Source organism: Niallia sp. WK069_GA_01, assembly GCF_983173855.1.
Window position 1 is genome coordinate 807400 of record NZ_OZ470138.1, and the last position, 57671, is coordinate 865070.

The window sequence follows — 57671 nt, forward strand, 5'->3', positions numbered from 1 at the left end:
TTTAGTGCTAGAACGTTAGGGATTGTTTCTGTCTTTTTAGTTTCGTTTGCTAACTTTTCTTCTATAGGTATTATTTCAGGAGCAGTAAAAGGTTTGGATGAAAATCAAGCGAATGTTGTTGCTCGGTTTGGTCTTCGTTTATTGTATGGAGCGACTCTTGTTAGTATTTTATCTGCTATTATTGTTGGGTTTATTTTATAAGGTACTAAAAGGGTTTGGCTCTTTCAAATAGTCCGCAGCCAGAATACACTTCGCTTTCCATGGGGCGGGCGGCGAGCCTCCTCGGAGCATGCTCCTGTGGGGTCTCGCCTGTCCCGCAATTCCCATAGGAGTCTTCGTGTATTCTGGCTGCTTTCTGCTTTAAATGTAGATGATAAAACAAAATGGAAGTTGCTAGGAACAAATATTTATGATTATGGTAGATTAGGTTGTTTGTTTCTATGGGTGATCTTTTCAAGTAAATAGGGGGATGTTATGGCGGTTTTCCGTATTTGTTTTTTTTAGTGACGAAAAAATTGTTAACTAGAGAAGTTTTATATTGCATTTAGCCTGTTTATAGGAGAAATTTATAGTAATCAAACGTTTGTTTAAATAAAAAGGACTATGGAGGGATTAACTTGCCGCATATTTTGTTTCGTGGAACAACGGCTGAACAATTAAAAACGATTAGTAAGTCATTAGTAGAAGAACTTGCAATGATTTGTGAATGCAGTACAGATAACTTTACTTTTAATGCCTTATCTATATTTATAAGTGATAAAAAGCATTTATTATATGTGTTAAATCATTGTTTACATATAAACAAAGAAAAGTACATAAGTTGATATGTAGTAGGATTTGCTCTAATTCTTTTTTGTTCAGCCAACTAATCAAAGCAGATGCACTTTTTCATAATAGAGTAGCATTCCTGTAATAAGTGAAATCTTGATTATCGTAGAAAAATGGCAGGCTAGTTGAGTAAGGTATAAGTTCAAAATGTTATTTGACATTATCAATTAATGATGATAACATCTAATTAGAGGCGATAATATATGAAAACACAGGATAAAATTCAAATACGTGAATTGCTCCAGCAATTGGTAAGGGACTTTGGTCTTCTTCAGAAAGACGGATCTGATTGTTGTGGAATTACAGTATCACAAAGTCACATTGTCTATGAGTTAAGTAAGATCCCAAATATATCTCTACAGACATTGGCAGAAAAGTTAATGATGGATACAGGGCTTTTAAGTAGACAGGTAAATAAACTGGTTGAACTTAACTTTATTTTAAGAGTTCCAGATCCTAATGATAGAAGGTATGTCCTTTTGTCACTTACGGATGAAGGGGAATTGAAGGCAGAGGAAATTTCCAATCAAATGTTAGAGTATCTAGGTAATATTTTTCAACATATTCAGGAAGATAAACATCAACAGGTAATGGAAAGTCTAAGTTTGCTTCTATATGCAATGAATAAAAATAATGGGCTAGGTAGTTGTGCCACCAAATAAGGTGGCTTTCATTAAAAAATATAATTGATAAAGTCAATTAATGTAAAAGTCAATTAAGGAATTGGAAAATGATTAGGAAAGTAGAGGAAAGGGATTTATCGGATATATTAGAGATTTATAATCAAGGAATTGAAGATGGAATAGCCACCTTTGAAGAAGAACTTAAAGACGAAAACTATATTTACAATTGGTTTAATCTCCATAATGGAAGATATTGTGCTTTCGTAGCAACAAACGAACAAGGAGAAATAACTGGTTGGGCTTCCATAAATGCTTATAATACAAGAGCTGTTTACCAGGGTGTAGGAGAACTATCCATATATATACATAGGGAATTTAGGGGGAAAGGAATAGGTCAGCAATTATTACGGGTCTTAGAAGAAGAAGCAAAATCACATGGTTTTTACAAGTTAGTGCTCTTTACATTCCCTATCAATGCTTTAGGCCAAGGTCTTTATCGAAAGCAGAATTATAGGGAAGTTGGATTATTTAAAAATCAAGGAAAATTAAGAGGGGAATTTGTAGATGTAATGATTATGGAAAAATTGCTTTTTGATCAAGATTATTATTTGTTAAAAACAAAGGAGAGTAAATAATATGTCAGAATTCAATATCCTATCAACTTGCTGTAAGCCTTCTAGTGCCATTGAAGAAAATGATTATATTGAAAAAGAATTACCTATAGCTATTATCGGTGCGGGTCCTGTAGGTTTAGCTGCTGCAGCTCATTTCATTCAATATAAGCAAAAAGTGATTATTCTAGAAGCTGGAACTGAAGTTGGAGCAAACATCCTTACTTGGAAGCATATAAAACTATTCTCACAATGGAAATATAACATCGATAAAGCAGCATCTTCTTTATTAGAGAGATATGGATGGGAACAACCGAATCTTGAGGAAATACCTACTGGTAAAGAACTCGTGGAAAATTATTTAATCCCTTTATCAAAGATTCCAGAATTACAAGAAGTAATAGCTTTAAATACAAAAGTCATTTCTATAGCCAAAAAAAATACCGATAAAATGAAGACAGCTAACAGAGAGAATGTCCCATTTGTTATTTATACAGAGCATAAAGGGACTATTCAAGTTCTTGAGGCAAGAGCTGTCATTGATGCTACTGGTACATGGGGAAATCCTAATCCAGCTAACTCCAATGGAGTTTGGTTAGAATCAGAAAAATCCCTGAAGGACAACATTTTTTATGGGTTACCTGATATCTTGGGAGAAAGTATAAACCGCTACAAAAATAAGAAAGTAGCAGTTATAGGAAGCGGTCACTCTGCCATTAATGCTTTGTTAGAATTAGGGATTTTAAAGGAAAAGAACCCTAAAACAGATATTATATGGATTATCCGCAAAGAACGTGTAGAGGATGCATATGGTGGAGAGGAAAAGGATGCCTTAGAAGCAAGAGGATTATTAGGCAGCAGGATTCATGGAATGGTGGATAAAGGGATCGTTCAAGTACACACTTCCTTTAGAGTAGATCAGTTGATAAAAAGGAATAATAACTCAACGCTAAATATTATAGGAGAAGTGAACAGTGTAAAGCTGGAAATTGAATCGATTGATGAAGTTATTGTCAATACAGGAAATCGACCTAGTTACTCTTTTTTGAATGAATTACGTACAAAAGTTGATTTTGCTACTGAAAGTGTAGAGGCAATTTCTCCTTTAATTGATCCTAATCTGCATAGCTGTGGAACAGTTCGTCCACATGGTGAAAAGGAATTGAGGCAGCCTGAGAAGAATCTATATATAGTTGGATCTAAAAGTTATGGTCGAACTCCAACCTTCTTAATGGCGACAGGATATGAACAGGTACGCTCAATAGCAGCATTTATGGCAGGAGATATAGAATCGTCTGAAAAAGTAGAGCTAGATTTACCTGAGACAGGGGTTTGTAGCGTGAGTTTCTCTAATATTACCCCTAATAATAGTTGTGAGACAAATTCGTGTTGCTCCTAATAATTAATAGTGAGGGAGATATATGGTTATAAATAAAGGTGGCAATCTAAGTAAAGATTATTTTAAAGCTTACTTGAAATTAATCATGAATAGTTTGGAAGTTTCAATTGAATTAGCAAGAGAAAAGGCTTTTGCAAGATTATTTAGCAATAAAGAAAATACACTTGGATCCATATCCTATAAAAATTTCATTCGAGCTTCTTGCGAATTAGAGAAGGAATTAGCTCATTAATTAAATATACTATTGAAAAGAGAAAATAAGAGTTCAACTAACTCTTATTTTCTTGCATACTATAACTACTCCATTTAGATAAAGGTAATTCAAATGGAAATGGATGATTATACATGACTATTGAACAAATAGATACTACTGCGAATATTTTGAAACTACTAGGTGATAAGACAAGGTTATCCATAATGGGAATGCTAATGATAAATGACTGCTGTGTATGTGAGTTTGCTGATGTGTTTCAAATGTCACAGCCAGCTATAAGTCAACATTTGAGAAAATTAAAAGATGCTGGTCTGGTTAAAGAACAAAGAAATGGCCAATGGGTTATCTATTCTCTAGACGAAGGAAATCAATATTTCCCTATGATTAAAGACATTTTAAATTACATACCAAATCAAAATGAAAATTTATTCGGCTTGAGGAAAACGGAATGCGTATTTCTTGTGAATAAATAAAATAATAAAGGTTAATGTGGTTGACATTAACCTTTTATATAATCAATATATATATAAGCATATAATTATATACGAAAATAAGTTCTTCATTAATATCTTTGTTTGGTGACATGAGTACCATTTTTTTAAGATACCAAGGGAGGTAAATTAATCTGGCAAATGTAATGGATTTAAAGGATACTGCAAATGTATTAAAGCTTTTAGGAGATAAAACAAGATTATCTATGGTAAGCATGTTGGATGAACAGGAATGTTGTGTATGTGAATTTGTTGAAATTTTTAATATGTCACAACCTTCTATAAGCCAGCATTTACGGAAGATGCGAGATCTTGGAATTGTTAAAGAACAAAGAAAAGGTCAATGGGTGGTTTATTCTTTAAACACAACAAGTGAATACTATGCATTAGTAAAAGATTTATTAAAACATGTACCAAGTCAGAGAGAAAAATTTCAATGGCTAGTAGAAATGGGTTTAAGAATTATATGTAATTAATGGAGGTTAACAGCTTTGCTACAAACAATATTAGCAATCATTATCTTTTTAGTAACACTAACATTAGTTATCTGGCAACCGAAAAATCTATCTATCGGTTGGTCAGCATGTGGCGGGGCAATATTAGCTCTTCTAGTTGGTGTAGTTGATTTCAATGATGTCATTGCCGTAACAGGAATTGTTTGGAATGCAACACTGGCATTTGTCGTAATCATTATTATTTCTTTAATTTTAGATGAAATTGGATTTTTTGAATGGGCAGCTTTACATATGGCAAGAGTTGCTGGTGGTAATGGCCTGAAGATGTTTGTTTATGTTGCTATTCTAGGGGCTATTGTTTCAGCATTTTTTGCAAACGATGGGGCAGCACTCATTTTAACACCAATCGTTTTAGCGATGGTTAGGTCATTAAAATTAAACGAAAAAATGGTTTTTCCATTTATCATTGCCAGTGGTTTTATTGCCGATACTACATCTTTACCTTTAGTAGTAAGTAATTTGGTGAACATTGTTTCGGCTGATTTCTTTGATATCGGTTTTGTCGAATATGCTTCCAGAATGATCGTACCAAATATTTTTTCTTTAATAGCAAGTATCCTGGTGCTGTATTTATATTTCCGTAAAAGGATTCCAAAGGTTTATGATTTAAATCAATTAAGATTACCACAAGATGCGATAAAAGATTTAAAAATGTTCCGTTTATCATGGGTTATTTTAGCTGTATTACTTATTGGCTATTTTGTGAGTGAATTCCTGTCTATTCCAGTCTCACTCATCGCTGGAGTAATCGTGATTATTTTCCTTGTATTTGCAAGAAGAAGTTCTGCTGTGTCTATTAATAAAGTAGTAAAGGGAGCTCCATGGGCAATTGTATTTTTCTCTATTGGAATGTATGTCGTAATTTATGGATTGCGTAATGTTGGTTTAACAGACCTACTTTCCAGTGTTATTCAAGCAGCTGCAGACCAAGGACTGTTTGTTGCAACCCTAGGAATGGGATTCATTGCGGCTATCATTTCGTCCATTATGAATAATATGCCAACAGTACTTATTGATGCGTTGGCAATTGCAGATACAAGTGCTACGGGAGTAATAAGAGAAGGATTAATTTATGCCAATGTTATTGGATCTGATTTAGGTCCTAAGATTACACCAATCGGTTCATTAGCAACATTGTTATGGCTTCATGTTTTATCCCAAAAAGGTGTAAAAATATCTTGGGGAACTTATTTTAAAACAGGTATTGTATTAACTATTCCAACCCTTTTGATAACTCTAATTGGCCTATATCTGTGGCTTACCATTCTTCCATAATTAAAACTGAAGTTGTTAATCTCACAGTATGATATTTCACAATAAATTTGGAGGATATAATGATGAAAATACTTATTATAGGATCTGTAGCAGCGGGAACATCTGTAGCGGCAAAAGCACGTAGAAACGATGAAAACGCGGAAATCACTCTTTATAATGCAGACTATGACATTTCTTATTCTATATGCGGTATACCTTATTTCCTAGGTGGAGAAGTAGAAGAGTTGGAAACATTGACTCCAAGAAGTGCAGCTTGGTTTAAAAAGCGATATAACGTAGAAATTTTTACTCGTCATGAAGTAACTACAATTGATGCCGAGCGGAAGAAAGTTCAAGTCGAGAACTTAGATACAAATGAAATAAAAGAAGACACTTATGATGTACTGGTTTTTGCAACAGGAGCTTCTCCAATAACTCCTGATATTGATGGCGTAGATAAAGAGCATGTTTTCCATGTTCGTACGATACAAAATACAGCAGCAATTGATCAATATATGAAAGCAAATCAACCCAAAAAAGCAACCATCATAGGAGCTGGCTATATTGGCTTAGAAATGGCGGAGCAGCTTACTCATAGAGGTTTAGAGATAACAATCGTACAACGTAGTAATCATGTAATGGCACATATGGATAAAGATATTGCTTCACGAGTGGAAGAACATTTAGTGAAAAAAGGAGTCAACCTCATCTTAAATGATGAAGTAACTGCTATAAGTAAGAAGGAAATACAAACTAAGTCAGGAAAAACTATTGAAACAGATATTGTTATATTAGCTACTGGTGTTCGTCCAAATATACAATTGGCTAAGAAAATCGGTGTGGAAATTGGTGCTACTGGAGCTATTGCAGTTAATACCAAAATGCAAACTAACCTTCCTTATGTATATGCTGTTGGGGATGTGGCTGAAAGTTACTCTGTAATTACAGGAAAACCTATCTACCGTCCATTAGGAAGTACAGCTAACAAAATGGGAAGAATAGCTGGAGATGTAATCACGGGAGGTTCTTTAGAACATCGAGGTATTTTAGGCACTGGTATACTACGTGTATTTGATTTAGCTGTCGGTCAAACTGGTATGAATGAAGTAGAAGCATTAGAAGAAGGCTATGATATCGAAATACTTCATAATATTAAACCGGCTAGAGCAGAGTACCTCGGAGGAAAAGAATTAGTTATTAAAGCAATTGCTGATAGAGAAACTGGCAGAATATTAGGTGTACAAATAGTTGGAGAAGAAGGCGTAGATAAACGGATTGATGTATTTGTAACAGCAATGACGTTTAAAGCAAAAGCAGAAGATTTATTCCATCTAGATCTTGCCTATGCACCTCCATTCAGTACAACAAAAGATCCAGTAATGTATACTGGAATGGCTCTGCAAAATGCTATCGAAAAGAAAAATAAGTTGATTACACCAAAGGAGCTAACGGAGAGAATAGAAAAAGGAGAAGTTCTTCAAATAATTGATACCAGAGCACCAAAACAATATAATGTATCAAAAGTGGAGAGTGCTATAAATATATCACTAAGTGAATTGCGTGTGAAATGCAGAGAGCTTGATCCTAACTTACCAACAGTAACTTATTGTAATGGTGGAGTCACTGGGAATGCTGCTCAAAATGTTTTACGTAACTTAGGTTTTAACGACATTTTCAATCTTTCTGGTGGGAATAAGAATTATCAAAGCTATATGAAGAACAAATAATTAAATAAAATATTTAATATTAGTCCCTAGAATTCTTGGGACTTTTTATATTAAAAAACGGGACATTTCTATAATAAAGAATAATGAAAAGGAAAGTAATTTATGAAAAGATACACTTAATCTACAAGGTACTTTCCTTAAAAAAAGAGATACCCTATCTCTTATGTCGCTTTAGGGACAGGTACGTGTAAAAAGAGTGAAGAAGTTAAGTGAAACTATTAATGTCTTAATAGTTTCACTTAGTCATTTAATTTAGCAATGTCTTTCTTAACAAAGACTTTGTTTTTGGATCAACTTTATTAATCCATTTTTAGTGTGCCGGGCATGTTCACTAGATAGGCGGTGCAAGTCCGCTATGGGCGTTGGGATATGCGAACCATTAGTCGAAGGCAAGGGTGTCCGTGGTGACGCGGAATCTGAAGGAAGCCCTAGACAAATCCTTGGTCTGAGGTATACGAATCACATTAGAGGTTTTCATTTCAGGATGAGTTTGCTAAACAAAATGAAGTCCTAAATATCCCCGGATGAAATGAGAATAAATGTGGCAGATAGATGAGGAGAAAGCGAGTGAACTTACCCCGGAAGGTCTCTTGAATATCCTATTGGGAACCTATCTAGTGATAGATAGCTGAATCAAGAGAAGTCAGCCGAAGTCATAGTATCAAATCTAGGATTTGAGAAGGACGGAACGAAAGGAGCGACCGTGCTAGAGTTATTGATGAGGAAACGAGGAAACAGAAATAAAATGACTATACGAGAAAAGAAGGTCCGGAAAACCGGAGTTTCTCGGATAGAGTGGAGTTATCCTTATGCAACCCCAACAGCATGGGAACAATATGAAATCAACGGTAAGTCTAATTATAAAGATAACAGAACTAGATAATCTGAACCATGCTTTCAAGAAGGTGGAAAGGAATAAAGGAGCAGCAGGAGTCGATGCGAAAGATATAGAAGCTACTCGCCTTTATTTGAAAGAAGAAGGTCAACAAATTAGAAATTTTTCGCTGTCTTTATCTATTGTATTTATTCCTGTAGTATAATATAATCTACATAGAAAATCTATGTAACAAAATAACTTTTATAAAACGATAAATTGTTTATTCGATCCTTTGTATCACGATAAAACTATCATTCGTTTAAGAATAGACATTCATTTTAATAAAGAGTAAATCACTTTTAACAAAATGTATGTATTAGAGTATTTAGGAAAAGGAGTTGAGGAAAATGGAAACGCCTATTCAATCTTATATACAGGAACTATTTCAAAAATATATACAGGCTGATATACCAAACCGCTTTTCCCTTAAATATATTCATCACCATTTGAAAGAGACGTATATGGCGGTGGAGCTTGATAGTAAATACTATGAAGGTTTAAAAGCAGACCCTTTTGTAGATTTCGAACATATTATTGGAATGTATTCTATTACTAATCTGAAAATACTCGGAAATTTATATAGTTCAGAGAGAAAAATAGATATATTCGAGTTAATGGACTTCTATAAAACATTTGAAACATATCCAGATGACAAAGATAATGAATTAGCTAAAATGTGGAAAGAAGTACAAGAAGGTAGAAGAATCAATATTATTTTAGAAAGTGAGGATGGCTGCTATTTGAGCGGTTTTACCATTCAAGGCAATGGTCAAAGAATATATGAAGAATTGTTGGTTATGCAAGGATTGGATTTAGAAGAATGTGTGTTGGGAAGTCACAAGTTTCATCAATATTTAAAGTCTTTATTACATACAGGATATTTACAGATAAAGGAAGAGAATTAATATATACAATTCAATGTTTGGAAGGATTTTAATGGATTTGGTAATAGGAAAAAGATAATATTGATTGTTTTTAAAACAAGGACATGGATGTCTTTTCTAAAATCTCCGCTTTCCGGGAGGCTAAAGCCTTGAGCCTCCTTGTCGAAATGCTTCTTCGTGCTCTCTCCTATTTCGTGTTTTACACTCCATACAATTCTTTACAACGATTTTTAGGTAAAAACTATAAAAATAGCAATCTCTTAGAAAAAGAGCTTATAAAAACCTCAAACTTCGCACCTTCAAATTCGTTTGTAAGTCTTGATATTACTCAGTTTAAGAACAATAAAATGGGAGGCTTGTTTTTTAAAAGGTGAGAAAGTATATATTTTTTGAAATGTGAAGGGTGTCTAGCTTCGCAGTACAGGATGTACAAGTGCCGGCCAAGACATAAGGACGTGGCGTATTTAGCCGGTCAGCGCCTAACCCCAGTGAGTATTGCCTCCAGCCTCTAAAAGTAAAAAACACTTTCCTGAGTCTGGAGAACATTTTTCTTCGGGGCTAAACAAGGCGCTTCTGCTTTTTCTGTGAAAATAAAACGGGCGAGTGGCTATTCTGGGTATCTGTATAATACAGTAACGTGTTCTATTTGATAGGGCGGGTACAGGATTTTGGTGTAAAGAAAATCTTGAAGCGTGGACTTCTAGAAAAAAGACAATAGTAAAGAAAGGGTGTGACCTCAATTTTTTAAAAAAATCACAACCTTAATAGAGTATTGTAATGGAAGGTCGTCTAACCAGCTAGACGTGGTTCAGAGAAGTGTTGCTTATTAATAAATAGGGTATATATAATTCTTAAAACTTTATGTGCAATAGCCTGTAAAGCTTTTTTCTTTCCTCTTCTTGCAGATAGAGACCAAAAAACATTTGACATTGAGGTATTTTTCGACCTTGATATAGCCCAAGCAACCTCACAAAGAGCAGCTTTTATATGTGGGTTTCCTTGAACGCTTTTGGAACTTTTCTTTTTACCAGCACTTTCATTATTGCCAGGTGATACACCAGCCCAAGAAGCTAAATGTCTTGATGAAGGGAATTGGCTCATATCTGTTCCGATTTCCGCAATAATAACAGCAGCTGTGTGTTCCTTTATACCTGGGATAGATAAAAGTATTTCTTTTTCTTCTTGATAGGAATGAAGCAGGGTATCTATCCTATTTTCAAGTTCTTGAATGGAAGTTTCCAAATACATGATATGATTCCAAGAGCTTTTAATCATAAACATTTGATGTTCATTTAATGTTCCGAAAAGAGAATCGGAAATGGTATCAGCCTTCTTGCGGAGAGAATGATGGATATTGGCATCAACATCAGCCTTATCAAGGTATCCATTATCGACTAACTGTTTCAAAAGTTTACGTCCAGAAACCCCAAAGATATCAGAAATAACTGAACCAAGCTTTATGTTTGAACATTCGAGGACCTTTGAAATTCTATTTTTTTCAGCTGTTAAGTTACCAACCCATTTCTTGCGTAAACGGTTCAAATCTCTTAATTCCCGAAGATCTTGGGAAGGGACAAAGCTTTTTTCAATCAATCCATGACGAAGAAGCTTGGCAATCCATTCTGCATCTGAAACATCGGTCTTACGACCAGGAACGTTTTTAATACGTTGGGCATTGGCCACAGTAATATCGAAATATCCTTCAAGGATGTTGTATACCGGCTTCCAATAGATTCCGGTACTTTCCAGAGCAATGTGTGTAATTTGTTTTTCTTCTAACCACTTTAATAAATCAAATAAACTTTTGGTTAAAGTGGAAAAAGTCTTGGTTTCTTTTTGAATGGATTCATTATTAGTGCCAGTTAGGGCACAAACTACAATCTCTTTTTGATGAACATCCATTCCGGCACAATGGGTTAATAAAATGTCCAAATAAAACAACCTCCAAAGTAGTGTCTATGGAAAGTGGAATAAGCTTGGTCAAACAGCATTTTTCTGTACGTGATCATCCTCAAAAATTGAAGAGTCAACAAAGGGGTGTACACAAGGCAAATTCCAAACAGTTTCTTATACAGGGTCGAACCACCACAAAAGCGCACGTAAAGATTACTTCCCATAGCATTAATCAGTATGGAAAAATGGACAAAAAAGTAAAACCCCGGCTTAGAAAAAATTTTCATGCCGGGGTGTGAGTGTGAAATCATGTGTGTTTCTTATGGGGTTGCTTTCCACTACGGGTTGCTTCGCTTTCCGCGGGGTGGGAGCTCTGAGCCTCCTCGGCATTGCCATGCGGGGTCTTTAGCCTTCCCACATTTCCCGCAGGAGTCTTCGCACCCTCCGTTACAAGCAACCTGTTTTAGAATACGTTCTTGTCTTCGAATTTCATGACAAGGTATGATGACTAAACACTAGTAGCGTTGATTTTTTATGTTTATTATTCAACGTTGTTCTCCCAAAATGTGCACTTTTAGTCTATTTCTATAAGATGGATGTTTTCACTAGTTCAACGACAGCAACTAATGGATTAAAACGGCTTGATTGGAGTGTAAGGTGCGAGACTCCTGTGGGATTAGCGGGTTAGATGAGACCTAAGCAGGCGCACGTCCCACGGAAAGCGAGCATCCTGAAACGGAAAGAAAGCCCCTATTTATAAGGAATAATGTTTGCAAAAACACCTTAAAAGATTAATCAATCATCCTTTTCTAATTGCTCTAAACCAAGTTAAGTCAATACATGAAGAAGGATTTATAACTGCGAAGTTTGAGTAAAAACGAATAAAAAAATTTTGAAATTTTTTCTAAAAAATATAAAAACCAAGTTGACAACGTGGAAAACTTTGTATTAAAATCTATTCAAGATATCTTAATAGCTGACCGGAAAACCGAAGGCATATTTTCTCCATTTTTATGGTGGGAAATATGCCTTTTTTTATTAAGCTACAAAGAAGGAGGGAAAGTAGGAATTTAAAACCGATTAAACTTATCGAAATTATATGTTTTGTGAATATACATAATGCAGTTTTTTAATTCTTAGAAAGGGAGTGAAGGGAATGACCATTTCAGTGGTTGTAAATAATAAATCGTTTACGCAAGGAAGTAAAAAAATAAAGGCATTAGATACTATTAATCTATCAATGGAGGAGCAGGATTTTCTTACAATAATTGGTCCGAGTGGATGCGGAAAAAGCACCTTGCTGAAAATTATTGCTGGACTTGATACAGAATATGAAGGAGAAATTACGATTAATGGTCGTTCAGTAAAAAATGCTGGTATTCAACAAGGATTTATTTTTCAAGAGCACCGATTATTTCCATGGTTAACAGTAGAAGAAAATATTGCAGCAGACCTTTCTTTGAAAAAGAAGGAGGTGCGCAGGAAAGTGGATGAATTAATTGAGATTGTCCGCTTAAAGGGATCAGAAAAATTATATCCAAAAGAATTATCTGGCGGAATGTCCCAGCGGGTTGCTATAGCAAGAGCATTATTGCGTGATCCGGAAGTATTGCTGCTGGATGAACCTTTTGGTGCCCTTGATGCATTTACAAGGAAGCATTTGCAAGATGTTCTTTTGGATATTTGGCAAAAGAAAAAAATGTCGATGGTTTTAGTGACACATGATATAGAGGAATCAATCTATCTTGGCAATTCTTTGGCGATTATGAAGGCGAAACCAGGAAAAGTACATAAGGAGATGAAAATTCCTTTAGCATATCCTCGCAATCGTACATCAACTGATTTTCAAGCATTCAGACAAAGCGTTCTAAAAGAATTTGAACATACAGAAAATGAGACATATGCAGAAGGGCTAGGCATCTAATTAATGGGGGAATCACGATGAAAAAGTTAACAATTATTTTTACTGTATTGCTGCTTTTGCTTTTAACAGGCTGTGGTGCAAAACAAAGCACTGGAGAGAAGGAGAAACTAAAGGTCATTAATATCGCCATTCAACAAAGTTTAACACCACTTTTGTTAGCAAAGGAAAAAGGCTGGTTTGAAGAAGAGTTTAAAAAAGCTGGCATTCAAGTGAAGTGGACGGAGTTTCAAAGTGGTCCACCGCAGTTTGAAGGAGTTTCAGCTGGGAAGATTGATTTTGCAGGTGTTGGGAACTCCCCTGTTATTGCGGCACAGTCAGCAGGAATTGGATTTAAAGAATTATCTGTTTATCAAGATGGATTAAAAGGAAATGCTATTTTAGTAAATAAAGATAGCAAGATTAAGAGTATCAGTGACTTGAAAGGCAAAAAAGTAGCAGTTGCCAAAGGGAGCAGCGGATTTGATTTTCTTTATAAAGCGATGGATCAAGCTGGTCTGAAGCCGGATGATGTGCAAGTGATTCAATTGCAGCCAGATGAAGCAAAACCGGCTTTTGATAGTGGTTCAGTGGATGCTTGGTCTATCTGGGAACCATTTATCTCTATAGAAACAATTAATAATGAGGCAAAGGTGCTTGCAAATGGAGAATCTCTAGATAATATTTATTCTCCTGCATTTTTCCTTGTGAGAAGTGACTTTTCTGATCAACACCCAAAAGAAACGGTTCAATTCTTAAAAGTAATTCAAAAAGCAGTAGCCTTTCAAAAAGAACATAGGGACGAAGTGGTCGATATTTATGCGAAGGCCAAGAAGCTGGATAAAAAAGTAGTGGAAAGTGTTCTTGATAACACAGGAGCAACCAATGATCCTGTGACCGATGAAATTATAAAAGCACAGCAAGAAACAGCTGATTTCCAATATAAAATTGGGGCAATTAAAAAGAAAATTGATGTAAAAGAAGTGGTAGATAATACGTTTATTGACGAAGCATTAAAATCTTCCAAGTAGAAAGGAGTGTAATAATGAGTGACATAAAGGCAATCACTGGTCAAACGCATCAAGTTAAGTTTAAGGCAGGCAGTCAAACGAAAAAGAAAAAGGTGGTTGGCTTATCGGTGTTAAAAGGGTTAGTGCTGCCTATTCTGATTCTTGTTGTTTGGCAATTGGCTGGAAACATGCAATTCGTTTCTTCTATTGTATTGCCGACGCCAAAGGATATTGCGTTATCTTTTAAAGATTTGATTATTTCAGGTGAATTAGGAGCTAATTTAAGGATAAGCATTTGGCGTGCTGCCGTTGGTTTCTTACTAGGTGGAAGCATTGGCATTATTTTAGGAGCTATTATAGGGTTTTCGAGAAGATCAGAGGATTATTTAGATCCTTCTTTGCAAATGCTGCGAACTGTACCCCATTTGGCTGTAACGCCTTTATTTATATTATGGTTTGGGTTTGGTGAGCTTTCGAAGATTTTATTAATTAGCATGGGAGCTTTTTTCCCTATTTATATTAATACATTTCAAGGAATAAGAGGGGTGGATAAAAAATTGTTTGAAGTGGCAAAAGTGTTGGAGTTTAGTCCGCTCAAACAGATGACAAAACTGATCTTGCCAGCAGCTCTTCCTAATATCTTATTAGGTGTTCGCTTGTCACTTGGCATTGCTTGGCTTGGATTAGTTGTTGCTGAGCTGATGGGCTCAACTGCTGGAATTGGCTATATGATCATGGATGCTAGGCAGTTTTCACAAACAAGTATTGTTTTTGTAGGGATTATTATTTTCGCAGTAGTAGGGAAGCTGACAGATTCTTTAGTGAGATTATTGGAAAGAAGATTATTAAAGTGGAGAGATAGCTTTCAAGGGGAAAATTAATGAATGAAATGATGGGAGAGATAAAAATGGAAATACTTTGGTTTGTACCTACTCATGGTGATGGGCATTATCTAGGATCAACGATAGGCGGAAGATCTTTTAAATATTCGTATCTAAAACAAATCGCACAGGCTGCAGATCAGTTAGGCTATACGGGAGTATTATTACCAACAGGAAGATCCTGCCAAGATCCCTGGATTACGGCTTCGGCTTTAGCTGCGGAAACAAGATATCTAAAATTTTTAGTAGCGGTACGTCCAGGATTAATGCAGCCACCTGTTGCAGCAAGGATGGCCTCCGCATTGGATCACATTTCGGAAGGGAGATTGTTGATTAATGTCGTAGCTGGAGGAGATCCGGTGGAACTAGCAGGAGATGGGGTTTTCTTGTCTCATGATGAGCGCTATAAAGAAACAGATGAATTTATGACAGTATGGAAATCTCTTTTAGAAGGAGAAAAGGTGAACTTTGAGGGTGACCATATAAAAGTGGAAAATAGCAGTCTATTGTTTCCTGCGTATCAATCACCACGACCTCCAATTTATTTTGGAGGATCGTCAGAGGCAGGACAAGAAGTGGCAGCTGAGCATACTGATGTTTATTTAACTTGGGGGGAACCACTTGATCAAGTGAAAGAAAAGATAGAATCGGTAAAAGCGAAAGCAGAGAAAAAAGGAAGAACGCTGCGTTTTGGCATCCGACTTCATGTGATTGTCAGAGAAACAGAAGAAGAAGCTTGGAGTGCTGCTGAACGATTAATTAAATATGTTGATGATGATGTGATTGCAAAAGCACAGGCAACACTTAGTCGCCAGGATTCCACGGGGCAAAGAAGAATGTTTGATTTGCATAAAGGCGATCGCAGCAAATTGGAAATCAGTCCTAACTTATGGGCGGGAGTGGGATTAACAAGGGGAGGAGCAGGAACTGCATTGGTTGGAAGTCCTCAATCAGTCGCAGCACGAATAAAAGAATATCAGGAAATTGGCATTGAATCTTTTATCTTCTCAGGGTATCCACATTTGGAAGAAGCTTATCATTTTGCCGAACTCGTTTTTCCATTGCTAGACTTTAAAGGAAACAGGGAAAATAATGATTCACTGGCATTCTTGTCAGGAGAAACTGTAGGAAATGACTATTTTCCACAGAAAGTAAAAGTGGAATAAGTAAAAGGAAGGCACTCAGAAATGGGTGCCTTTTTGTCTGGGTGTGGGAAGCTATAGGTGGAATGGTGGAAAACATGGCTGAGCATGGGGAAGGAATTAGAGGAACGCGGGAAAAATTGGAGGAACGCGAGAAAAAAGTGAGGAGCGCAAGAAAAAATCGACAAATGAAGAAAAATTTTTTGAAAGGAGATAATAATAGGAAGGAAATGCTTATTTTGAGAGCGAAATAATAGGAGTAAGCAAAATATTGCTTAATCAAAATGGAAGGATGATTTTTATTGTTACTAAAGAGGAAAAACTAAACCAGTTGATTAAAGATTATTGGGAAATGTATGAAACACACAAGGATTATTCGTATGTTATTAAACCTTCTATGCCAATTATCTATTTTGGCGACAGTAAAGAATATTTTGATTCCCCCATCCGTATCATAACTGTTGGATTAAATCCTTCTAAGCGGGATTTTCCTAAAGATGACCCTTTCCAAAGATTTCAATCAATGATACAGGACCATTATTATCATTTCAATCAACAATACACTGCTGCATTAAATCATTATTTTAAAGAAAATCCGTATAAAGCATGGTACGACCCTTCTTTTGAACCGCTATTGGAGGGATTAGGTGCCAGTTTCTATGGAGGGAAAGAGAATACAGCCCTTCATACAGATATATGCTCGCCCTTAGCCACCAATCCGATATGGGAGGATTTGAGTAAAGAGGAACAACAAAAACTTCAGACAAAAGGTGTGCAGCTATGGCATCAATTAGTGGAGTATCTGGAGCCGGATATTATTTTAATTTCTGTTGCTGGAGAGCATCTTACCAAAATTCAATTTGAAACAGTAAGTGATTGGCAAACCATTTATACAGTCCAATCAGATCGCCCGTACTTAATGAATAGCAAAAAGGTGAAATTATCAAAAGATAAAGAAACGGCTGTTTATTTCGGCAGAGCAGCTGAATTGCCTTTTGGAATGGTTTCAGCCGACATAAAATATACCATTGGAAGCTGCATTAAGACTTTAATCGAAAAGGAAAAAAATAAGCCTTCCTTTATTCCATTTTTGCATCCAGAGTTGGAGGCAGAACAAAATAATGTGGATCCTTTTAACTGGACGGAAGAGGTGCAGTAAATTTTTATAAAGCAGACTAGAGACAGTTTGTTAATTAAGCTGTCTCTTTTTTTTTTTTGATTCAGAAAGTTTTACTTGAAATGTAAAAAGCATTATGTTAAATTACAACTATATTGTAATGCAAAGTAGTTGATTTTTTTTACGCAACTATATTGTATAACAAGTTAGATGAGGGATAGAAGGAAAGAAGGGAAATTAGTGTCATCAAGCCAAATTTTAAAAGGTATTTTAGAAGGTTGTCTTTTATCTATTATCGCCAAAGGGGAAATCTATGGATATGAAATGATGGAAAAACTAAATGGTTTTGGATTTACAATGGTTAGTGAGGGAAGTATTTATCCATTATTGCTGAGAATGAGAAAAGAGGGACTAGTGACAACTAGTCAAAAAGAACTTCCTTCCGGTGGCCCTAAGCGAAAATATTACTCATTAACTGGAAAAGGAACAGAGGAATTGGAAGAGTTTAAAAAGAAGTGGAGTACTATCTCCAGCAGTGTGAACAATTTATTGGGAGAGGATGATTAACTTGTTGAATATTTCACAAGAAAGCCGCAGTTTTTTAGAAGATTTACGACTTTATTTATTTTCAAGTGGAAAAAATGAAAAAGAGGCAGAAGAAATCATTAGCGAATTAGAAGATCATTTGTATGTGGCTGAAAAAGATGGAAAGAAAGTAGATGATATAATTGGGAATACACCAAAAGCGTATATGGAACAATTAGCAAATGAAATGTCTTTTGATTTTAAAGCAGTTCTAAAATATATCCCAATTATTATACTTGGTGCCTTTTCTTATATTGTAATGGGGGATGCTTTGCAAGGAGGAATAAAGTACTCCCTCCTTAGAATAACTGGATATTTGTTTATATTTTTATTTGTGTTATTGCTTATTTCCGTTGTATTTAAGTATGTTGCAAGTAATAAAATTTCCAAAACTAAGGAACGGTTACTTTTTGCTTTGCTTGGAATTATGCCAACAATTTTATTTATTGGGCTAATTTATTTGGATAGATACTATGACACAACAATGATCTCTTTTGGAAAGGCTGGAAATATAGCTGCAATCCTGTTTTCCATTCTTGTTTTTGTTGGAATATCCATTTGGAGCAAAACTTGGGTTTCTATTATTCTTCCTATTCTATTGTTTTTACCAGAGTTTCTTCTTAATAAAACGAGCTTTCAAGAGAGTACTCAATTAATAGTAACCAGTTTAGTAACTTTTGTTGGTATTGGCATTTACTTTCTTATCGTAAAAAATAAAGAAAAAAGATAATATAGAATTATATCAAAAAGTTTAATGACGGCTTTTTTAGAAAGTACTGTAAGCACTGAATCTGTACATCTAGCTATCACACTTAAAATGGAATGGTAGATTTGGAAATGGGTGAAATGAATAAAATAGTCCAATTCATTCTATGAATTGGACTAAAAATGGGAGCTAATATAGTGTATCTGTTTTCACCTTTTATTAGATTAATGAATTATAACTGCCCATTCTTAATAACCTTGCTCATCATCTCTGCATTCGGATAATCTCTATCTTTATATTGCTGGATTACTTTTTCTGTATCATAGTTAACGCGGACAATGGAGGTTTGAATGCTGCCTTCATGGATTTCGGCTAATCCATAGGAGGATTTTGCTTGTCCATCAAAAGGCAATCCAACACTTCCGATATTCATCACAATTTTACCTTTTATATAACGGATATATGGTTTATGAATATGAGCGTAAACATAGATTTCAGAATTTGTTGCAGACATTAATGTTTTTTCTATGACGTCATCTTCAGCGTGTGGAAGCACGATGTCAAATAGACTTGTTGGCGTGGCATGAAAGCCGTGGATGGATACACCTTCTACCTCTGTATGAATTTCAGTAGGAAGGCTGCTTAAGAAGTCTTTGTCACTTTCTTCTAATTGCGACACAATCCAATCTCTTTCCTTATTCATTAAATCCAATGCTTCATCCGGAACCTCTCCTTGATTAACACCTCTTACTACCCATTCATCGGCATTTCCTTTAATCACATCTGTATTTAAACTGCGAATTAAATCAAGTGAACGTCTAGGTTCTGGTCCTCGATAACAAATATCGCCAAGAACATAAATTTTATCCACCTTTTTACTTTTCATATCTTCTAGGACAGACGCCAGTGCAACCGCATTTCCATGTATGTCGGAAATAAATGCAATCTTCATCGGTAATAATCACTCCTTGTAAAATAATAGAGGTTGTTCAAAAACCATCACTGGGAGATGAGAAGAATCTCTCACTGCTGGAAGTTTTCTTTATCGTATCATTTATTTTGGAAGAAGTTAACTAAGAGCTTTGTAAATGAAGTATGGTTTAAACACAAGCGGATAAATTGTAATAGTTATCTTAATGGATATCCCTTTGAAGATACAACAAGTAAACTAGAAGCAAAGAACTAACATCCTATTAAATGTGACAGAGATTGCGGAACGATCTTCGAGTGTTACCGAATTAGTTCGCATAACTTCAGATAAATCTAAATATATCATTAACTTGTTCTTCATTATCCTCCTCCTACAAACTGATAAACTCAATCTACAGAAATGCAATTATTATACGAAAAAGTGTTCATTTGAAGGGAGCAAAAACTGTTCACATTATTTTAGCGATTACAATAGAAATTAACGCTTACAAAATAAGGTGACAATAAAGCCTTATTTATCTTATTTTTCGCCAACGAGCTGAGCATTTTTTCAGGCTTTATAAATAGATATTTTTCTACCTAAAAAACCTTCCATATTATATACAAACGGAAGGTTTTTAACTATATCTTATAGTACAAATCTGCGTATAATTTACATTTATTAACGACTTCTATCTTTGTTTTTACTCTTTAAATCATCATGTAAACTTTTACCCCACAATTCTACACCTGAATTGTATGCTGCTCTGCCTATAATATGACCAGCAACTGGTGTAGTTAGAAAGAAAAAAACAATTCCTAGTAATATCCTTGAATTAAAATGGCCAGTTATAAAATAAAAATATAGAAAAGTAGCCAGCAGAATGACCATAATACCAAGGGTTGATGCTTTAGATGCTGCGTGGTTTCTCGTATATACATCTGGAAATCTTATTATTCCTAAAGCAGCAACCAGATTAAGAAGAACCCCAATTGATATTAACAAGACAATGAATACTTTAACTATCTCGGTCATTTTCAATTACCACTCCCTTCTCTAAAAATTTAGAAAAGGCTATAGTACCAATAAATGCCAGGATTCCAATTACTAAAATAACTTCAAGCAAAGCATTTGTGTTTAGAACAATGGATATTAGTGCGGTTAAGCCCGCTAAACTAATTCCAATGGCATCTAGAGCAATTATTCTATCAGGGATTGTTGGGCCTTTAATAGCTCTGTAGGTAAAGCCTAACATAGCAATTACGATAAACAGTATCGCAATATAAATAAATGTCTCAAACATTATCGCCCCACCTCCAAGATCGCTTTCTCAAATGTATTTTTGATGGAGTCAATTGATACTTGTACATCATTAATATCTAATGCATGAACATATAATGTTTTGTTATCAGGAGATATCTCTATGACTAAAGTTCCAGGTGTCAATGTAATCAGGTTTGCTAGAATTGTTATCTCCCAATTGCTCTCTAAAATTGTTGGGTATGCGAATATACCTGGCTTCATATCAAGTTTTGGTTTTAGTACCGATTTTAAAACTGCAATATTTGAAAGTATTAATTCTCTAATAAAAATATATGTGAGTTTTAATACAGCGGCTATTCTTAAAAGGTAAAAACGAGACTGAAAAAAACCTCTGAAGATAAAGATTATGATCAAACCAAAAAGATATCCTTTAAAAAAGACTACTGGTTCAAACGATACAGTCATTACCATCCACATACAACCAAGAAAAACATTTAATAATATTTGAAATGCCATACTAATCACTCCTTTAAGACTGCATCAATATAAATTTCTGGTTTAGCCAAGGTCTCAGCTGCTTGTGAGATATAAGAGAAAACTACTTCGGCACCCACACCATAGAAAATAGAAACAATAAGCAGGATTATTGGTGCAATCATTAAAGTTTTTACTGGCACCTTCTCTTCCCCTTCATAAGATCGGTATGAACCCCAAAATCCATTTATAAAAATTTTCATTACTGAATATAAAATTAGAAGGCTAGACATTAATACAATAGCAGATCCTAGGTAGTTTTCTCCTTCAACCCCACCCTTAATAATTAAAATCTTACCGATAAACCCACTAAGTGGAGGAATCCCTGCCAGTGATAAGGCACTTAAGAAAAACGTCCATGCTAATCCAGGATAACTTTTAATCAATCCACTTATTTCTTTTAAATTACAAGTACCAGTAATACTCGCTATAATACCTACTAATAGAAATAGAGTCGCTTTAATAAGCATATCATGGATTAAATAAAACACAGAACCTACCAGCGCATCAGTTGTCATGGTCGAAACACCGAAAAGTATTACTCCGACAGCAATTATGATATTGTAGATGATAATTTTTTTTATATCTGAATAGGCAAGTGCACCAATTAAACCAAGGATAATACTTAAAATAGAGAGAATAGCTAAGATCTTACTAGTATAGCCTGTATCATGATAGAAAAATAAAGTGTACGTTCTTATAATAGAGTATACTCCTACCTTTGTCAGTAGTGCTCCGAAAAGAGCCATTACAGGAATAGGAGGGGCATAATAGGAACCCGGAAGCCAGAAGTATAAAGGGAAAATCGCTCCTTTTAACCCAAATACCACTAAAAATAAAATACCTATCACGGTTACAATTCCCGGTTGTCCTATTTCACTAATTCTCTGAGATATATGTGCCATATTGAGCGTTCCAACGACTGAATATAAATAAGCAACTGTTATAACAAATAAAGCGGAAGATATAATATTTACTAGAAGATATTTTATAGATTCACGTAGTTGTATTTTTGTTCCCCCAAGTACTATAAGTGCATAGGATGCCATCAACATTACTTCAAAAAAGACAAAGAGGTTGAAAATGTCGCCTGTTGTAAAAGCACCATTTACGCCTACAATTAGGAAGCTAAAACATGGATAATAATAAAATCTCTCTCGTGCTTCTCCGATGCTTCGGAAAGAGTAAATTAGACAGGCAAATGCCACAATGCTAGTTGTTAGAACGAGTAAAGCAGATAACATGTCAGATACAAGTGTAATCCCAAACGGTGCTTCCCAGCTAGAAACATCCAATGTTTGTATACCATCCTGTCTAATCTTTTGTACCAATATGACAGATAGAAGTACATTAACAAACGAGGATATTCCAGAAATCCACCTTTGACCAACAATGTTATTCGAAAAGAAAAGAAGAATAACTCCAGTAATTAAAGGGATTAGTATTGGTAAAAGTAATAGATTAATCATGGTCTTCATTTCCTCTCAATTTTTCCATATTATCTGTTCCAATTTCTTGATAGGTGCGATAGGCTAACACTAAGAAAAAGGCAGTCACTCCAAAACTAATCACAATAGCTGTTAATATTAACGCTTGAGGGATCGGATCTGTATAGGATTCTGCCTTCTCTCCAAGCAATGGTGCCGCTCCTTTTTTTAATCCACCCATTGTTAGAAGAAGCAAGTGTACTCCATGACTTAGTAACCCAGTCCCTACAATTATTCGAAGCAAACTTTTCGAAAGCATTAAATAGGTTGCACAAGTAAATAAAATTCCAATAACAAAAATCATGATAATTTCCATTATTCATCTCCCCCAATCGTTTGAATAATAGTCATTGTTACTCCTACAACTACTAAGAACACACCTAAATCAAATATCGTGGCTGTATGCAGCGAAAGATCTCCAATTATAGGAATTTCAATATGAGTATAAGCATGAGTAAGGAAGGGGACGTTGAAAAGTAAAGACCATGCTCCCGTTCCAATAGAAAATAGAAGGCCAATTGCAATCATATAAATATAATTAAAGGGTAGTATTTCTTTAACCGTCTTTAAGTCAAAAGCTAATAGTAATAATACGATGGCTCCAGAAGTTAACAAGCCACCTATGAATCCTCCTCCCGGTGTGTAATGACCTGTAAAAAAAATAAATACAGAGAAAATAAGAATGATAAATAATACTATTTTTGTAGTAGTCTGTAAAATTATGTCATTTGTTTTCAGTTTTCTTACCTCCCTTTAGGCGGAGCTTAATTAATCCCAAGATTCCAACTGCCGCAATAGCAAGGACGGTAATTTCAAACATAGTGTCAAGTCCACGAAAATCAACTAGGATGACGTTCACCATATTTTTCCCTGCTGCCTCTTTATATGTGTTTTCTACATAATACTGTGAAATTGATTCGAATCGCTTATTACTATGTGCTGATAAGGCAATAAGTGTTACAATTACTCCTACCCCAATAGAAATAAGGGCATTTGTTATTTTAAATGAGACTCGTACTTCCCGCTTTTTTAACTTAGGCAAATGGTAAAAACATAGCAAAAATAACGCAACGGAAATTGTTTCAATAACAAGTTGAGTTAATGCTAAATCTGGGGCGCGGTATATAACAAAAAACAACGAAACTGAATAACCAACCGCGCCTAATAAGATAATAGAAGTTAATCGTGATTTAACAAAAAGAATACTAATAGCTACAATACATATACCTACAGCTAGGAAGACCTCAGAGATATGAATGTTAGATATATTATTTGTATCAATAGTAATAGCGTTCTTTATAAATAGGGTGGTTCCTAAGATGATGATAAAAAATGAAAATAAATAGATAAGATAGGTTCTAGAAGAGCCAGTTAATAAGCTACTGGTTATTCTACGAGAAAACTTTTCTGTACTCTTTAAAATACCGTCATAAAGGTGGTTAAGTGAAATTCTGTCTGGAAAGATGCTATACACCCTACCCCATCTTGTATAAGTCTTGTAAAGTAAGAAACCTATAACAACAACACCAAAGGTCATGAATAATTCTATGTTAAAAAAACCATGCCAGAATGAAATATGAACGTCCACTGTAAAATTAGGCATTATAGCAGCAACAGCTGGTGAAATAATTGTAGTCGACAGGACATTAGGAAAGAAACCAAAAACAATAACAAGTGAAGCCAAAACAATAGGTGGAATTAACATTCCGATTGGGGCCTCATGTGGTTTTTTCTTTAATTTTTGAGGCTGGAACTTCCCTGTGAACGTTTTAAAGACTAAGATCATGCTATAAACAAAAGTGAAAATACTGGCTACCCATGCGATAACAGGAAACAGTATCCCAATTGTCTCTAAATTTAAAATATCCATATTTAGTACTCGTACCATTGCGGTGAAAAACATTTCCTTACTTAAAAAGCCATTAAATGGAGGGAGACCAGCCATTGAAAATGTACCTATAATTGCAACTGTAAAGGTAATTGGCATAAAAGGCATTAATCCACCAAGCTTACGAATATCTCTAGTTCCTGTTTCATGATCTACAATTCCTACCACCATAAAAAGAGCACCTTTAAAAGTTGCATGATTGATTAGATGGAATACTGCAGCAACGGTAGCGACGGTATAAAAACTATCTTTAACAGAATCAAAATGTAACGCAGCCCCACCGATACCTAACAATGTCATAATCATTCCAAGTTGGCTAATAGTTGAAAAGGCAAGTATACCTTTTAAATCAGTTTGTTTAACTGCTGAGAAAGATCCCCAAAATAATGTTATAATCCCAAAACCTGCTACTAACCATATCCATAGAGCATCTTCAGCAAATACTGGGCTCATTCTAGCCACTAAATAAATCCCGGCTTTAACCATCGTAGCCGAATGAAGGTAGGCACTTACAGGAGTTGGTGCTTCCATAGCATCAGGTAACCATATATGAAATGGAAATTGAGCTGATTTTGTAAAGGCTCCAAGTAAAATACAAAGCATTGCAGGTATAAATAAGTAGTGTGTCGGTATTTCATTTGATTGTTGAATGATTTCAGATATGCTGAAACTCCCTGTAATTAAATAGAGAAGAATAATCCCCCCTAACAAAGCGAGGCCTCCCAAGACAGTAATTAGCATTGATTTTTGTGCACCGTACCGTGACTTTTCTCGGTTGTACCAATATCCAATTAATAAGAAAGAAGAAAAGCTAGTAAATTCCCAAAAAGTATACAAAACAATCAGGTTATCAGAAAGAACAACACCTAGCATCGCTCCCATGAAAAGCAGCAAATATACATAAAAATTATTTAATTGTTCTTTATCTTTGTTTAAGTAATAAATGGAATAAAGAACAACTAAAGAACCAATACCAGAAATTAAAAGAGCAAACAATAAAGCTAATCCGTCAACTTTAACAGTAAAGTCAATCCCAAGAGTAGGAATCCAAGAAAAAGATTTTGTTACCGTTTGTTGAGTGGAGATGATAGGAATAAAAGATAAAAAATAAACGAATAAAGGAATTGGTAATGTTAGAACAAACCAACCTGTGTGCACTTGCCTAAATATCTTAAACAATATTGGTATAAAAATGGCAAGTAAGAATGGTGAAATTATAGCGAAATGAAGTAAAGACATAGAACTCCTCCCTATTACATAATTTATTTTCAGGAACATTCAAAATAAATAAATTATATATAATCTAATCGTTATTGATTCTTTAGTAGTGTCTTCTCTAGACTATCAAATATGTGGAATATATAATTTATTAAAATAAATGTATTATTTTGTAACTAATTGTATAAATCGCAGTCTTCTTACACAACTTAAGTATAGGTGGTGTTGCTTTGATGAAAAATAAAATTTTTGTAGCCAGTTCTGTATTTCTTGTTCTTTTTCTTAGTTTTTGGCAATTCGGTCAAATAGAGAAAAGAGAGTTTTCTCTAATCGTACACGACAAAGAATTGGAAGAAATAATTCAATCGGAAAATGAACTGGATCAATTTTTTCAAAATAAAACGCAGGTTTTTGAATCCAGAGAATACGTTAAAATTAAAAGAGTTTTATAAAACATTACCCATTTTTTCACCCCTAAGTTTTATTAAAATAAAAAAGCCTGTCATTAGGGTATAGTTATCCACTAGTGACAGGCTCCTCCGAATTTCTCATATGTTATTTACTTTAGGAAATAATAATTAGTTTACATAGATTCTGTATTATTTTATTTTAAAAATCAATTCCGGTCAAGCACTAATATTTTTCACCCCTTTTTATACATAATAGAACCTTAAAATTAGTATAACAAGCTAATCAGGAACTTCTGGACAAAGCACATCGGTTTAGAGAGTCCTCTGCTCTTATGATGACTTGGATTCCACGCACGTGGATGAGTAAGTATGACTGTCAGGAACATTCAGCATTCTATACGCATTATGGAACGGGAGAAATGGAAACATACTCGTAAACAAAAAAGAACGAAAAGGGACATCCATAAATCAACTTATGGAATGTTCCTTTCTTCTGAAGATAGAGCAGATGTCGTCCGAAGCGGATATAGAAGAATTCGTAAAGAAGAGATATTTGCTGGAAATTATCTGTTTGTAAACTATGCTTCCTTTACAAGCTGATATTTTTCCTTAAAGTTTTTATATTGATCTATGACCTTTTGATGAATGGGATGTGAGATTGGAATACCTAAATATTTGGTAATGACATAATGAATGCCATTTTTTCGTATTGCTTGCTTCAATTTGACTGCTTCGGGATCTTTTTCGTAATCAAACAGCAGTGCTGCGGCCATTGCTTTTGTCAGGTTAGAAACGTCCAAGCCATGATCGTATGTCAAAAGAGCTGGACGGACTAGACGATCACTAATCGAAAGTTTACGAATAGGAGAGCGTCCAACCCGAACAATTTTATCAATCAACTCGGGATTAATGAAGCGATTTAGGATTTTTTGAATGTATTCATTATGTTTTTTCTCATCAAGCTCGTATTTCTCCGTTAGCATTGTACCTGTTTCTTGCATGACTTTTTCAATTTCGGTTTTTAATTTTGGGTCTGCCATTACTTCTTGTATGGTGGAATATCCTTCCAGATATCCATAATAAGCTGCGCAGCAATGACCAGTATTGACAGTGAATAGCTTGCGTTCAATAAAAGCTTCAAGGGAATCTACCAATTTGACCTCTTTTATTTCGGGTAGTCCTCCAAGCATCGCAGAACGGTCAATCACCCATTCGAAATACGGTTCAACGGTTACTTCGAGAGGATCTTCATGGGTTTGAGCCGGAACAATCCGATCAACAGCTGCATTAGGAAATGCTACATAGCGCTCTACTTTTTCAAGTAAGTCTTCTTGGATATGCTCGTATACTGCTTTTTTTAGCTTGGAGCTCCCGCCGATTGCATTTTCACAGGCAATGATATGAAGGGGATTCGTATTGTTTTGTTGCATTCTTAACTCAATTCCCATTGCTATTTTTTTTGAGATATTAGGTAAATTAGATACCCCTACAGCAGTAGTAATCAGGTCTGTCTCTGCAATTCGCTTTGCTACGGATTCTTTATTTTGTGAAGAGATGGCTGTGACATTTTCGACAAGAATGGTATCGTTTGTTTGATTGGCTATATTTACGGAGTATTGGTTTAATTGTTTTAATAGTGTGATTTTCCTTTTATTCCTTGTAACAAAACATACGTCATAACCTGACTTTGTTAAAAGCAATCCGATAAATCCCCTTCCGATATTTCCTGCACCGAAATGGACTGCATGTGGCTTTTGTTCCTTTTTACTTAGCGTATTTTTTTCTCTATTCAACCTATTCACATATATTCTCTCCTTTAATAAAATAATTTATTTAAAAATTCAGAATTTTTAAGTGGTATCCTGCCGTCTTACCAACTAAAAATTAGATGGCAGGACGACTAGAATCTACTTGAAACAAAAGTATCTTATCCAATTTTTTGAGCTAAATCTTCCATTAATGCATTTAATTGATAGTCTTCTAAAGAATCATAGGTATGATGGCCTGTACCGAATGGCAATTGATTCGTAATAGTATTTTTAACAACAATCGTATGAATTCCTGCTGCAACGGCTGCGCGTGATCCGTTTGGCGAATCTTCAATCGCTATTGCTTCGCTTGCATCTACTCCTAAACGTTCTAAGGCTTGATTGTATAATTCAGGATCAGGTTTTACATTTTTTACAGTATCTGCTGTGCAGAAGCAATCAAAATAGTCTCGAATATCGAGTAGATCCACAAACTTTTCAATCCATGCTCTCTCAGAGCTTGTTGCTAGACCTATTTTTAGTCCAGCTTTTTTTGCAGCCTCTAAATAGCTAAGAATTCCTGGCCTAATAGCTTCTTTCTCCATCATTTCTGTATGCGTGCTTTGAATTTTTATTCTGAATTCATCCAAATCAATCGGAATATTGTGATGTGTGCTTAAATAAGTGTAAGGATTAAAGGAGTTTAGGCTAGTGCCGAGGCATTCTGAGTATTTTTCTAGTGTTAAGTCAACACCATGTTCCTTATATGCATCTCTAAATGCGATATACCACGCTGTTTCTGTGTCAATAATCGTCCCGTCAAAATCAAATATAATTGCTTTAATCATATATGTGTCATTTCTCCCTTCAAAATTAAAATATACATGTTAATTAATCTAACATATTACCTGCAAAATTCACTTGAAATTCTCTCTAGAATGTGAATCTTATATATAACCGTAACATTATATGACATACTATTCAAGGAAGATGAGAAGAAATAGGCATATAAGGTAAGGAATTGAAACTCCTGAAACTATCTATATAATAACGATGAAAACGATATCAAAAAAGTTTTAAAAATTTTGATTTTTTATAAAATGAATCGTCATTTCCTAATCCTTATAGTGGTTTATGACTAGCTAGTTGTTTGTGTTTTTTGTAGGTAGAGAAACAATGTTATCAGCTCACGTTTAGCATGAATTGTTTATTTAGATTGACGCTTATTCCTCACCACAAAAGCGAGTGGAAAACCTCGAAAAGCTAAAGTTTACCCCAACACTCATTCTTTTCTTTTTCCCACTCTTCCATTGGTTCAGCTAACCATCAGTGGGGGATGGAAGTTTCACTTTATAAATCACAGCATCTCTTTCTTTACAAAGTAAAAATTACATTTTCCAAATCTTGATGTTTGTTTACGTTAGCATAACACTATCTTAATAAATCATCGGTAGCATTAAGAATGAAAAGGAAATAGCTATTCTTTTCTTCTATAAAAGAAAAAGGGGGCAAGCAGTTTCATATATTTTTTAGGTGGAGGCATAACCCGCTTCAATAAACATAGTGCAAAATTCTTTTGCTAAAGATGACTAAATGGAGGAATCTCAAATTGAAAAAATTAAAAGCAGTCTTTTTTACTTTATTAGCCGTTTCTGTGTTAACCGCTTGTCAATCTAGCAAGACATCTGGTGAAGCGAAAGAAAATACAGATACAGATGATGGAAAGAAAGTGGAACTTACATATTGGTATGCTTGGGGAGATAAAATCGGTGAAAATAATCAAAATCTTGCGAAAATGTTTAATGAATCTCAAGATAAAATTCATGTAACGGCAGAATTTCAAGGTACATATGATGACCTTCAAGCGAAAACACAGGCTGCATTTGCTGCAAAAAATGCTCCTGAAGTGACGATGAATGAAATATCTTCCATAGGTGTATTTGCCAAATCTGGAATGACTGAAAACTTAACACCGTTTGTAGAGAAAGATGATATTCAACTGGATGACTTTAATCCAGGACTTATGGGAAATTCCTATGTAGATGGGAAATTATATGGACTTCCATATCTGCGCAGTACGCCTATTCTTTATTTAAATACAACATTGTTGAAGGAAGCGGGCTTAGATCCTGCAGGACCAAAAAACTGGAAAGAGTTTGAAGAATATGCTCAGAAATTAACTGTAAAAGGAAAAAGAGTTGGAATCAGTATGCCGGCGGATATTTGGTTTTTTGAAGCTTTTATAACACAAAGTGGAGGAAAGATGATATCGGAAGACGGGAAAAAAGCGGAATTTAATAGTGCTGCTGGAGTCGAAGCTCTTACTTTTTGGAAAAAACTTCAGAAAGAAGGCGTGATGAAAGTTCCAGGAGGAGACGATGCAGGAATTATATCCAAACAGGATTTTGCAAATGGACGTTCGGCGATGGTGTTTTCCTCAACTGCGGATCTTTCATACATGTTATCTCTTGCCCAAGAACAAAAATTCGATTTAAACACTGCTTTCATGCCTGCTAATGACTCTTATGGAGTTCCAACAGGAGGAGCTAATCTTGTGATGACTGCAGGATTGGATAAAAAAACACAAGAAGCTGCTTGGGAATTTATTAAATGGATGACGGCAAAAGAACAGACCATTTATGCAAGTAAATATACTGGTTATCTTCCGAGCCGCCTATCTGCCAGTGATTCTGAAGAGATGAAGAGTTTATATAATGAGAAGCCTCAATTTAAAGTAGCTGTTGATCAATTACAGTATGGACATGCAAGACCAATGGAAGAAGCTTATCCAGAAGTTGTCAATATCGTGAAGGACGAATTAACTAGAACTATTTTAGAAGCAGATTTAGAACCGAAAAAAGCATTGGATGATGCAGCAAAAAAGGCAAATCAACTGCTTAAATAGAGTAGTAAATTAATAATCAGCTGACATAAGCAGAATCCTATTTCCATGAGAGGATTCTGCTCACTGAATACATTGGTTAACACTGTAAAGGGAGAGGATAAAAATGGCTGAAATCAGGCTTGAAAATATATCCAAAAAATATAAAGAGGAAATGGTAGTAAAGGATCTCCATTTAACTATCCGTGATGGATCATTTACTGTTCTTGTTGGACCTTCAGGCTGTGGAAAGTCAACTACTCTTCGAATGATTGCAGGACTGGAACAGCAGTCAAGCGGAGAAATATGGATTGATGACGTATGTGTCAATGATATGCCGCCTGGAAAACGGAATATAGCGATGGTATTCCAAAATTATGCGTTATATCCAACGATGACAGTCAGAGGTAATATTGAGTTTGGCTTAATCAATAAAAAAGTCCCCAAAAAAGAGCGAGAACAGCTGATTGGTGAAATTTCGGAAATTGTGGGCCTAACAGAATATTTGGATAAAAAACCACAAAACTTGTCAGGGGGGCAAAGGCAGCGTGTGGCATTAGCCCGTGCAATGGTAAAAAAACCAAAAGTTTTTATTTTAGATGAACCCTTATCAAACCTAGATGCGAAGCTCCGTGGACAAATGCGTACAGAACTTATTCAATTGCATGAAAAGTTGGGTACTACTTTTGTGTATGTTACACATGATCAAGTGGAAGCGATGTCGATGGGAGATGAAATTGTTATTTTAAATAAAGGATCTATACAGCAAATGGATAGTCCCATGAAGGTATATCATGATCCCAATAATGTTTTCACCGCTGAATTTATTGGGACTCCTGCAATGAATATTTTCGAATATGAAAAAGTAATGCATTGCTTGCCAATCTTAGATGAAGAAGTTTCTTTTGTTGGTTTTAGACCAGAACATGCTAACTTGCATGTAAAGGAAAAGGGAAACGATACGAATAGACTGACGTTTCCTAGTGAGGTTTTAACGATGGAAACATTAGGATCTGAAACCATCTATAAAGTAAAAAATTTTGCGGGGAAAATGAATGTAAAAAGTTTTCAGCCGCCGATGGAAAAAGAAAATAAACTATTTGTTTCCATTCCTTATGAAAATTTGTATTTTTTCAATAAAGAGGGCGAACGAATGCGTGCTGTTTCCATGAAAAAAATGAATTCGGCTGTTCTCGGAGGAGTTTAATAACATGACTTGGGTTCGATTCCGTCCTTATGCGATGATTTTTCCGGCTATACTTGTGTTTTGTTTGTTTTTTCTTTATCCAATTGGCTATATGGTTTATTTAAGCTTTCATGATTGGAATTTTGTAAGTCCAGATAAAAACTTTGTAGGGGTCAGCAACTTTAGCGGATTATTGTCTGAGCCAAAATTTGTAGAAGTGATGCAAAATACCTTAACGTACACGGTGTTAACTGTATCCCTTACGATTATTATTTCGCTCTGTTTAGCTGTTTGGCTCAATAAGAAAGGTGCGGTTTATGGATTTGTACAAGGGGCGATATTCAGTCCTCATATTATCTCACTTGTTTCCATTTCCATGCTCTGGATGTGGCTGATGGATACAGACTATGGTTTATTGAACTGGTTCTTGAACTTGGTCGGCATCTCTAATGTGCCATGGCTGACAGATCCCAGTACATCACTCCTATCTCTTGTCATAGTAGCTGTGTGGAAGGGAATTGGTTTTAATACCCTTATTTTTATTGCAGGACTTCAGAGTATTCCAAAAGATATGTACGAAGCGGCAGCAATGGATGAAGCGAATAAATTTCGCACCTTTATTAAACTGACATTGCCAATGCTTTCACCAACCTTGTTTTTCTTAACTATTATTAGCATTATTAATTCATTTCAAGTATTTGAAACCATTTCAATTATGACACAGGGTGGTCCAATTAATTCAACTAATACGTTTGTTTATTTTATATATGAATATGGCTTTCGCTTCTTTAAAATTGGTTTTGCTTCAGCAGCCGGTGTTATCTTGTTAATCATCATTAGCTTGCTAACCATTTTGTACTTCAGGCTGCTCGCAAATCGTGTGCATTATCGTTAAGAAAGGAAGAAAAAAATGAAGATATCGTTACCTGTTAAGATTTTGAACGGAATAGGCCTTATCGTAATCGTTTGTATTTTTGCTCTCCCATTCATTTGGATGCTGTCTACGGCATTTAAGACGTTGGGAGAAACGATGACATTTCCGCCTGAGTGGCTGCCGAAAACATTCAACTGGGTAAATTTTAAAACGGCATGGAATTCTGGTCCTTTTTTAAAATACTTTATGAATAGCATTTTAGTCGCTATTAGTATATTAATTCTGCAATTTTTAACGATTATTCCTGCAGCCTATGCTTTTGCTAGGTATGAATTTAAAGGAAGAAACTTTTTCTTTGCTATTACAATGATTACGCTGATGATTCCAGCACAGCTTATTTTTTTACCTGTTTACTTACAAATGAGCGCATGGGGGCTTCTTGATACATTGTGGGCACTGATTCTTCCATTTGCCTCTAGTGCATTCGGTATTTTTTTATTACGTCAATCCTTTAAGCAGGTGCCAGAAGAGCTGTTGGAAGCGGCACGATTAGATGAGGCGAGTGAATGGAAGATTATTGTAAAAATTATGGTACCAATCGCAAAACCAGTGTTGATCACATTTGCATTGTTTAGCTTTATTACGCATTGGAATGACTATTTTTGGCCGCTTGTTATGACGACTAGTGATGTTTCTCGAACACTTCCGCTTGGTATTTCCAAACTGCGGGAGGTAGAAGGTGGTGTTGCATGGAATATTCTGATGGCTGGCAACATGATTTTAGTTCTGCCGATTTTAATTGTATTTTTCTTTGCACAACGCCAGATTATTAGGGCTTTTGTATATACAGGGGTCAAATAAAGGAAAAGAGGGATGGAATATGAATAAATGCGTAGCACATCGTGGATGGTCAGGGAGAGCACCAGAAAATACACTTACTGCGTTTAAACTTGCTTTATTAGAACCAAAAATTGAGGCGATCGAACTAGATGTGCATCTTTCTAAAGATGGGGTTCCAGTTGTAATTCATGACCATACTTTAGAGAGGACAACAGATGGAAAAGGTGCAGTAATCGCACACACGATAGAAGAATTAACACAATTGGATGCAGGAAAATGGTTTGGTGAGCCATTCGCAGGAGAAAGAATCCCTTTATTGGAAGAGGTATTGTATTTGGCAAAAGAAAAGAAGCATCTTCTTATTGAATTAAAGCAAGCTGGTACGCTTTATCATAGATTAGAGGAAAAGGTAGCGAATTTAATTAAGAAGTATGATATGCAAAAGCAAGTCACTATTATTTCCTTTAATCATGAATCTCTTCGCAAGATTAAAAAACTGGATGAAAAACTGGAAATAGGTTTGTTGTTTTCTGGTCGTCCGACAATGCTTGCAGAGCAATTGGAATTTACTAGGGCTAGCCATTTATCTATCAATCACGCATTTTTAACAGAAGAGTTGGTAGAATCTTTTAAAAATCATCCTGTTAAGATTGGAGCTTGGACTGTTAATGATAAGCAATCATTAACTCGTATAATGAAGCTAAGTGAAGATATCCTTATCACTACCAATTATCCAGAATTGATGATGTTAACGAAAACAAATCGGCAGCCGTCTCCATCCATGTAACTAAAAAAACGAAAAGTGGGTAAAAGGATGAATCATTTAACTATTTCATTTATTATTCCTTCTTTTAATGAAGAAGTGAATATTACTAGTGTTCTGAATGCAGTAAATAGGGAAATGAAGCAGCTTCCATATAAGCATGAAATTATTTTTATTGATGATGGAAGCACGGACGGAACGATAGAGACGATTCAACAGCTGGCATTTGACTGCCCAGAAGTAAAGTATCTGTCATTTACACGAAATTTTGGAAAAGAAGCAGCCGTTTTAGCGGGACTTCAGCATGCATTGGGAGAAGCAGTGATTATGATGGATGCTGATTTGCAGCACCCCCCTTCTATGATTGGTCAATTAGTTCGTGGATTTGAGGAGGGATATGATCAGGTTATTGCCAAGCGGAATCGCAAAGGGGATTCTCCGATTCGTTCCGTTTTATCCTCTGCCTATTATCGGTTGGTTAATAAGGCAGTGGATGTGCGCTTATCCGATGGGGAGGGAGATTTTCGACTGCTGAGCCGTAGAGCTGTTCTGGCGTTATTGACCCTTAGTGAAGGCAATCGTTTTTCAAAAGGATTGTATTCTTGGATTGGTTTAGAGCAAAAAACGATTTTATATGAAAATGTAGCAAGAGAGCATGGCGAAACAAAGTGGTCCTTTGCGAAGCTGTTGAACTACGGCATAGATGGGATTATTTCTTTTAATAATAAACCGTTACGATTATGTTTTTATATGGGAGCATTTATCTTAATGTTATCTCTTCTCTATATAGGCATTACTTTTTTTCAAATCTTGCAAAATGGCATTGACGTTCCCGGATATTTCACCACTATATCAGCTGTTCTTTTTTTAGGTGGTATTCAGCTTGTATGTATGGGGATTATAGGAGAGTATATCGGCCGCATTTACTATGAAACCAAAAAACGTCCTCATTATTTAATTAAGAAAACCAATATTGAAAAGAGTGATAAAAATGCGGTACATCAATCATGAATTTACTAGATTTGTAGTAGTAGGAGGCATCAACACAATCCATTATTATGCTCTTTATTTAGGGTGTCTTCATTTGCTGCATTTTCATTATCTCTTATCACATATTATTGGTTTTATTGTTAGTTTGATAGGATCCTTTTTTTTAAATGCTTATTTTACGTATAAAATAAAACCGACATTGGAAAAATTCTTACAGTTCCCGCTTACACAGCTGATCAATTCTGTATTAACTGCTGTATTGCTTTTTCTTTTTGTTGAAATATTCCATGTCAGCAGCAGCTTGGCTCCAGTTATTGCTGTATTTTTTACGGTTCCTATTACATTTATGATGACAAGGAGAATTCTAAAACCATCATGATACAGACTGATAACAAAACATCTAATGAGGAAGACAATGACATGCTAAATCAAAAATTTTCTACAAGGAAATACAAGTTAATTTATCTGTTAGCAAGCAGTTTAGTAGTGGCTTTTTTTAGCCACTTATTCTTTTTATCAGAATGGTTCGATGGAAGGTATATGGCAGGCGTCGGCGACGGACTCTCACAAATGCTGCCATTTAAGCAGCTGCTTTATAAGGAGTATACGAATGGGAGTTTCTTTTATTCCAGTGAATTTGGTCTAGGGGGAGGAATATATGCTCAATTAGGCTATTATTTTTCTACTTCTATTGTGTTTATACTTACAGTTATCATCACCTCTTGTTTGGAAGCGATGCATCTCATTAAGGAACCTGATTTATTTTATTGGGGGAATATTATTCTTGTGATAAGCATTATCCGAATGACGTGTATTATTTGGTTTACCACATTCTATTTTCGATACATAAAATTCCAGTCCATACCAGCCTTTATCGGTGCGACTTTATACGGAACAAGTGTTATTTATTTTCGCCATGTAACTTATTGGGAATTTTTTGCTGATGCAATGCTTTTCCTGCCGTTATGGCTTTTGGGGATTGAAAAAATAATCCGTGAAAAAAAAGCAGGATGGTTTCTTGTTGCTGTTGCGCTGAGTTTAATTAATAATTTTTATTTTTCCTATATTCATTTTTGGGCTGCAGGTCTCTACATCGTTTTTCGCTGGTTGATTCCATTAGCTGAAAAAGAAACAGGCAAAGTTCAGCAGGTTAAATTATTTGTCTGGAGTGTTTTGGCTGCTTTTGGTTTAAGTGCCTTCTCCTTTATACCAGTTATTAGTGGATATTTAAATAATTATCGTCCTTCCTATGATGAGAAAGTTCCGGTCTATGCGTTTACCGATAATCTATTAATGCATGGGAAAATTATTATCTTACCAACGTTTTTTATTCTGTGTCTTTTTGTGCTTTGTTTTTATAAAGAACGTTTATTTCGTTTTTTTGCTTGTTTGACCATTCTTTTATTCCTGCTGCATTTTAGCCCATTCATCGCCAGTATGTTTAATGGATTTTCTGCACCGCAATATCGATGGGAATATTTCTTAGCATTAACAGGTGGAGGAGTAGCTGCAGCTGGGCTTCAACAGATACATAAAATAAAAAAATGGGAAGTCGGGGTTTCTCTAGCAGGAACAACTGCCTTGTATGTCCTCTTATACCTTAAGGATCCAGACCTTTCTTTTTCTATATTGCTAGAATCCTATGAAATGTATTCAGCAGTAGCTATTATTCTGCTTTTTGGTTTATATGGATGGAAAAAACAAAAATGGATACGAACTGGACTGTTAGTTGGTGTGGTTATTGTAAGCTTATACACGGCGAATCAATATCAAGATAAAATGCTTTTCAATAAAGGAAAAGTGAAAGATGCTTCAAAAGCGTTTATGGTTAGTGAGGACTATAATGGGAAGGATCAACAAGAATTAATTAAAAAGATACAGGAGCGGGAACGTGATCCTTTTGCGAGAATTGATTGGATGATTGATATGCGCAATAATACGCCTCTTGTGCAAAATTTTAAGGGATTTAGTATTTATTCTAGCATCTTAAATAAACAATTGCTGTTTTTTTATTTGTTTGATTTAGAAATAGATATGGGGCGGGAGAGTGTTAGTCGATATGGGTCTTTAGGAGATAGAGCCAATTTGTATAGTATATTAAATGGGAAATATTATATAGCAGAAAAAGGGAAAACAGCCATTCCATATGGATTTGAAAAAATTTTAACAATTGGTAACTACGTTGCCTATGAAAATAAGAATAGTTTGCCGTCTATTCGCACTACGGAAAAAGTATTCTTTGAGAATGAATTCCTGCATGCATCTCCTCTTGCAAAGGAAAAAGCGATGCTAGAAGGAGTTATATTAAAAGAAGGAACTACACAAGAAAAGAAGATACCAGAAAGTGAAAATACGATGAACCATGTACAAGTAAAAGCAGTGGGTGCTTCCTATCAGGATGAAATTCTTCAAGTAACAGATAAAGAAGGAGGTTTGAATCTTCTTATTGACCAAGGCAGCTCTACTGCTAAAGATTACTATCTATCCTTTTATTTGAAAAGTATGGAAGATAAAAAGGCTGATGAATACAAACTAACCGTAAATGACTATGAAACAACAAGAAAATCAAATCATTCTATTTATAAAACAAATGTAAATGAGATTACTGTTCGCATAAAAAAAACAGACGAAATTATGATTCGTGTCCCTAAAGGAAAGTATCATATAGCAAACTTTAAGCTTTATGAAGAAGATTATCATCTACTAGAGGCAGTAAAAAAAGAAAATGATAAGAAAGCAAATGTGCCGGCCACTTTTTCTAAGAATAGAGTAGCTATTTCCTATGATAATAAAACAAATCAACAATATATGATTCTCCCGATTCCATTTGAAAAAGGATGGAAGGTTTATGTAAATGGGAAAAAGCAGAAGGTGCTGCAAGCTAATTATGCATTTACTGGAATAAAGCTGCAGAAAGGATTAAATGAAATGGAGATGGTTTATTATCCACCGTACTTCTGGAGTTCCGTTTTGATCACGCTTAGTACACTGGTTATCCTTTTGTTTGTTTTTAGAAGAAAGAAAGCCTTCTGATATTGCTTTTTTCCATAATGGAAAGCAAAATGAGCGATGCAGTTTCTTTCATGCACTGCTGGTGTAGTTGTAACGTATTAAAAATAGTTCACGTCTAACAGGGAAAAGGGGGAATCTGGCGTGAAAAATAAATATTATTTAATGGGAATATTATTATGCTTTTTGATTCTAGGAACTGCCTGCACAAAGGGAACAAAAGATGAACCGCCGGCAGCATTTGTAAAAATAAAGGATGAAAAGATAGAAATAGCAAAAGGGAGCTATAGGTGGGAAACGAAGGGGTTATTCTCAAATCATGCAGTTATTGCGGATGCTTCTGCACCTTTTCAATTAGCAGAAGATTTGAATGTGAATGTCGTGTCTAATTCAGGAGCAGATGTAGCATTTAGTGATGGATCCGAGCCGCAAGTGCATGCTTATGTATGGGAAGGAGAACAACGTGGCAAAGAATTATCCTGGAAACATGATCAGTTAAGTTTACCTTCTGAGAAAGGGAAGTATGTTATTGAACTTTCCGCTGAATGGCTGAATGGTGAGGCTTCTTATACTTTTGTCATAGAGAGAAAATGAAACTTGTATCTAGTGGGGTGTGTCGGAGGATTCATTGTTCTAATGAATGGATTAAAAAAACAGCATGAACTAGGGTGGTGTTAGGCTACACTGAAAAAAGGTAATGCACACGCTCGAATAGTCCGCAGTCAGAATACACTTCGCTTTTCATGTGCCGGCGAAGACATAAGGCTCGCAGGATGCGAGCCTGTGGCAACATGATGTTGTGTAGTTAGTTGATTTTCCTCTTTTACGTGTATTTAGCCAGTCAGCTCCTAACCTCAGTGAGTATTGCCTTCAGCCTCTAAAAGTAAAAATACTTTGAACATTTTTCTTCAGGATTATACAAGGCGTCCCGCGCTTTTCTTATTTGTTTCTTCACTAAAAACGGTATTTATGTAATTTTCTTTTGGTGAATCCAATTCCTTTTTAATGGAATGTTTACACTGGCAATAAAGAAATGCGGCAATGGCGTTCTGAATCGGTTCCTCGGGCATTTGGCGAATGGCTAAAATGTTTTATATTATTATAAATGATGGGAGCATTATCAACTAATTCTTTATCCTCTATATCAATAGAAGAAATGTGTATATCTTCTTTTTCCATTTCTATCACTCGGAAGGCATGTTGATCTAAGCATGCGGAGGTTTGAACAAATGTCCAGTTTTTCTGATGTACGATGGAATCTACATGGGTATGTCCGTTTACATAAATTCCGATTCCTGTTTTTTGTTCTAATATTTTCCACATATCGATACTAGGGTGAATAGATCCTTTCTCTGTTTCAGAGTTTTTAGTCGTGTTATAGACAGGGTGATGGGCGAAAACGACTAATGGCTTTGATCCAGATGTCCATACCACTTCCTCGAACCAATTCAATTGTTCTTCGTCTATCCAGCCACCCCAATCCTCAAAATCCATTTCTTTGGCTGTATCTAAAAAGGCGAAAACAGCAGCATCTGTTGTGATAGAATGATAGCGAGCTTGTTTTGTAATAGCAAGTACTTCTCTTCTCGTTTGCCCATATAAATCATGATTACCTAAAACATGGAAGAAATTTCTGTCTCTTTTTCTTAATAACTCATAAACTCCTTCTAATTCCAATGTAAGTCCAAAATTTGTTAAATCTCCAAGGGAAACATGTAAATCAGCGTCAATCTCTAAAAAGCGTTCAATAAATATCTGATAGAAATTAGCACGTGCATCCACTAGACCTGGCACTGACTCGTCAATTGCTGGATAATGTAAATCACCCATTATAACAATTTTCACATTCATTCTCCTATCTATCCTTTTATTTTGGTGCTTAATCGGTGTCTGGTATCTCCGATTAGAGGAAGTTAGTTTTACAGTGATTACTAACTATTGATAGTTTAATATGGGAATGTTAATGGTGAATTGTTTTTGGATGAATTAATTGTAAAATTATTATTTTCTTTGGTTTTTTTCTTCTTCGTTATCCATTCATCATGTGAATAATGTTGTCTATTTTTTTGTGAGTTTTTTATGGGTTAAGAAGGCTACCCTGAAAAGAGGATTTGGATCTCTCAATGAGTCCGCAGCCGGAATACACTTCGCTTTCCGCGGGGCGAGCGGTGAGCCTCCTCGGAGCATGCTCCTGCGGGGTCTCACCTGTCTCGCAATTCCCGCAGGAGTCTTCGTGTATTCCGGCAGCTCCCTGATTCAACTAATAAAAACTTAGGGGAACTGCTTCTTTTCATGCCTCATGGCGCGAGCATGGATGTCTACCTTGAAAAGAGGGTTTGGATCTCTCAATGGGTCCGCATCCAGAATACACCTCGCTTTCCTGTGGGCTCATCTACGAGCCTCCTCGTTTCACTGCGGGGTCTCGTCTTTCTCGCATTCCCACGGGAGTCTTCGTGTATTCTGTCTGCTTTCTGCTTGAAACTTAGATCATAAAAAATGGAATGCTGCTTCGTTTCATGTACTTATGATGCAAAATTAGTTGCATGGATGTCTACCTTGAAAAGAGGATTTGGTCTCTCAATGAGTCCGCAGCCAGAATACACTTCGCTTTCCTGTGGGCTCATCTACGAGCCTCCTCGTTTCACTGCGGGGTCTCGTCTTTTTCGCATTCCCACGGGAGTCTGCGTGTATTCTGTCTGCTCCCTGTTTCAAACATAAATCATAAAAAATGGAATGCTGCTTCTTTTCATGTACAATGATGCAATCTTGTTTGTATGAGTTGTAGTCTGAAAACAAGAGCGAAGTATTAAAAAAAGTCAATTATGCTAACTACATAATTGGCTTTACTTTATGAAGAAGGATTGTGTTCGTCTTGGTTTGTTATTTTGATGTCGTTCGTGTTAATAAATACAGAAAATAAGGTGCTCCGATAATTCCGACTACGATGCCTGCTGGCAGTTCTGATGGTTGTAAAATCCACCGTCCTAATGTGTCTGCTGTGATAAGAAGCAGTGCACCCACTAGAGCAGAAGCTGGTAGCAGTACTTGGTGTCTTGATCCGACAAGTTTACTTGCTAAATGGGGGCCAATTAATCCGATAAAGCCAATTCCGCCACTTACTGCTACACAAGAGCCGGCAAGGGCAACTGCTGCAATTAGGAGCCAAAGTCTGCTTTTTTCAACTGGCAGACCGAGTCCAGTTGCTGCTTCTTTTCCAAAGTTTAAAACATTTAATACTCTCGCATTGTAAAAAACATAAAAGAACAAAATAATTAACCAAGGAAGAATCGAAAGAACGAACTTCCAATTGGATCCCCAAATGGTTCCTGCCAGCCATGTTGCAACAAATTGGTATTGGTTCGGCTCGAATTTTAGCGTTAATATAATAATGACAGCACTAATACCAAATGCTATTGCTACCCCATTCATTAATAGCAGGGATGGGGATACCCCTTTGTATTTTTTATAGGACATAGAGTAGATAAGTGCTGCTGCGAGTGCTGCCCCAAAAAATGCAAAGAGAGGAAGCAGATAAACGGGTACTACTTCCCGGCTTGGGAAAAAAGAAATAAAAAGAACAACCATTAATCCAGCACCTGCATTAATGCCTAGAATTCCCGGATCTGCTAATGGACTTCGGGTAATGCTTTGAATAATGCAGCCCGAAACCGCTAATCCAGCACCAACTAAAATAGAAATAATAATTCGAGGCAAACGGAATTCAAACAGTATGAGTGATTGATTTGCGGTACCTTGTCCAAATAATGTTTTTAATACATTTAAGGGAGAAAGTTGAATAAAGCCAGTATTCATGCTGAGGATAAAAGCAATCACAATCAGACTGCTTAAAATGATCATTACCAAAATAATACGAAATTTTTTACGTTGTTCTTCTAGTGATTCCTGCATCATCTTCATTGTAACTCCTGTTCCTTTCTGCGCGCCAAATAAAGAAAAAATGGAATTCCTATTAAGGCAATAATAACGCCAATTGGTGTTTCAAACGGCGGATTAATGGTGCGTGACCCAAGATCGGCCAAAACCATTAATAACCCCCCGAGTACGGCAGAGCATGGAATGATTCTTCGATAGTCGACTCCAACTAAATAACGAGTAAGATGTGGAACAATAAGTCCGACAAAACCGACAGATCCGACAATGGATACAGCTGATCCAGCTAGAATCAGGACAATAACAATACCTAAAATGCTTACAAGTTTAGTTCGGTGTCCAAGTCCGATTGCTACATCTTCACCAAGGCTGAGAATCGTAATGGAAGGGGATATAATAATCGCTGCAACTAGTGCACAAGCAACCCAAGGAAACATAATTTTTAATTCAAGCCAATTAATTCCTGCCATTCCACCTGCATACCAATAAGCAAGATCCTGTCCTATTTGAAAATAGATGGCAAGCCCTTGACTAAGGGATACGAGGAGTGCACTTACTCCAGTACCAGCAAGTACTAAGCGAACTGGGGACATAGGTCCTTTTGAAAAAGAACTAATACTATATACAATGCTTGCTCCGAAACCTGCTCCGAGAAAGGAGTACATAATAAGATAGATGAACGGAAGGGCTGGAAAAAAGGCGGAGCATACTGCCAAGACAAACCCTGCACCTGCATTTAATCCCAGTATTCCGGAATCAGCCAGTGGATTGCGGGTCATGCCCTGCATCAATGCTCCAGAAACAGCAAAACAAGCTCCAACTAGTGCACTCGCGACAACTCGAGGCATACGCAAATCCCAAATGACTTTATGCTGCGTTATAGCAGAGTTATAGTGAAAGATCGCATCCCAAACGGTTTTTAATTCAATATTTGTTGAGCCGAAAATGATGGATATGACCATGAAAAAAATAAGGAAAAAAAGACCACCTATTAAAATGATAGGAACCGCTAGAAATTTAGAGCGTTTTTCCCCTATTGGCAATTCTTTAGGTTTATGTAATGTTAATGTCAATGCATGCATCCTCCATCCTCATGCTTGGTTCTCCCATCAAGTGAGAGGGATTAATTGCGATGCAGCAATGGCTTTAGTCAAAGACATTATAGCACCGTAATTTGTTAGTTTTTGTTCAGTGTTTCTGTAATGATTTTTGCGGTGTTTAGCTGGGACATAGGTGTATTATTGAAAAAGCTGGCATCTTCCACATAAACATGATTATTTTTAAAGGCATTAAGTGATTTCCAAATATCACCTTTTGTTATTTCTTCTAATCTCTTTTGTGAAACTTCTGGTTTTTCGTCTTGTTTTCCTGTTTGTACAAAGATATGGTCCGGATTCATTTCGAGTAATTTTTCAAGTGAAATTGCAGAGAAAAGGTCTTTTGATTCAATTCCTTCCACCGGTGTTAAGCCAAGGTCATGGTACATAACGCCGCCAACACTTGTTGGTAAATTATTATAAATACGAACTTCTTTATCTAATAATCGAATAAAAACTACTTTCTCGTTGCCAACAGTACTTTTTAACTCTTCTTTGTATCCATCAACTTGGTTTTGATAATTATCCAAATATGCTTTAGCTTCACTCTCTTTGTCCATAATGCGTGCATATTCCTTGAGATCTGTTCTCCAATCCTTTGTTTCCTTGATCATAATAGCTGGGGCGATTTTCGACATTTTGTCATAGGATTGGGTATCTTCTCTGACAAAGATTAAATCTGGTTGCTGTGCAAGAAATCCTTCAAAGTTAAGGGGAGAAGAATCTCCAACTAGTATAATGTTTTTTTGTTTATCTTCTGGGAAATAAGAATAAAACTCATCAGCAATCGTTGCTTTTGGGGCCACCCGGACATTTAGATCCAGGGGAATTAAGAATTCCATTAATTGTTGGCTTGTTGCAGCAACTCGTTTAGGATTAGCAGGAATTTTCTTTTCACCTGTAGCATCTGTAATGGTTCTTTCTGTAGGTGCCTTCTCCTCGTTCTTTGGCTCAGAATTTGTATCCTCCGTTCCACAAGCAGAAAGGAATATCACCATTAATAATAAGATAAAACTAGAAATAGCCCTAGTCTTAATCTCATAAATCGATTTAGTCTTTTTCAAAAAAAACACTCCTCTTTTATATAGTTGATAATAATTATCAATATCATTACTAAAGTTTATCGAGAGCTTAAGAGTATGTCAATGCTTTTTTTGTCGAAATTTTCTGATGTATTTTTGGATAACTATAATGTTTGGAAGAATTTATTATTTAAATATATTTATTCAAATGGTTGACCTTTTTGAAGTTGTTCCGTAGTATCAAAAGGAATTGATAGGGAAGAAGTGTCACTTTGATTATTAAATGCAACAGGAAAATATTTATGTAAAAACATTTCTAAGAAGTCAATAATAAAAGATATAACAATAATGGAGTGATTAGATGAGCAAGGCTAAAGCAAAAAGCGGGACAGGAAGAGGAACAGGGAAAAAGGGATGGAATCGCTGGCAAGCTAGTGCTAATAAAGCGAAAAGTGCGAAACCTTATAAAAGCAAAGGAACAAAAAATCCTGCTAGTGGAAAGACTAGCAATACTAATGAAGAATAATAGAAGACGCGGAGTTATATTAGCAGGTATCCAAACCATTTGCATTTGTTTTGGATACCTGCTTTTTCTATTTATAAATCCCATTTCTTTTTCATTTTTTCTTTTAAGTTTGTAATCACCTCTGTTTCTTTCTCTTGTACCTTTTTATTCTTCTGTGCTTTTTCTGCTGTTCGATTGCTTTTTCCTTTAGTTGATCCATTTTACTCATAAGTCAATAACCTCCTTTTGATTTTCTCTTCTATATATAGACGGCGGTGCAGGATATTATTAAACCTTACTCTTGTTAATGGTTGTCAACCTCTTCATTCAAAGTTCGCCGTTATAAATTCTTTGTCTTGTCTTAGACAACTTGGTTTGTAGCAATAGAAAAGGAATGTTGCTTTTTTCTTTTTTTGGTATTTTTTAAACTTTCTGTTCCAGCGAGCTCGGCTTTGCCTTGCGGGGGCTTATCTATCCCGAGGCCATCTTTATCTAAAGAGGCTCAAACCACAAGATTAGCACGATTCTCTTTTGGAAAATTAGAAGGTAACTGTTTTATTTTCGTTGAACCTGCTATTATTTAATTATATGGATATTATTTTGACCTCCGCTTTTTAGAATTCGCGGTTAAATATAATAAAATGAGATTATAGATGGAGGGATTATCTTGAGTGAATCGAATCAAGAAATGGGAAAGAAAAAAATCAGTCTGCAGGAAGCCATGAAGCAGCAGCTGGCTAATAAAAAGAAAAATGCGCAAGCTGGTAAAGCAAATTTAAACGGCAATCAAAAAATGCAAAAGCTGAATAGTCAGCAAACAAAAAAGCCGAATAATCAACGAAAAAGAACTGGTGTGTAATGAACGGGCAAAATAGAAAAGATATTGCTCCAGGGATAACAGTAGAAATTGTATTAAAAGCAGATCAACGAACAGGTAAACGTACAATAGGAGTCGTTAAAGATATACTGACTAACTCTCCATTTCATCCGCATGGCATTAAGGTTAGACTGACAGATGGACAAGTAGGCAGAGTTCAGTTGATTCGTCCAAGTTAAAATTCGGGTGGTACCTAATACCATCCGGATTTTTTTGTTGTCCTATTATAAATTTAAAGTAGGATCTTTCACTGAATTTGAGCAATTTCCGAGACAATAGTAGAGAGTGTTTTATATAATTATTCTATTTCATAAAAAAATTATATAAAAGGGGGGATCTTCATGACGAAAAAATATCCGATTGCTTTATGGACATTGGTTGTTGGTGCTTTTGCCATTGGGATGACGGAGTTCGTCATTATGGGGTTATTGCCAGAAGTGGCTCAGGATGTTCATTCTACGATTCCAGCAGCAGGGCAGTTAATTACAGGTTATGCATTAGGTGTAGCAATTGGAGGACCGATTCTTGTCATCATAACCTATAAAATGTCGCAGAAAAACTTGTTAATGTTATTAATGCTTATTTTTTGTTTGGGCAATTTAATGTCAACTGTTGCGGAAAACTACGGTGTTTTAATGGCATCTCGTTTGATCACATCGCTTGCTCATGGATCTTTTTTTGGTGTTGGAGCCATTATGGCAGCCAATTTAGTAGAATATTCTCGTCGTGCTAGTGCAATGGCGTTAATGTTTGCAGGTTTGACCGTTTCCAACATATTAGGCGTGCCATTTGGAACATTTATCGGACAGCAGTTAGGATGGAGAAGCAGCTTTTTTATTATTGCAATTATTGGTTTTATCACATTAATAGGTATTTTCCTGCTTGTGCCGAAAAATGATCAACAAAAGAAAATTAATATTAAACAAGAGCTAGTTGTATTAAAAAGCGGCAATCTTTGGCTAGCGCTGCTTATTGCTATGTTTAGCTTTGGCAGTGTATTTACACTTGTCACATATATTACACCCATTTTAACTGATGTTACTGGCTATCATTCTTCTACTGTTTCATGGCTTCTAGTTGTTTTTGGTTTAGGTGTTACGATTGGAAATATGGTAGGCGGAAAGATGGCAGACTGGAATATTAATAAATCGCTATTTATTAGTTTAATTGCCTTAGTTGTTTATTTATTCTTATTTTATTTCTTCCAATTCTCCGTTATTTTAATGGTTCCAGGAATATTTATCTTTGGTGTGTTGGCTTTTGCGATGATTCCAATGCTTCAGTTTCGGATATTGGGAGTATCAGCAGATGCACCGACACTAGCAAGTACGCTAAATCAATCAGCATTAAACTTAGGAAATGCTGGTGGAGCATTTATCGGTGGAATGTCTATCAAATACTTGCCATTAAAGGATCTGGTATTAGTCGCACCATTTATCACATTAATAGGACTTTTCTTATTCTATATGCAAGTGAAAATGACAAAAGCAAGAGTTCCAATAGAAGAATAAAACAAAATGATGTAACATCTTTGCTAATAGAAGTGGAAAATTGGAAAAAAAGAGGCTTAGACATAACTAAATAGACAATAGGTAAAGACGAACTTCTCTAATTTAGCACGTAAATGGTTACTTCCCTATACTGGTTAGTTATGTTTTTTAATCTAGTTAAGTAGAAAAACTATGTTGTTCCATTGCGCTGCAGACACTCGCTTTTCGTGGGGAGGAAACTGAGCCTCCTCCTTGCTACTTGCGGGGTCTCAGCCTTTCCTCTACTTCCCGCAGGAGTCGAGTGTCTTTAGGCTGCGGGCGATTACCACAAACCTTATTTTTACATGAATAAAAAACCCAAACCATGATAAGAATATTTTTTACTCTTCGTATCATTGTTCGGGTTTATATTCGGCTGGAATACTTATGTCCCAGCTTCTTTTTTTAGGGTAGACACCCATGCAAACAAACTAGTACCATGACGCTTGAAAAGCAGCATTCCATTTTTTAGGGTCTAAATTTGAAGCAGGTTGCGGACTATTTAAGAGCGCTTATTTTCAGGCTAGCATAAAAAAAACAAAAAAACACTTGCAAACAGTAACGATTACGTTTTAAAATGTACTAGTAGAAAAAATACCGACAAGTATGAGTGAGAGAAAAATTTTTATCATTTAAATCATAATCATTACGATTTAAATAGCGATTCATTTATCAAACAATAAAGTGCAGTTCACATCGACTGAAAAACGTTGTTATGGGAAAGCTGTTAGGAGGGAAAAATGAGTAAAAGGATACCAGTAACTGTATTAAGTGGCTACCTAGGTTCAGGGAAAACAACCTTGTTAAATCACATCCTCTCCAATAGAGAAGGAAAAAAAGTAGCTGTCATCGTAAATGATATGAGTGAAGTGAATGTGGATGCATCGCTTGTTAAGCAAGGAGGATTTACAAGAACAGAAGAGAAGCTTGTAGAAATGCAGAATGGTTGTATTTGCTGTACACTAAGAGAGGACCTTATACAAGAAGTAGAAAAGCTTGCTTTATTAGGGAATATTGACTATATTCTTATAGAATCTTCTGGTATTAGTGAACCGATTCCTATCGCTCAAACCTTCACTTATATAGATGAAACACTACATATTGATTTATCCAGTATGTGTAGGTTAGATACAATGGTAACAGTAGTGGACGCAAATCGCTTCTGGAAAGACTTTTCTTCAGGGGATACGCTTCTGGATCGAAAACAGGCAGTCGATAAAACCGATGCTAGGGAAGTAGTAGATTTGTTGGTTGATCAAATAGAGTTTGCCAATGTGATTTTATTAAATAAAGTAGACTTAGTTGGTGAATCGGCAATTAAAGAATTAAGAGGAATGATTCATAAACTAAATCCAGATGCCCAAATAATCGAGACAGATCACAGTCGTATTTCATTAGATCAAGTAATGAATACAAACCTTTTTGACTTTGAGAAGGCGAGTGAAGGAGCAGGCTGGATGAAAGAATTAAATGAAGAGCATATTCCAGAAACAGAGGAGTATGGAATTTCATCTTTTGTTTATCGTGCTAATCGTCCATTTCATCCAGAACGTTTGATGAATTGGTTGGAGAATTGGCCAGAGGATATTGTAAGGGCAAAAGGCTTCTTTTGGCTTGCTTCTCGCAACGAAATGGTTGGGCTTTTATCCCAAGCAGGACCGTCGATTATGATACAAGGAGCTGGAAATTGGATAGCTGCCGATCCCCAGTCAGAAATAGACAAAATTTTAACAGAAGAACCTGATATTGCAGCAAAATGGGATCAAACGTATGGAGATAGAATGACAGAATTGGTTATGATCGGTATAGGGATGAATAAAGAAGAAATTCTCCAATCACTAGATAATTGTTTATTGAAGGAAGAGGAAATGACGTTTGATTGGACATTATTAAATGATCCTATTCCTTCATTTACAGGCGCATAATCGTCTGAAGGTTTTACTAAATGTATAAAAAGAGGAGAGAAAAAAATGAGAGTAAATATTACATTAGCATGTACAGAATCAGGAGATCGCAATTATATTACAACGAAAAATAAAAGAACAAATCCAGACAGAATTGAATTGAAAAAGTATTGCCCGCGTTTAAAGCGTCATACACTTCACCGTGAAACAAAGTAAGCTTTATAATATATCCATGTGTTTTAGAAAATGAATAGTGGTATTTTCTTCTTGTGGAAGAATAATCGTAAAGAATATATAATAAATCGAAATGATGCTGATTTAATAAAAGAAGTATGAAAGGATGAATAATTTGGCTAAAAAATCTAAAGTCGCAAAAGAGAAAAAAAGACAAGCAATGGTTGAGAAATATGCAGAAAAAAGAAGAGAGTTAAAGAAAAAGGGAGATTATATTGGTTTAAGTAAATTACCGAGAGATTCTTCCCCTTCACGATTAACTTATCGTTGTGAAGCAACAGGCAGACCTAGAGGCGTTCTGCGTAAATTTAAACTTTCACGTATTAAATTCCGTGAATTGGCACATAAAGGCCAAATACCAGGTGTGAAAAAGGCATCTTGGTAAAAAAGTTTCTTATGAATAGGTATACGAAAATGAATAAAATAATTTAGCCTGAACAGAAATGACTGACTGAAGATAAATGAGGAACTTATCCTCTATCTTTATGAATGTTCCAAGCATGTAAATTGCGTTTAGAAATAGGTTAATAAATAAAGGGGAAAATTATGTTACGAAAATATTTTCGATTTAGAACGATTTTACTTATAATGGCTGCTGCGGTCTTTTTAGTAGGGTGTGGCAATTCTAATTCCAACGACGAAAAAAAGGAAGGTAATGACAAAATTAAAATTGTTACTACTTTTTATACAATGTATGACTTCACAAAAAATGTAGCAGGGGACCTTGCTGATGTAGAGTTATTAATTCCATCAACAATTGAACCGCATGATTGGGAGCCTACTCCAAAAGATGTAGGTAATATTCAGAAGGCAAATCTATTTATTTATAATAGTGAATACATGGAAACATGGGTGCCGCAGGTAAAAGATAGCCTAAAGGGAGCAAAGGTCAATTTTGTTGAAGCAAGTAAAAACATTACATTAACTGAAGGTATAGAAGAAGAGCATCATGATGAGGATGGAGAGGAAGAGGAACATCATGAGGATGAAGAGCATGAACATAGTCATGAAATGGATCCTCATGTATGGCTTAGTCCAAGTTTAGCACAAAAAGAAGTTCAAAATATTACAGATGCATTAGTAAAAGCGGATCCAGACAACAAAGCTGTATATGAAAGCAACAGTAAAGCATACTTAGAAAAGTTACAAAAATTAGATAATGATTATCGCACAAAATTACAAGATGTGAAGAAAAAGGAACTTATTACACAGCATGCTGCATTTGGCTATTTAGCTAAAGAGTATGGTTTAACTCAAGTCCCAATTGCTGGATTATCACCAGAGGAAGAGCCAAATGCACAAAAACTCGCTGAACTGAAAGGTTTTGCTAAGGAGCATGATGTTAAAGTTATTTATTTTGAAGAGCTTGCTTCGCCAAAAGTTGCGAAAACACTTGCTGCTGAAATTGGAGCAGAAATAGAAGTGCTTAGTACGTTAGAAGGGCTGAGTAAAGAAGATCAAGATAAAGGCCTTAACTATATTAGTGTAATGGAAGAGAACCTAGATAAACTCGTCAAAGCTCAATCAAAATAATAGCAACATAATAAAGTGCGGATTGAATTTAATCCGCAAATGTACCTATGAAAACCCTCTACCTAGAGAAGTAGAGGGTTTTCATTTAAAGGTAGCTATATCTTATTTTTCAGTAATGGAAAAAATAAAGCAGAAATTACATATTGAAATGTTGATATTTATATGCTACGATTCAAATCGTAATAATTACGCATTATAAATAGGAATAGTATCGATTTAATAATAGGAATAAAAGAAAAATTTTCATAAATAAAATGAAGGAAATAAAATAAACGATAAGGAAAAAAACGATGAAACCAATAAAATCATATTTAATGTTTATAGCAATCATAACAGTACTTCTTCTTTCAGCGTGCTCTACTAAAAGTGAAGGAGAATTAAACGCAAAAAAAGCGTCAAATGATGAACTGGTGTTTGCAAGTACAAAGGATATTCGCGATATTAACCCACATCTTTACGCAGGGGAAATGCCAGCACAAAATATCGTATTTGAATCTTTAGTAATAAATACAGATGATGGAGTAAAACCTGCATTAGCGGAAAGCTGGGATATTTCAAAGGATGGTTTAACATATACCTTCCATCTTAGGCAAGGTATTACCTTTACAGATGGCGAGCCATTCAACGCAGAAGCTGTAAAGAAAAATGTGGATGCAGTTGTAGGAAATATGGAAAAAAACTCATGGTTGAATCTTGTAGCAGAAATTAAAGAAGCAAATGTAGTAGATGATCTAACATTTGAATTAGTACTGAAAAATCCTTATTACCCTACATTGGAGGAACTTGGGTTAACTCGTCCATTTCGATTTATTTCTCCAAAAAGTTTTATTGATGGAACAACGGCTAATGGTGTGAAAAATTATGCTGGTACAGGTCCATATGTGCTGAAAGAGCATAAAAAAAATCAATATGCTGTTTTTGAACAAAATAAGAATTACTGGGGAAACAAACCAAAAATCAAATCAATTAAATGGAAAGTGATGCCTGATCATCAAACCATTCTTCTAGCTCTTGAAAAAGGAGAAGTTGACCTGTTGTTCGGTTCGGATGGTGATATGGTGGATAGCGATTCTTTTAAAGCATTAACGGATCAAGGGAAATATAGTGCGGTTGTGAGTCATCCTGTAGGATCACGAGCAATTGTTTTGAATTCGAATAAACCAATTACAAAAGATCCGAAAGTGCGTGAAGCATTCGAATATGCAATCAATAAACAAATGATTGCTGATGGAATTTTAAATGGTGCGGAGCATGTGGCCGATACACTTCTGGCACCTTCAGTCCCATATGCTGATATCAATCTGTCTGGGAAAAAATATAATGAAGAAAAATCAAATGAATTATTAACAGAAGCTGGTTGGAAAATGGGGAAAGGTGGATTCCGTTATAAAGATGGTAAGAAGTTAGAAGTAACCATTTATTATAATTCAGATAATGCACAAGAACGAACAATTAGTGAATCGATGCAAAATGATTTAAAACAAATTGGTGCTAGCCTTACTATTATCGGTGAAGAAAAACAAGCATATTTTGATAGACAAAAAACAGGTGAGTTTGACTTAATGTATTCTCTTTCATGGGGATTACCATACGATCCTCAAACCTATGTTTCATCATGGCGCGTCCCATCACATGCAGACTATCAAGCACAATTAGGACTTGATAAAAAGAAATGGTTAGACAAAACAATTACAGATTTGATGGTGGAACAAAGTGAAGAGAACCGTAAACAAATGTATAAAGAAATTTTGACGTATATCCACAATGAAAATGTCTATATCCCATTAACTTATTCCGTAACAAAAGCAGTTCATATTAAGGCATTACAAGGCGTTGGCTTTAATGTCTCCCAATATGAAATTCCTTTTGAAAAAATGTACTTCGAATAAGAATATCAACAAATTTTGCAGATAAATAAAGTGAAACTTCCATTAGTGGGGCACTTACCCGTTAAGAGTGGATAAATAAAAAATCTTCGCTAAAGTATGCTCGCAGAAATAGAGCGTTTGGCGGAGATTTTTTCATAAAAATACTGTTTTATTTTATATTATTTAAATAAACAACTTCTCACGAATATCAAACATAATGGTTTAACAAAACCCAAGCTACTACAATACAAACTCACACCTGGCACATGAAAAGAAGCAGTTTTCTTAAATTTATAAGCAGGGAGTAGTCAGAATACACGAAGACTCCTATGGGAATTGCGAGACAGGTGAGACCCCGCAGGAGTTTACTCCGAGGAGGCTCACCGCTCGCCCCATGGAAAGCGAAGTGTATTCTGGCTGCGGACTAATCGAGAGAGCCAACTCCTTTTCCAAGGTAGCCTTTTTCTAAAAAACTAAGTAAGGAGAAAGAGTTTTGAATAAGTATATCGTAAAGCGCATACTTGCAATCATTCCGATCATTCTTGGCATATCATTCTTAGCATTTGTATTAATAAATTTACGAGCCAGCGACCCTGCAGAAGTTGCCATGCGAGTAAACCAAGTGACACCAACAGAAGAAATGGTAGAGACAATGAGAACAGAACTTGGACTAGACAAACCCTATTTAGTCCGTTATGTTTCATGGCTCGGAAAAAGCATTCAAGGAGACTTTGGGCACAGCTATGTTACACATGAGCCAGTTGCCGACCAAATTGCATATGCCCTGCCTGCAACACTAAAGCTTGCAGCCGTATCACTCGTTATTATTCTTTCCGTAAGTATTATAATTGGAGTGTTCTGTTCCGTTTACGAAGGAAGCATAGTAGATAAAGTGATGCGAGCCTTCTTATTTATTGGAACAGCCATGCCCAGTTTTTGGATTGGAATTCTTCTTATGTGGTTCTTTTCCGTCAAATTAGGCTGGTTTGACACAAGTGGGATGGAGAAAGCAAGCTCCGTCATTTTGCCAGCTGTTACACTCTCACTTGGATTCATCTCCACCTACGTTCGTTTAATACGAAACAATATGATAAAAAATAAAAATGAAAATTTTGTTTTGTATGCGAGAGTACGCGGTTTAAAGGAAAGTACAATCATTCGGAAAGTGTTTAAAAACTCTCTTCAACTATCAATTACGGCGATAGGAATGTCGATCCCTAAACTAATAGCAGGAACGGTTATTGTTGAGAATATTTTTGCTTGGCCAGGTATTGGTCGATTATGTGTTACGGCCATCTTTAATTCGGATTTTCCGATTATTCAAGCCTATATATTAATTATGGGTGTTATGTTTGTAGTATGTAATCTTCTAGTGGATATTTTGCATCTGGTTATGGATCCACGCATGAGAAAGGAGTTATAGCATGAATTTCTGGAATCGCTTGAAGGCTGATAAAATGGCTGTGTTATGCATGTCGCTACTTTCTGCAGTGATACTTGCCGGTATTTTTGCCCCGGTTCTTGCACCACATAGTCCAATAGAAATGAATATCCTGCAGAAATACGCAGGAGTTAGCCAAACATATCCGCTGGGAACAGACCAATTAGGAAGATGTATTTTATCCAGGCTATTATTTGGCATTCGAACGACGATTCTTTTCGCATTGGTTACGACAGCTATCACGATAGCAATTGGAACGATACTTGGGATCATCTCAGGATTTTTTCGTGGGAAAGTGGACGAGTTTATTATGAGAATATGTGATATTATGCTGTCTTTTCCAGCAGAAGTGATGATTTTAGCAATCGTAGGAGTGCTAGGGCCCGGATTATTAAATGTAGTAATTGCTAATATTATTGCCAAATGGGCATGGTATACACGTATGATTCGATCAGTGGTAATTCAATATACAGATAAAAATTATATTCGGTTTGCTCAAGTTTCTGGCTGCAGCACTGGTTATATTATGAGAAAGCACTTGCTTCCTGGTGTATCAGGTGAAGTTGCTGTATTTGCAACCCTTGATACTGGGTGGGTTATTTTAAATATCTCTGCGCTCTCTTTCTTAGGTTTAGGGGTGCAGGCACCAACACCTGAATGGGGCATGATGTTAAATGAAGCGAAGAATGTGATGATTACACACCCAACACATATGCTAGCTCCAGGGTTTGCTATTTTACTAGTCGTTGCTGCATTTAACTTCCTTGGTGACAGTTTACATTCTGCAATAAATCCAAAACTCTTTCAAAAGAAAAAGAAAGGGGGCCGATTGAATGTCTTTATTAGAAATAAAAAAGTTATCAGTAGAAGACATACGTAGTGGCCAGCAGTTAGTCAAAGATTTAAGTTTTACGTTGAATAAAAATACTTGTCTTGGAATTGTCGGTGAAAGTGGCAGTGGAAAGTCGATGACTATAAAAGCAATTCTCGGATTAACTTCAACTTGGATGGATGTAACAGGAGAAGCCATTTTTGATGGAATGAACTTAATTGGTCAGTCACCTCAAGTACTAAGAAAAATTCGCGGGCAAAAAATTTGCATGATTCTTCAAGACGCGATGACGGCTTTTAATCCGCTAAATACGATTGGCAAACAGATGATCGAGACATTTTGCAGAAATTTAGGGATAAAAAAGAAGCAGGCGAAAGAAATGGCTCATGCAGCACTCCATCGTGTGCACATCCATCAACCTGAACAGGTGTTGAAAAAGTATCCTCATCAACTATCTGGAGGAATGCTGCAAAGGGTGATGATTTCAATTGTGATGATGCTGGAACCAGATATTATCATTGCGGATGAACCGACAACAGCACTTGATTCTATTAATCAACGAGATGTGGTGGAACAATTTAAGCTTCTGAAAGAAATGACAGGTACTTCTATTATCTTTATCTCTCATGACTTAGGGGTTACGCAATATTTGGCAGATGAATTACTTGTTATGCGGAATGGAGAATGTGTGGAATATGGAAATGCAGAAGAAGTGTTTACTTCTCCACAGCATAAATTTACGAAGTTTTTAATCCATACCCGTATCAGCTTGGCAGAGCCATTTCAGCAATCCATGAAACGGGGGGATCACCATGTTTATCAACATTGTGAATGTATCAAAGAGCTACAATAAAGATGGAGGATTTTTTATAAAGTCCAAGGTGGATGTTTTAAATGAGATTAGTTTTTCGATTGAAAAAGGAGAATGTCTAGGTTTAATTGGCGAAAGTGGCAGTGGAAAAAGCACGCTCAGCCGTATTATTCTCGGTCTAGAAAAACCGAGCGAGGGAATGGTTACGATGGAGGGCGAGCCAATTTCTAAATGGGTGAAGAAAAATAAAGGAGAAATTAGTGTTGTATTTCAAGACTATACTTCGTCTGTCAATCCTCAATTTACTATTCGCAATATCATTGCAGAACCATTAATTGCGATGGGAGATACGAAGAATTTGGATGAACGGATTAATGCGCTTCTTGCTAAAGTTGGCCTTCCCCATGCGACCATTCATAGATATCCACATGAATTGAGCGGTGGACAGCTTCAACGTGTATGTATTGCAAGAGCAATTGCCATCAAGCCAAAATTTATCGTCCTTGATGAAGCAATAAGTTCTCTTGATGTGTCTGTTCAGGCGCAGATTCTAGAGCTGCTCCATAAACTGAAGGAAGAGATGAATATTACGTATCTTTTTGTAGCACATGATCTTCAGGCAGTTGCCAAACTCTGTGATCGAATTCTTTTTCTTTATAAAGGAAAAATTGTAGAAGAGGTAGCGAGCGATAATCTTGCGCTTGTGCAAAATGAATATGCGAAAAAGCTTTTACATTCTGTTATGCCATTTAACATTCACTAAATAAAGTAAAAAAGCATAAAGCCATTGGGTCGTTTATCGCAAAGTATTTTTCTAAGTGAAAACGAGCAATGGCTTTTTTGAAAAGAAATGAACGCTATCAGTCATGATAGAAATAAATAGTCGGTCTAGTTTTTGTAGTACATATAACTAAAAGCTATGCTTGCATCACTTTAAAGAAGGGAAGAGATGTACCTTATTTATTAAAAGAAAGCTTAGCGTAAGCATCATGTAAATGAATGGATTCTTCGTTCCGACATTCAATTTCAAATGATTTTATCCAAGGAAATTCATATAGATCAGCAGCAATTAGTCGGATTAAATCTTCAATGAAACGAGGGTTTTCGTAGGCAAGCTCTGTTACTTTTTTTTCGTCTGGTCTTTTAAGAACTGGATGAAGCATAGCACTGGCATTCGACTCAGCTGCGTGAAGTAATTCTTTTTTTATATCCTTTGGCCATGGAGTGGAAGGATATAGTTCTACCCATATTTTAACGATGCCTCTTTGGTTATGGGCGCTATATTCACTAATTTCCTTTGAACAGGGACAAAGGGTAGTTACAGTTGTTTCTAATTTAACAGAAGAATTCCAGCGCTTTTCTTGCTCATAACTGGTTTCTAAAGAAATAGTAGAATGCATAAATCCTTTTTTATTTGTCACTGGAGCTGTTCTTTCATAATACCAAGGAAAAGAAACGGAAAGAGAAGA

58 protein-coding genes and 2 pseudogenes (2 of these 60 only partly in view) are annotated in these 57671 nt (G+C 35.8%); 43 read left to right on the forward strand and 17 right to left on the reverse strand.

Annotated features, from left to right (window positions below; genetic code table 11):
• The 12 genes and pseudogenes from AC5LWL_RS03935 to AC5LWL_RS03990 form a co-directional block, all read left to right on the forward strand.
• Positions 1–201, forward strand: partial view of a NupC/NupG family nucleoside CNT transporter gene (locus tag AC5LWL_RS03935; protein ID WP_493433105.1) — the 3' end only. 981 nt of this gene lie to the left of the window's left edge; only the last 201 of its 1182 coding nucleotides appear in the window; its start codon lies off the left edge, out of view; its stop codon occupies positions 199–201.
• A 416-nt stretch (positions 202–617) separates the two neighbouring features.
• Positions 618–824 (forward strand): DUF1904 family protein, encoded by a 207-nt coding sequence (locus AC5LWL_RS03940; protein WP_493433106.1) that lies wholly within the window; start codon positions 618–620, stop codon positions 822–824.
• 207 nt (positions 825–1031) lie between these two features.
• Entirely contained in the window at positions 1032–1490 is a 459-nt protein-coding gene (locus tag AC5LWL_RS03945; RefSeq protein WP_493433107.1) for a MarR family winged helix-turn-helix transcriptional regulator, read from the forward strand.
• 68 nt (positions 1491–1558) lie between these two features.
• Complete coding sequence (locus tag AC5LWL_RS03950; protein WP_493433108.1) at positions 1559–2086, forward strand: arsinothricin resistance N-acetyltransferase ArsN1 family A; 528 nt, start codon at positions 1559–1561, stop codon at positions 2084–2086.
• A gap of 1 nt (position 2087) precedes the next feature.
• A complete protein-coding gene (locus AC5LWL_RS03955) occupies positions 2088–3461 on the forward strand; it encodes an NAD(P)-binding domain-containing protein (protein ID WP_493433109.1) in 1374 nt (457 codons plus the stop codon).
• Positions 3462–3483: 22 nt separating this feature from the next.
• Positions 3484–3693, forward strand: coding sequence for a hypothetical protein (locus AC5LWL_RS03960; RefSeq protein WP_493433110.1), 210 nt, complete (start codon positions 3484–3486; stop codon positions 3691–3693).
• A gap of 113 nt (positions 3694–3806) precedes the next feature.
• Positions 3807–4144, forward strand: a pseudogene (locus AC5LWL_RS03965) (ArsR/SmtB family transcription factor).
• A gap of 168 nt (positions 4145–4312) precedes the next feature.
• Positions 4313–4642 (forward strand): ArsR/SmtB family transcription factor, encoded by a 330-nt coding sequence (locus AC5LWL_RS03970; protein ID WP_493433111.1) that lies wholly within the window; start codon positions 4313–4315, stop codon positions 4640–4642.
• A gap of 15 nt (positions 4643–4657) precedes the next feature.
• Positions 4658–5956 carry an arsenic transporter gene (locus AC5LWL_RS03975; RefSeq protein WP_493433112.1) on the forward strand — a complete coding sequence of 433 codons (1299 nt, stop codon included), beginning with the start codon at positions 4658–4660 and terminating at the stop codon, positions 5954–5956.
• Positions 5957–6018: 62 nt separating this feature from the next.
• The gene (locus AC5LWL_RS03980; protein ID WP_493436533.1) at positions 6019–7662 is read left to right on the forward strand and encodes an FAD-dependent oxidoreductase; all 1644 of its coding nucleotides are present in this window, start codon (positions 6019–6021) and stop codon (positions 7660–7662) included.
• Positions 7663–8471: 809 nt separating this feature from the next.
• A complete protein-coding gene (locus AC5LWL_RS03985) occupies positions 8472–8702 on the forward strand; it encodes a hypothetical protein (protein WP_493433113.1) in 231 nt (76 codons plus the stop codon).
• 184 nt (positions 8703–8886) lie between these two features.
• On the forward strand, positions 8887–9444 hold the full coding sequence (locus AC5LWL_RS03990) for a hypothetical protein (protein WP_493433114.1): 558 nt from the start codon (positions 8887–8889) through the stop codon (positions 9442–9444).
• Between the two features lie 768 nt (positions 9445–10212).
• Here AC5LWL_RS03990 and AC5LWL_RS03995 read toward each other — a convergent pair.
• Complete coding sequence (locus AC5LWL_RS03995; RefSeq protein WP_493432573.1) at positions 10213–11355, reverse strand: IS110 family RNA-guided transposase; 1143 nt, start codon at positions 11353–11355, stop codon at positions 10213–10215.
• A 1117-nt stretch (positions 11356–12472) separates the two neighbouring features.
• Between AC5LWL_RS03995 and AC5LWL_RS04000 the strand changes: the two genes are divergently transcribed.
• The 7 genes and pseudogenes from AC5LWL_RS04000 to AC5LWL_RS04030 all read left to right on the forward strand — a co-directional run bounded on the left by AC5LWL_RS04000 (position 12473) and on the right by AC5LWL_RS04030 (position 18681).
• Positions 12473–13240: an ABC transporter ATP-binding protein gene (locus AC5LWL_RS04000; RefSeq protein WP_493433115.1), complete on the forward strand. Its 768-nt coding sequence runs from the start codon at positions 12473–12475 to the stop codon at positions 13238–13240.
• 17 nt (positions 13241–13257) lie between these two features.
• Positions 13258–14247, forward strand: coding sequence for an aliphatic sulfonate ABC transporter substrate-binding protein (locus tag AC5LWL_RS04005; RefSeq protein ID WP_493433116.1), 990 nt, complete (start codon positions 13258–13260; stop codon positions 14245–14247).
• 128 nt (positions 14248–14375) lie between these two features.
• Positions 14376–15107, forward strand: a pseudogene (locus AC5LWL_RS04010) (ABC transporter permease); the annotation flags it as partial.
• A gap of 26 nt (positions 15108–15133) precedes the next feature.
• Positions 15134–16273 carry an FMNH2-dependent alkanesulfonate monooxygenase gene (gene ssuD / locus AC5LWL_RS04015; RefSeq protein WP_493436534.1) on the forward strand — a complete coding sequence of 380 codons (1140 nt, stop codon included), beginning with the start codon at positions 15134–15136 and terminating at the stop codon, positions 16271–16273.
• 247 nt (positions 16274–16520) lie between these two features.
• Complete coding sequence (locus AC5LWL_RS04020) at positions 16521–17408, forward strand: hypothetical protein (RefSeq protein WP_493433117.1); 888 nt, start codon at positions 16521–16523, stop codon at positions 17406–17408.
• 198 nt (positions 17409–17606) lie between these two features.
• The gene (locus tag AC5LWL_RS04025) at positions 17607–17933 is read left to right on the forward strand and encodes a PadR family transcriptional regulator (RefSeq protein WP_493433118.1); all 327 of its coding nucleotides are present in this window, start codon (positions 17607–17609) and stop codon (positions 17931–17933) included.
• 4 nt (positions 17934–17937) lie between these two features.
• Positions 17938–18681: an HAAS domain-containing protein gene (locus AC5LWL_RS04030; protein ID WP_493433119.1), complete on the forward strand. Its 744-nt coding sequence runs from the start codon at positions 17938–17940 to the stop codon at positions 18679–18681.
• Positions 18682–18889: 208 nt separating this feature from the next.
• Here the strand turns inward: AC5LWL_RS04030 and AC5LWL_RS04035 are convergent, their stop codons facing one another.
• From AC5LWL_RS04035 to AC5LWL_RS04075, 9 genes are all read right to left on the reverse strand, one after another.
• The gene (locus AC5LWL_RS04035) at positions 18890–19609 is read right to left on the reverse strand and encodes a metallophosphoesterase family protein (protein WP_493433120.1); all 720 of its coding nucleotides are present in this window, start codon (positions 19607–19609) and stop codon (positions 18890–18892) included.
• A gap of 216 nt (positions 19610–19825) precedes the next feature.
• Positions 19826–19948, reverse strand: a complete 123-nt coding sequence (locus tag AC5LWL_RS04040) for a hypothetical protein (RefSeq protein WP_493433121.1) — start codon at positions 19946–19948, stop codon at positions 19826–19828.
• Positions 19949–20248: 300 nt separating this feature from the next.
• Complete coding sequence (mnhG, locus tag AC5LWL_RS04045; protein ID WP_493433122.1) at positions 20249–20602, reverse strand: monovalent cation/H(+) antiporter subunit G; 354 nt, start codon at positions 20600–20602, stop codon at positions 20249–20251.
• Positions 20586–20822, reverse strand: a complete 237-nt coding sequence (locus AC5LWL_RS04050) for a Na(+)/H(+) antiporter subunit F1 (protein WP_493436535.1) — start codon at positions 20820–20822, stop codon at positions 20586–20588. The genes mnhG and AC5LWL_RS04050 overlap by 17 nt, the downstream gene beginning before the upstream one ends.
• A 47-nt stretch (positions 20823–20869) precedes the next feature.
• Positions 20870–21346 carry a Na+/H+ antiporter subunit E gene (locus tag AC5LWL_RS04055; protein ID WP_493433123.1) on the reverse strand — a complete coding sequence of 159 codons (477 nt, stop codon included), beginning with the start codon at positions 21344–21346 and terminating at the stop codon, positions 20870–20872.
• Between the two features lie 5 nt (positions 21347–21351).
• The gene (locus AC5LWL_RS04060; protein WP_493433124.1) at positions 21352–22833 is read right to left on the reverse strand and encodes a Na+/H+ antiporter subunit D; all 1482 of its coding nucleotides are present in this window, start codon (positions 22831–22833) and stop codon (positions 21352–21354) included.
• The gene (locus AC5LWL_RS04065; RefSeq protein WP_493433125.1) at positions 22826–23167 is read right to left on the reverse strand and encodes a Na(+)/H(+) antiporter subunit C; all 342 of its coding nucleotides are present in this window, start codon (positions 23165–23167) and stop codon (positions 22826–22828) included. The genes AC5LWL_RS04060 and AC5LWL_RS04065 overlap by 8 nt, the downstream gene beginning before the upstream one ends.
• The gene (locus AC5LWL_RS04070; protein WP_493436536.1) at positions 23167–23589 is read right to left on the reverse strand and encodes a Na(+)/H(+) antiporter subunit B; all 423 of its coding nucleotides are present in this window, start codon (positions 23587–23589) and stop codon (positions 23167–23169) included. Before AC5LWL_RS04070 ends, AC5LWL_RS04065 begins: the two co-directional genes overlap by 1 nt.
• Positions 23576–25978, reverse strand: a complete 2403-nt coding sequence (locus tag AC5LWL_RS04075) for a Na+/H+ antiporter subunit A (RefSeq protein ID WP_493433126.1) — start codon at positions 25976–25978, stop codon at positions 23576–23578. The genes AC5LWL_RS04070 and AC5LWL_RS04075 overlap by 14 nt, the downstream gene beginning before the upstream one ends.
• 209 nt (positions 25979–26187) lie before the next feature.
• Here AC5LWL_RS04075 and AC5LWL_RS04080 point away from each other — a divergent pair, with 209 nt between their 5' ends.
• Positions 26188–26409 (forward strand): hypothetical protein, encoded by a 222-nt coding sequence (locus AC5LWL_RS04080; protein ID WP_493433127.1) that lies wholly within the window; start codon positions 26188–26190, stop codon positions 26407–26409.
• Positions 26410–26736: 327 nt separating this feature from the next.
• Positions 26737–26967 (forward strand): hypothetical protein, encoded by a 231-nt coding sequence (locus AC5LWL_RS04085; protein ID WP_493433128.1) that lies wholly within the window; start codon positions 26737–26739, stop codon positions 26965–26967.
• Here AC5LWL_RS04085 and AC5LWL_RS04090 read toward each other — a convergent pair.
• Together AC5LWL_RS04090 and AC5LWL_RS04095 are read right to left on the reverse strand one after the other, a co-directional pair.
• A complete protein-coding gene (locus AC5LWL_RS04090; protein WP_493433129.1) occupies positions 26946–28169 on the reverse strand; it encodes a mannitol-1-phosphate 5-dehydrogenase in 1224 nt (407 codons plus the stop codon). The genes AC5LWL_RS04085 and AC5LWL_RS04090 overlap by 22 nt on opposite strands.
• 125 nt (positions 28170–28294) lie before the next feature.
• The gene (locus AC5LWL_RS04095) at positions 28295–28963 is read right to left on the reverse strand and encodes an HAD family hydrolase (RefSeq protein ID WP_493433130.1); all 669 of its coding nucleotides are present in this window, start codon (positions 28961–28963) and stop codon (positions 28295–28297) included.
• 761 nt (positions 28964–29724) lie between these two features.
• On the opposite strand from AC5LWL_RS04095, the gene AC5LWL_RS04100 reads away from it, so the two are divergent.
• The 9 genes from AC5LWL_RS04100 to AC5LWL_RS04140 all read left to right on the forward strand — a co-directional run bounded on the left by AC5LWL_RS04100 (position 29725) and on the right by AC5LWL_RS04140 (position 39252).
• Positions 29725–31020 (forward strand): ABC transporter substrate-binding protein, encoded by a 1296-nt coding sequence (locus AC5LWL_RS04100; RefSeq protein WP_493433131.1) that lies wholly within the window; start codon positions 29725–29727, stop codon positions 31018–31020.
• A gap of 103 nt (positions 31021–31123) precedes the next feature.
• Positions 31124–32203 carry an ABC transporter ATP-binding protein gene (locus AC5LWL_RS04105; RefSeq protein WP_493433132.1) on the forward strand — a complete coding sequence of 360 codons (1080 nt, stop codon included), beginning with the start codon at positions 31124–31126 and terminating at the stop codon, positions 32201–32203.
• A gap of 4 nt (positions 32204–32207) precedes the next feature.
• The gene (locus tag AC5LWL_RS04110; RefSeq protein ID WP_493433133.1) at positions 32208–33077 is read left to right on the forward strand and encodes a carbohydrate ABC transporter permease; all 870 of its coding nucleotides are present in this window, start codon (positions 32208–32210) and stop codon (positions 33075–33077) included.
• A gap of 15 nt (positions 33078–33092) precedes the next feature.
• On the forward strand, positions 33093–33917 hold the full coding sequence (locus AC5LWL_RS04115) for a carbohydrate ABC transporter permease (protein WP_493433134.1): 825 nt from the start codon (positions 33093–33095) through the stop codon (positions 33915–33917).
• 19 nt (positions 33918–33936) lie between these two features.
• On the forward strand, positions 33937–34683 hold the full coding sequence (locus tag AC5LWL_RS04120) for a glycerophosphodiester phosphodiesterase (RefSeq protein WP_493433135.1): 747 nt from the start codon (positions 33937–33939) through the stop codon (positions 34681–34683).
• Between the two features lie 27 nt (positions 34684–34710).
• A complete protein-coding gene (locus tag AC5LWL_RS04125) occupies positions 34711–35670 on the forward strand; it encodes a glycosyltransferase family 2 protein (protein ID WP_493433136.1) in 960 nt (319 codons plus the stop codon).
• Complete coding sequence (locus AC5LWL_RS04130) at positions 35651–36028, forward strand: GtrA family protein (RefSeq protein ID WP_493433137.1); 378 nt, start codon at positions 35651–35653, stop codon at positions 36026–36028. The genes AC5LWL_RS04125 and AC5LWL_RS04130 overlap by 20 nt, the downstream gene beginning before the upstream one ends.
• A complete protein-coding gene (locus tag AC5LWL_RS04135) occupies positions 36025–38682 on the forward strand; it encodes a YfhO family protein (RefSeq protein ID WP_493433138.1) in 2658 nt (885 codons plus the stop codon). Before AC5LWL_RS04130 ends, AC5LWL_RS04135 begins: the two co-directional genes overlap by 4 nt.
• 120 nt (positions 38683–38802) lie before the next feature.
• On the forward strand, positions 38803–39252 hold the full coding sequence (locus AC5LWL_RS04140; protein WP_493433139.1) for a hypothetical protein: 450 nt from the start codon (positions 38803–38805) through the stop codon (positions 39250–39252).
• A gap of 420 nt (positions 39253–39672) precedes the next feature.
• Here the strand turns inward: AC5LWL_RS04140 and AC5LWL_RS04145 are convergent, their stop codons facing one another.
• The 4 genes from AC5LWL_RS04145 to AC5LWL_RS04160 all read right to left on the reverse strand — a co-directional run bounded on the left by AC5LWL_RS04145 (position 39673) and on the right by AC5LWL_RS04160 (position 44710).
• On the reverse strand, positions 39673–40509 hold the full coding sequence (locus AC5LWL_RS04145) for a metallophosphoesterase family protein (RefSeq protein WP_493433140.1): 837 nt from the start codon (positions 40507–40509) through the stop codon (positions 39673–39675).
• 1029 nt (positions 40510–41538) lie between these two features.
• Positions 41539–42570, reverse strand: a complete 1032-nt coding sequence (locus AC5LWL_RS04150) for a FecCD family ABC transporter permease (RefSeq protein ID WP_493436537.1) — start codon at positions 42568–42570, stop codon at positions 41539–41541.
• Between the two features lie 2 nt (positions 42571–42572).
• Positions 42573–43631, reverse strand: coding sequence for a FecCD family ABC transporter permease (locus AC5LWL_RS04155; protein WP_493433141.1), 1059 nt, complete (start codon positions 43629–43631; stop codon positions 42573–42575).
• A 95-nt stretch (positions 43632–43726) separates the two neighbouring features.
• Entirely contained in the window at positions 43727–44710 is a 984-nt protein-coding gene (locus AC5LWL_RS04160) for an ABC transporter substrate-binding protein (RefSeq protein ID WP_493433142.1), read from the reverse strand.
• A 319-nt stretch (positions 44711–45029) separates the two neighbouring features.
• On the opposite strand from AC5LWL_RS04160, the gene AC5LWL_RS04165 reads away from it, so the two are divergent.
• The 13 genes from AC5LWL_RS04165 to AC5LWL_RS04225 all read left to right on the forward strand — a co-directional run bounded on the left by AC5LWL_RS04165 (position 45030) and on the right by AC5LWL_RS04225 (position 56965).
• The gene (locus AC5LWL_RS04165; RefSeq protein WP_493433143.1) at positions 45030–45194 is read left to right on the forward strand and encodes a DUF3934 domain-containing protein; all 165 of its coding nucleotides are present in this window, start codon (positions 45030–45032) and stop codon (positions 45192–45194) included.
• 646 nt (positions 45195–45840) lie between these two features.
• Positions 45841–46032: a hypothetical protein gene (locus AC5LWL_RS04170; RefSeq protein ID WP_493433144.1), complete on the forward strand. Its 192-nt coding sequence runs from the start codon at positions 45841–45843 to the stop codon at positions 46030–46032.
• Positions 46032–46229 carry a YwbE family protein gene (locus tag AC5LWL_RS04175; protein WP_493433145.1) on the forward strand — a complete coding sequence of 66 codons (198 nt, stop codon included), beginning with the start codon at positions 46032–46034 and terminating at the stop codon, positions 46227–46229. The genes AC5LWL_RS04170 and AC5LWL_RS04175 overlap by 1 nt, the downstream gene beginning before the upstream one ends.
• Before the next feature lie 162 nt (positions 46230–46391).
• A complete protein-coding gene (locus AC5LWL_RS04180) occupies positions 46392–47561 on the forward strand; it encodes an MFS transporter (protein ID WP_493433146.1) in 1170 nt (389 codons plus the stop codon).
• Positions 47562–48319: 758 nt separating this feature from the next.
• Entirely contained in the window at positions 48320–49504 is a 1185-nt protein-coding gene (locus tag AC5LWL_RS04185) for a GTP-binding protein (RefSeq protein ID WP_493433147.1), read from the forward strand.
• Positions 49505–49549: 45 nt separating this feature from the next.
• Positions 49550–49699, forward strand: a complete 150-nt coding sequence (rpmG, locus tag AC5LWL_RS04190; protein ID WP_493433148.1) for a 50S ribosomal protein L33 — start codon at positions 49550–49552, stop codon at positions 49697–49699.
• A 133-nt stretch (positions 49700–49832) separates the two neighbouring features.
• The gene (rpsN, locus tag AC5LWL_RS04195; protein WP_493433149.1) at positions 49833–50102 is read left to right on the forward strand and encodes a 30S ribosomal protein S14; all 270 of its coding nucleotides are present in this window, start codon (positions 49833–49835) and stop codon (positions 50100–50102) included.
• A gap of 161 nt (positions 50103–50263) precedes the next feature.
• On the forward strand, positions 50264–51250 hold the full coding sequence (locus tag AC5LWL_RS04200) for a metal ABC transporter substrate-binding protein (protein ID WP_493433150.1): 987 nt from the start codon (positions 50264–50266) through the stop codon (positions 51248–51250).
• 290 nt (positions 51251–51540) lie between these two features.
• Positions 51541–53139 (forward strand): nickel ABC transporter substrate-binding protein, encoded by a 1599-nt coding sequence (gene nikA, locus AC5LWL_RS04205; protein ID WP_493433151.1) that lies wholly within the window; start codon positions 51541–51543, stop codon positions 53137–53139.
• Positions 53140–53611: 472 nt separating this feature from the next.
• On the forward strand, positions 53612–54541 hold the full coding sequence (gene opp1B, locus AC5LWL_RS04210) for a nickel/cobalt ABC transporter permease (RefSeq protein ID WP_493433152.1): 930 nt from the start codon (positions 53612–53614) through the stop codon (positions 54539–54541).
• A gap of 1 nt (position 54542) precedes the next feature.
• On the forward strand, positions 54543–55439 hold the full coding sequence (gene opp1C / locus AC5LWL_RS04215) for a nickel/cobalt ABC transporter permease (protein ID WP_493433153.1): 897 nt from the start codon (positions 54543–54545) through the stop codon (positions 55437–55439).
• The gene (locus AC5LWL_RS04220; RefSeq protein WP_493433154.1) at positions 55393–56244 is read left to right on the forward strand and encodes an ABC transporter ATP-binding protein; all 852 of its coding nucleotides are present in this window, start codon (positions 55393–55395) and stop codon (positions 56242–56244) included. The genes opp1C and AC5LWL_RS04220 overlap by 47 nt, the downstream gene beginning before the upstream one ends.
• Positions 56204–56965 (forward strand): ABC transporter ATP-binding protein, encoded by a 762-nt coding sequence (locus AC5LWL_RS04225; protein WP_493433155.1) that lies wholly within the window; start codon positions 56204–56206, stop codon positions 56963–56965. Before AC5LWL_RS04220 ends, AC5LWL_RS04225 begins: the two co-directional genes overlap by 41 nt.
• A gap of 193 nt (positions 56966–57158) precedes the next feature.
• Here AC5LWL_RS04225 and folE2 read toward each other — a convergent pair whose 3' ends face one another.
• Positions 57159–57671 carry the 3' portion of a GTP cyclohydrolase FolE2 gene (gene folE2 / locus AC5LWL_RS04230; protein ID WP_493433156.1) on the reverse strand. Its footprint extends 390 nt past the window's final position, so only the last 513 of its 903 coding nucleotides appear in the window; the start codon falls outside the window, past its right edge — the gene reads right to left on this strand; its stop codon occupies positions 57159–57161.

Bases quoted from the DNA above. Each gene is read 5' to 3' on its own strand.
- AC5LWL_RS03945 (WP_493433107.1), top strand. From the start codon at position 1,032: ATGAAAACACAGGATAAAATTCAAATACGTGAATTGCTCCAGCAATTG.
- AC5LWL_RS03950 (WP_493433108.1), top strand. From the start codon at position 1,559: ATGATTAGGAAAGTAGAGGAAAGGGATTTATCGGATATATTAGAGATT.
- AC5LWL_RS03955 (WP_493433109.1), top strand. From the start codon at position 2,088: ATGTCAGAATTCAATATCCTATCAACTTGCTGTAAGCCTTCTAGTGCC.
- AC5LWL_RS03960 (WP_493433110.1), top strand. From the start codon at position 3,484: ATGGTTATAAATAAAGGTGGCAATCTAAGTAAAGATTATTTTAAAGCT.
- AC5LWL_RS03970 (WP_493433111.1), top strand. From the start codon at position 4,313: ATGGATTTAAAGGATACTGCAAATGTATTAAAGCTTTTAGGAGATAAA.
- AC5LWL_RS03980 (WP_493436533.1), top strand. From the start codon at position 6,019: ATGAAAATACTTATTATAGGATCTGTAGCAGCGGGAACATCTGTAGCG.
- AC5LWL_RS03985 (WP_493433113.1), top strand. From the start codon at position 8,472: ATGCAACCCCAACAGCATGGGAACAATATGAAATCAACGGTAAGTCTA.
- AC5LWL_RS03990 (WP_493433114.1), top strand. From the start codon at position 8,887: ATGGAAACGCCTATTCAATCTTATATACAGGAACTATTTCAAAAATAT.
- AC5LWL_RS04000 (WP_493433115.1), top strand. From the start codon at position 12,473: ATGACCATTTCAGTGGTTGTAAATAATAAATCGTTTACGCAAGGAAGT.
- AC5LWL_RS04005 (WP_493433116.1), top strand. From the start codon at position 13,258: ATGAAAAAGTTAACAATTATTTTTACTGTATTGCTGCTTTTGCTTTTA.
- ssuD (WP_493436534.1), top strand. From the start codon at position 15,134: ATGGAAATACTTTGGTTTGTACCTACTCATGGTGATGGGCATTATCTA.
- AC5LWL_RS04035 (WP_493433120.1), bottom strand. From the start codon at position 19,609: ATGAAGATTGCATTTATTTCCGACATACATGGAAATGCGGTTGCACTG.
- AC5LWL_RS04040 (WP_493433121.1), bottom strand. From the start codon at position 19,948: ATGAAGAACAAGTTAATGATATATTTAGATTTATCTGAAGTTATGCGA.
- mnhG (WP_493433122.1), bottom strand. From the start codon at position 20,602: ATGACCGAGATAGTTAAAGTATTCATTGTCTTGTTAATATCAATTGGG.
- AC5LWL_RS04050 (WP_493436535.1), bottom strand. From the start codon at position 20,822: ATGTTAGGCTTTACCTACAGAGCTATTAAAGGCCCAACAATCCCTGAT.
- AC5LWL_RS04055 (WP_493433123.1), bottom strand. From the start codon at position 21,346: ATGGCATTTCAAATATTATTAAATGTTTTTCTTGGTTGTATGTGGATG.
- AC5LWL_RS04060 (WP_493433124.1), bottom strand. From the start codon at position 22,833: ATGATTAATCTATTACTTTTACCAATACTAATCCCTTTAATTACTGGA.
- AC5LWL_RS04065 (WP_493433125.1), bottom strand. From the start codon at position 23,167: ATGGAAATTATCATGATTTTTGTTATTGGAATTTTATTTACTTGTGCA.
- AC5LWL_RS04075 (WP_493433126.1), bottom strand. From the start codon at position 25,978: ATGTCTTTACTTCATTTCGCTATAATTTCACCATTCTTACTTGCCATT.
- AC5LWL_RS04085 (WP_493433128.1), top strand. From the start codon at position 26,737: ATGACTGTCAGGAACATTCAGCATTCTATACGCATTATGGAACGGGAG.
- AC5LWL_RS04095 (WP_493433130.1), bottom strand. From the start codon at position 28,963: ATGATTAAAGCAATTATATTTGATTTTGACGGGACGATTATTGACACA.
- AC5LWL_RS04105 (WP_493433132.1), top strand. From the start codon at position 31,124: ATGGCTGAAATCAGGCTTGAAAATATATCCAAAAAATATAAAGAGGAA.
- AC5LWL_RS04110 (WP_493433133.1), top strand. From the start codon at position 32,208: ATGACTTGGGTTCGATTCCGTCCTTATGCGATGATTTTTCCGGCTATA.
- AC5LWL_RS04115 (WP_493433134.1), top strand. From the start codon at position 33,093: ATGAAGATATCGTTACCTGTTAAGATTTTGAACGGAATAGGCCTTATC.
- AC5LWL_RS04120 (WP_493433135.1), top strand. From the start codon at position 33,937: ATGAATAAATGCGTAGCACATCGTGGATGGTCAGGGAGAGCACCAGAA.
- AC5LWL_RS04125 (WP_493433136.1), top strand. From the start codon at position 34,711: ATGAATCATTTAACTATTTCATTTATTATTCCTTCTTTTAATGAAGAA.
- AC5LWL_RS04130 (WP_493433137.1), top strand. From the start codon at position 35,651: ATGCGGTACATCAATCATGAATTTACTAGATTTGTAGTAGTAGGAGGC.
- AC5LWL_RS04135 (WP_493433138.1), top strand. From the start codon at position 36,025: ATGATACAGACTGATAACAAAACATCTAATGAGGAAGACAATGACATG.
- AC5LWL_RS04145 (WP_493433140.1), bottom strand. From the start codon at position 40,509: ATGAATGTGAAAATTGTTATAATGGGTGATTTACATTATCCAGCAATT.
- AC5LWL_RS04150 (WP_493436537.1), bottom strand. From the start codon at position 42,570: ATGATGCAGGAATCACTAGAAGAACAACGTAAAAAATTTCGTATTATT.
- AC5LWL_RS04155 (WP_493433141.1), bottom strand. From the start codon at position 43,631: ATGCATGCATTGACATTAACATTACATAAACCTAAAGAATTGCCAATA.
- AC5LWL_RS04165 (WP_493433143.1), top strand. From the start codon at position 45,030: ATGAGCAAGGCTAAAGCAAAAAGCGGGACAGGAAGAGGAACAGGGAAA.
- AC5LWL_RS04175 (WP_493433145.1), top strand. From the start codon at position 46,032: ATGAACGGGCAAAATAGAAAAGATATTGCTCCAGGGATAACAGTAGAA.
- AC5LWL_RS04180 (WP_493433146.1), top strand. From the start codon at position 46,392: ATGACGAAAAAATATCCGATTGCTTTATGGACATTGGTTGTTGGTGCT.
- AC5LWL_RS04185 (WP_493433147.1), top strand. From the start codon at position 48,320: ATGAGTAAAAGGATACCAGTAACTGTATTAAGTGGCTACCTAGGTTCA.
- rpmG (WP_493433148.1), top strand. From the start codon at position 49,550: ATGAGAGTAAATATTACATTAGCATGTACAGAATCAGGAGATCGCAAT.
- AC5LWL_RS04200 (WP_493433150.1), top strand. From the start codon at position 50,264: ATGTTACGAAAATATTTTCGATTTAGAACGATTTTACTTATAATGGCT.
- nikA (WP_493433151.1), top strand. From the start codon at position 51,541: ATGAAACCAATAAAATCATATTTAATGTTTATAGCAATCATAACAGTA.
- opp1C (WP_493433153.1), top strand. From the start codon at position 54,543: ATGAATTTCTGGAATCGCTTGAAGGCTGATAAAATGGCTGTGTTATGC.
- AC5LWL_RS04220 (WP_493433154.1), top strand. From the start codon at position 55,393: ATGTCTTTATTAGAAATAAAAAAGTTATCAGTAGAAGACATACGTAGT.
- AC5LWL_RS04225 (WP_493433155.1), top strand. From the start codon at position 56,204: ATGTTTATCAACATTGTGAATGTATCAAAGAGCTACAATAAAGATGGA.